Here is a 56431-nt window from a genome sequence, read left to right as displayed (position 1 = left end):
GTTAGCTGTGCGATGTCGATTCCGACGACGAGATGCTGAGGGGTGATTTTTTCAATGAGTTGATTTTGTTTGTCCTGGGCTTTAAACTTCATAGTAGAGCGTCCTCCTGGATGATGGGATTTTAAGGGCTATGACCCGTTGCGTACTCCCATCGTACCGAGGCGCTTTTCTTTTTGCAAAGCTCGTAATTAACGCTCTACAGGAATGCTAACGTGTCCCGTTAGTTTAATCCACCGATTTACAAATATGCCTTCGCTTTGTCGGTACTTCGGTCGCATGGAGACGCTCGTGTATTATTACGAAAAATATGCAGATGAAAAATCCTATCTAGAAATAATTAATCGACTATATTCTTTTATCCCAAAGTGTTCTTCTATTAAATCGTCTAGGTGAATATTGTTATTACCCTTAATATAATATTCAATTCTTTTGTCTGTATCTAATGTAGTATCTAAATAATGATATTGATATTTCACTTCATTTATTACAACAGCCTTGTGAGAATTTCTAACATATGAAACTTGATTTGTGTCAAACAAAACCAGATTAAATCCATCATTAACTGAACTTGAGAACTTTACACCATCGAATCCAAGTAATATAAGAGCATCAGCGATTACTTGTGTAAAATCATAATTCTTATCAGGGTTAGGTAAAGATAGTCTTTCTTGTATTGATTTTAAAATAACATACTCATCAATAGCATTATCACTTTCCGTAAAATCATAAAAATCCAAAGTGTGAAAATCTGCAATACGGAGCCTGTCCAGCTCTTTTGTGATTTCAAATTCACCAATCGAAATATAATGCTTTTTGTTAGGCTTAACTTCAGCAATAGCTGTATCTATATTGGATGCTAGGTATATATAAGATGTTTTTTGTCTATTTAGTCTACCTTCTGATGCGATTACTGGACATGGTGCAGCAATAGATCGATTCTTGTATGGAATTGCAATTTCATCATAATTATCAGTGAAAGTAGAGAATTCATCTGCCAGAATATATTCAACACCGATTCTTGCACGAAAATATTTTTTGTCAGTTAATGTTTTATCTATTATTTTTAAATTCTTTAGTTTTTTTAGATGAGTAGCTAATCTTGTCGCTACAATATAAGGATTGATTTTAAGTATAGCAGATTCTAATTCCATAATTACTTCGCAGGTATCATTTTTTATAGATGAAATAAAAGCATCCATCCGTCCGCCACCAAAGTATAGTGATACATCGCTGTCAAAATCATCAATATGACCATCAATTGATTCCAATGCATAAGAAAATTTATCATTATCATTTTTCCCGTTATATACAAAACAGAAAATAGGGTTTTCTCTTGAAAATAAGGAAACCCAATGCATATACCCACCCCAGTGGCTATTATATTTTGTCTCTGAATAATGATAGCGGATTACTGCTTTTAGAAAGGTTTGAAAACGTTTGTTTTCAACACTTAATGTATGACTACTTGCCCTGCCACACATGTCGCATACACTTTTAAATCCTAATTCGGTAAATAGTCTTTTTAAATTTGTATCCCTAATACAATCAACGCACAAAATGTAGCTCATTATTTCCCTCACTTCATAATAGAATGAATTAAATGTTACCTTCTTCGTCTTTAGGAGAAACTGCATTATAATCTAACCATATATTTCGAGATATAATTGTCACTATCCTGCCCGTTAGCTTAATGAAGGAATTGTCGGTCTGATGTTTTATTTTCTCTGTCTTGAACTTTATTTTCTCCCTACAGTAGGGAGCACATTATTTTTCAAACAGTACGTCTATCTTAAGATTGAGGCATCAGGACAGCAAGATATTGGGGGGAACTACGGGAATAAAAAAATCAAGGTTGTCTATTGGGCACTAGTAACTGGTAGGCATATGTATCAGGAATTCGATCTTAATCTTTTCTTCAGTTCTATTATCTCAAAAATTTCATTCCTATCGTATTCATTGAGTTCTCTATAACCCTTAACCAATTTTTTTACATCCTGATCTTCGTATATAACTCCATTTTCCATATCCAAACCAGTTAACAACCAGTTTAAATTAACATTATATTTAACCTTAATCGCTATTAATGTTTCAGCTGAAGGATTGCTATTTCCCATTTCTATTTCGCTTAAATTCCCTTGAGAAATCCCTATATTCCTTGCAAACTGAGATTGGTTTAAATTCATTTCTTTTCGGATAGATTTAATTCTATAGCCAATATCACTCATCTTTTCACCACCACTCTTGAAATTCTTGATTCACCTTCTAAAAAAGAGAGTAGCCTGAATATTTCTTCAGGCTACTCCTAGATGTAATATCATTACATAGCGGTTCCACAGTTTTATCACTGGTTCCACACTTTTGTCATTGGTTCCATTGTTTTATTACTGGTTCCACTGTTTTATTTCACTGGACATCACCATGACGCCAATTCCCTCATTTATTCAACAGTAACACTCTTAGCCAAGTTTCTTGGCTTATCAACATCATGACCCAGAGCCAATGAGGCGTAGTACGCCAGCAACTGCAGCGACACTACGGACAGTGCAGAGGTCAGCAGCGGCAGGGTCTGAGGAATCACGAACACCTGGTCAACGGATCTGAGCAGATCGTTTTTGTGTTCTTCATGAGTGATGGCCAGGACATGTGCGCCGCGGGCCTTCACTTCTTTGATGTTGCTGACAGTCTTCTCAAGTACGGATTCCTGGGTTGCCAGGGCAATGACAGGAACGCCTTCTTCGATCAGCGCCAGTGTACCATGCTTCAGTTCACCCGCAGCATAAGCTTCGGAGTGAATGTAGGAGATTTCTTTCAGCTTCAGCGATCCTTCTTGGGCGACTGCGTAATCTACGCCGCGGCCGATGAAGAAGAGGTGCTTATGCTCAGCGATTTGCTCGGCGTAAGCTTTAATCGCGTCTTTCTGAGCCAGGATTACTTCTACTTGCTCCGGCAGGGACTGCATAGCTGCGAGAATCTTAGCCACTTCCGGTTCAGACTGCGTGCCGCGTACTTCAGCCAGGTACAGACCCAGCAAAGTGAAAGCGATCAGCTGGGAAGTGTATGCTTTGGTTGATGCTACAGCGATTTCCGGACCAGCCAGTGTTACCAGTACACTGTTAGCTTCCCGGGCAATAGAGCTGCCTACCACGTTAGTGATTGCCAGAACATGGGCTCCGTTGGCTTGCCCTTCACGAAGAGCGGCCAGTGTATCTGCAGTTTCACCGGATTGGCTGACTACGATAACCAGTGTTTCCGGAGTCACGATTGGCGCACGGTAACGGTATTCGGAAGCAATGTCATTCTCTACCGGAATACGCACCAGGGACTCAATCAGGTTACGTCCTACGAGACCTGCGTTATAAGCAGTACCGCAAGCGACGATCTGAATGTTGCGGATGTTCTTAATTTGTTCTTCAGTCAGGTTAAGCTCAGGCAAAATGACTTTGTTGCCTGCAGCATTCATGCGTCCGCGCATTGTATCGCGGTAAGCCTTTGGCTGCTCGTGGATTTCTTTCAGCATGAAGTGCTCATAACCGCCTTTTTCTGCGGTAACAGCATCCCAATCGACAGTAATCATTTCCCGAGAAATAAAGTTGCCTTCAATCGTCATGAGTTCGACAGCATCCCGTGTCAATACAGCCATTTCGCCGTCGTTCAGAATATATACGTTGCGGGTATATTCCAGCAGAGCAGGAATATCAGACCCGATAAAGTTCTCGCCTTCTCCAAGACCGATAATCAGCGGGCTGGCCTGACGTACAGCTACCAGTTTATCCGGTTCATATTCAGTCAGAACACCCAGCGCGAACGCACCGCGCATATAAGTGATCGCTTTTTGCACAGCCTTCACGATATCCCCATTGTATTCACGCGCAATCAGATGGGAGATAACTTCGGTATCTGTTTCGGAAGAGAAATTAGCTCCTCCAGCAATCAGTTCTTCCTTGAGATCCAGATAGTTCTCAACAATCCCGTTATGAACTACGGAGAATTTGTGGGTGTTATCTGTGTGCGGATGAGAGTTCTCATCGGATGGCTTGCCGTGTGTTGCCCAGCGGGTGTGGCCAATTCCTGCGCTTCCTGTCAGCGGAGTTGCTTCGAGACGGGATTCCAGGTTCGCCATACGGCCCTGTGCTTTTACAACCTGCAGACCTTCCTTAGTGAATACGGCAATACCTGCGGAATCATACCCGCGATACTCCAGCTTCTTCAAACCCTCGACCAAGATCCCCTGCGAATTCTGATTACCAATATATCCTACAATACCACACATTATATTTTCCTCCGTCCAATTTTTCGTAGTAAGGGCGGCCATGAGGAAAGAAACGTGCCGTGCGGCATGTTTTGAAGAAAAGCAAATATGTTGTTGTCATTTACAGATCAACAAAATAACCTGTCACTTGCATCTATAGTCACGAAAATGCACAGTCTTCTCCTCTGCCGTGGCAGAACCATCTGCGTTTCCTGCATGCGCATACCCATGATTTGTACATTTCAATTGGCACCCACAGGAGCGTTGTGTGAGAGGTCGCCCTCGCATTTTCCGCTTCCATTTACGGCTCTGGTGCATCACCGGGAGGTCCCCGCCGAACATTTCGAACACCTCCACCTCGTCAGCTTACATCTGCCGTGATCCGTTCAGGCCGTTCTGCCCTTAATGGCAGCTTCCAGTCTTCCCTTCTCCCCCGCGCAAGATCAAGCTCTGGCGCTTGCATTGCTCCAACCTTACTATCCCCGCTTTCCTTCTGGAATGACACTTAGTCTATTATATGCACCTTACATCGTTTTGGCAATGATGCGGCAAAGAAAACCTTTTTCATCCATTTCAATTGAAAACATCGTCCACATTAAAGGTTCAGCCGGTGAACGAATATTACTCCTCCGTCCCACCGGCTGCCCATTTTGCTTTATTAGTGTAATTACACCAGCTCGCGCTGCACCACTTCAACAATCTGTCCTACAAAAAGATCAAGCTCAGCCTTATCCGGTCCTTCCGCCATTACACGGATCAGCGGCTCGGTTCCCGAAGGACGCACCAATACACGCCCGTTGTCGCCTAGCTTGCCTTCCACTTCTATGATCGCAGCTTCAATTGCCGGATTGTTCGGATAATTGGTTTTGTCCTGCACACGCACATTTACCAGTACCTGCGGATATTTGGTCATCATGGACTTCAGTGTGCTAAGCTTTTTGCCGGAACTCTTCATGGTATTGACCAGTTGAATCGCCGTCAGAATACCGTCACCTGTCGTATTGTAGTCCAGGAAGATTACATGGCCGGATTGTTCTCCGCCCAGGTTATAACCGCCACGGCGCATTTCTTCCATGACATACCGGTCGCCGACAGCAGTCTTCGCCGTATTCAGCGATAATTTCTCTGTCGCTTTGTAGAATCCGATATTGCTCATTACTGTAGATACAATTGTACCGTCTTTCAGCTTCCCTGCACGATTCATGGCATCCCCGCAAATGCAGAGGATAAAGTCACCGTCAACCTCATCGCCGTTCTCATCGATAGCAATCAGGCGGTCGGCATCGCCGTCAAATGCGAGTCCCAGGTCCGCCCCGTGACGCAGTACTTCCGCACGCAGGGTCTCCGGATGCGTGGAACCGAATCCATCATTAATGTTAAGCCCGTCCGGCTCTGCACCGATGGAGATTACTTCGGCTCCCAGCTCTCTGAACAGCCGTGGTGCCAGCTCATAAGCAGCGCCGTGCGCACAGTCCAGTACTACCTTAATGCCCTTGAAGTTCTGGTCGATCGTCGTTTTCAAATATTCCAGATACAGATATTTGGCATCATTATCTACCTGGAGCGTACCGAGACCCGATCCGACCGGACGCGGCAGCTCATCCTGCTCGGCATCCATCAGTTCTTCAATACGCAGCTCTGTTTCATCAGTCAATTTGAAGCCGTCTCCGCCAAAAAACTTAATCCCGTTATCTTCCACGGGGTTATGCGAAGCTGAAATCATGACGCCGGCATCCGCCTTGAGCAATCTTGTAATATAAGCAACCGCAGGTGTAGATACTACACCCAGGCGGACTACATCCGCACCAATGGACAATAACCCGGCAATCAGTGCCGATTCCAGGAGCGGACCAGAAATCCGTGTATCCATCCCAATTACGACCTTAGGCTTTTCCACATTTCCTGCCAGTACATATCCACCGCAGCGTCCAATGCTGTAGGCCATCTCCGCTGTTAATTCACGGTTTGCGACACCGCGTACGCCATCTGTTCCGAAATACTTACCCATCTTTTTTCTCCTTCTAATACGCTGCTTCAGCTTAATAAATTATAGTATGATTGATTCTTTATTCCGTGTATATGAGATGCCTAATAAATAGACGTGTTCTTGAACAAAAAGTTACGTCCCCCCCGTACTTCCGGCGTTATTCCCGCCTGCTGCCGGTGTAGCCGTGTTCTCCGCAGGAGTGTGTGACAGAGTCGGGGTCGGCTCTGCAGACTCGTCAGTATGGGTAGGAGACGGCTCTAAGGGCGTCTCCTCAACGGCAGCCGGCTCAGCACTGGGCTCCGTAGTAGGAACTGCCGTGCTGTTGTCAGCACCGGCAGAAGGCTCCGGTGTAGCTGGAGCCAGCAGTTCTACCTTTGCAGTAAGCTGCGGACCGTCATTCTGCAGTGCTATGAACCGGGGAAGGGAGATTTGCAGCGGAATATCATGAATTCCAGCCGTAAGCCCGCCCACATCAGCAACCACACTGACATTATCCTGGTCCAGCTGGTCCAGAAGGGTGGGCGCACCCGATACCGTCAGATCCATGGAGGTGCTCACAGGATCTAATATAAGGGCCGTCAGCCCGGTAGCTACACCCTCCAGCTTTATAGGCACAGCGGAGATCGTCCGCTGGGCGATCTCCGCTGTTGAGACCGATACATTCATGGCCGCCGGTTCGATCTTACCGGTCCCTTCTGGCGGCTTCAGCTCCAGCTTCAGCTGTTCTGTACCGGCAGCTGTAATGGAGCTTAGATTAAGAACCGCCTCATAGGAGGATAGGTTCTGCAATGTCTCCGCACTGCCATATACAGTCACCATATCCTGTTCAGGCGTAACCCGGGACAGGACCAGTGAACCGGGCAGACTGCCGGTATAGCTGATATCCAGCGGCAGTGTTTTGGATGGAAGCGTAATAGGCAGTTCTACACCTACTGTTGAAGGTTCGATCATAGCATCCTTCAGCTCGTTTCCTTCACTGTCATAAGCATAGAGCTTCAGCTTCTTCTCACTGAACGGCTCATTCTCGCCATCCAGCTCAATATCCCCCTGTACCTTCGCTACCCGTCCGAGTTCACTGGCCGGAAGGGTCACCTCTGCCGATACCGGGTCAACCACCGGAGCCCCCACCTGATAACCTGCTGCAGGCTCCCCCGTGATATTCAGGGTTACCGGAAAAGACTTGGTCGTCCGCAGCTCAATATGCACATTCACCTGATTCGGCACCATATCATCCAAGGTTACACCACTCGGCGTCGAATACATTAAGGGAAGCGTATTGTCGCCGGGTTTCACATCACTAAGATCCAGCCACACCCGGTAGGCATCGGAGAACTTGTAGGTAAGATCGGACCTCTTGCCCCTTACCTCCATCCTTACGCTATCTACATCCTTGGTCAGTACATAAGCATCACTGTCGAAGCCTTCAATCTCCACTTTGACATTCTCGATCGTCTTCGATTCGGTATTAACCGTAGTCTGATTCGCCGGTGCCGTATCTACATGTACAATGGTCCAGAGAATAATACTGAGGGCAAGCGCAAGAATTTTGTTGAAGTTATTATTCTTCATCCATTTATCCATTGTTCTTAGTCCCCCTCCATTTCCAGAAAGCGGAACCTTTATCCTTCAGGAGTGAGCTTGCACTCAGCTCTTGATGCAGCTTCGAGATCAGCGACTCTTCCTTAATATCCCGGACGATTTGTCCGTTGATGGCCAGAGAGATCTGTCCGGTCTCCTCGGAGACGACAACAGATACGGAGTCTGCCACTTCACTAATACCGATGGCGGCACGATGCCTTGTTCCGAGCTCCTTGCTGATGAATGGATTCTCTGACAATGGCAGGTAACAGGCGGCCGCAGCAATCTGGCTCCCCTGCATAATCAGCGCCCCGTCGTGCAGCGGTGTATTGGGAATGAAGATATTAATCAGCAGCTCAGAGCTGACTTCCGAACGCATGGCGATCCCGGATTCCGTATATTCATTAAGCCCTGTGGCCCGTTCAAATACGATTAATGCCCCGATTTTGCGCACAGCTAAATAATTCACAGCTTTTATAACTTCCCCAATTAATTTACTGATCTCTTCATCATTCTCGGCAGTCCGCCCGAAGAATTTCCCCCGGCCGAGCTGTTCCAGCCCCCTGCGCAGTTCCGGCTGAAAAATAATAAAGATCGCAAATACCCCAAACGTAAACATCTGGTTCATCAGCCATTTGAGCGTGTACAAATCCAATAGGGTACTGCCCCCCCAGATTACAACCAGGACCAGAATTCCCTTCAGGAGCTGAACGGCCCGCGTACCGCGCACCATATTCAGTACTTTGTAGATGATGTAGCTGACAATCAGAATATCAATTATATCTTTAATGGACTCTTTCCATGTAAGGTCGGTAAAATAGCTCATGGCCGAAAACCCCCGTCATTTCAAAATTAGCTGGGTTTATGTAAATTGTATGTTAGCACTTTATCATATCTAGGTTATAACGTTCTGCCTCCGGTTGCAAGTTTAGGGCTGAAGCAAATTGCAAAACTGGTGTTTTCAGGCAACAAAAATGCGCCATCTTTCCGGAAAAAGAGGCGCAAATGAGTTTTCTGCTACAAGCGACCAACATTAGCTATCGGTAGGCAACTTCAGAGAACATGTTCGTCACTTTATACCAGAGCCAGCTTACCGCTTGGTCTATGCTTTTGACTTGCCCGGAAATATGGGCGGTTGAAGCCTGATACAGCGAGCCGTCGATCACCGTCACATTGCCGTTGACTTCCCCATAAACTTGAGTTTTACCGTTCTCCACCGTCAGATTGCCGGAAATGACTTTGCCGGAAGGTACGATAACCGTATCCCCTTGGATAACAACCTGATCGAGGTCAGTCCCTCTGACTACAAGCTGTCTATCCTGATTCCAAAAGGTTACAGAGCTCATCAGCATCACGAAGATAAACACAGAGGCTGCCGTAAGCGCCGGATGTCGTTTGATCCAGGTGATAAAAGCTCTTTCCTTCTTGGGTTTCGGTAATGAATTCATAATCCGGCCTACAAGATCCTCCGAGGCAACAGGGGTCTGGTGCATCAGGGAAAACATCAGCATATCGGTCTGTTCCAGTTCCTTGAACTTCGCACGGCAATCCGTACAGGATAGAAGATGCTCCTTCAATTCCCTCTGCTGCAGTTCGGGCAAGTCGTCATCCAGGTAGTCGTGCATCATAGAGACGGCCAGTTTGCATTCCATAGGAGCCAATCCTTTCATGAGTGCTTATTTAATTCTTTCAAGACATAGGAGCAGGACGCATAAGACTTGCTTAACTTACATACGTCACTGCCATGCAGGAGTTTCATAAAAAATAATCTATTTTTACAATTTAGGGCCTAATTTTTTACGTAAAAACTCACGTCCTCGATGCACACGGGTCTTGATCGTCGTCACAGGCATATCCAGCACATCACTGATTTCCTGAAGCGATAAATCCTGCAGATAGCGCAGTATCATCACCGATCTGTATTTCACGGGCAGACTGTCGATGGCTTCATAGATGAGGCCCTGAGTCTCTGAGAGCAGCAGTTCTGTCTCCGGTGTCACATTATCGCTCGGAATCATCGAATACCCGTCAATTCCCTCTTGATCGTTCATCTCGGCATCTAATGAATACGTTGGGCGCCGCTTGCGCAGCCGGTCAATACAAAGGTTCGTACCGATACGGTAGATCCACGTTGAGAACTTCTGTTTATCATCATAACGGTCCAAATTCCGGTACACGCGCAAAAACGTTTCCTGAACAATATCTTCCGCCTCATGGCGGTTATTCAGCATACGGTAAGCCAAATGATATATTTTGTCTTTATATAGTTCCACAAGCTCGGCAAATGCCCTTTGGTCGCCCTTCAAGGCGAGCTTTGTCAATCTGCCTTCCAGATTCTCCACCTGTTAACTCCCCCAGACTTGCCGCCCTTGGTATCTCAGTTTCCGAAAATCCACGGTACAAGCATATAAATCGTAATTCAAGTTCTTGCAAAAATCAAGGTTTGTATTGTTACCTTCTATATATATTGTACTCTGAAAAGCGGACGGGGGGCTGATTAGTCGCGGACTGCTCGAAACATTTGGACTTCCGGTCGCTGTTATTGGCAGATTTCCTGATTGGAACCGCAATTTGCGGTCGAAATCTGCCAATAAAGGCGAACGCTGCCGCTCCTCCAGTTCCAAATTTCCGCTCCGCCGTCTCCATCAGCCAGGGGGGACCTCTTTTTTGTTGCCCAAAGTATATCTCAGGCAACAATGGGGTGTGCATGGGTTCGGCCGGGTCAATGACTCCCGGCCTCACTTAGAAAGATAAAAACCCCGTCCATCCTCCGGGTAAGAGGGCGGACGGGGTTTCCTGAAGCAGATTCCCTGGCTTCAGACACAAACAAACCTTTTAAAGCGGCTTCGCCGACTTTAAGATCAAGATCAGCTAGATCAAGATCGTAAAAGTAAGATCAAAAGCGCAAACCCTTTAAAGCAAAGCGGCTTCACCGACTTTAAGATCAAGATCAGCTAGGCAAGATCAAAAGAGCAAGATTAAAAACGCAAACCCTTTAAAGCAAAGCGGCTTCGCCGACTTTAAGATCAAGATCGCTAGATCAAGACCGAACAAGCAAGAGCTCAAGCAAAGGCATCAGCCGGTATTCCGGAGACCGGCGGCAATACCGTTGATGGTAAGCAGTACCTCGCGCAGCAGCTCAGCGTCATCGCCCTCCACATCGCGCAGGGCGCGAAGCTCGGCAAGGAGCTGAACCTGCAGGTAGCTGAGCGGATCAACATACGGGTTACGCAGGCGGATCGATTCCTGAATAACCGGAACATTATCCAGAATGTCCTGCTGACCGGTAATCTTCAGGATCAGCTCGGAGGTCAGCTTGAATTCGGCTTCAATCTGGCCGAAGATACGCTGACGCGCCTCTTCGTTTTTGCCCATGCCGGCATATTCCTTGGCGATTACGAGATCCGCCTTGGCAATAGCCATCTGCAGGGTATCGATCAAGGTCGTGAAGAAAGAGAAGTTGGCATACATATGCTGCATGATCTTCAAATTCTCTTCTTTATCCTCATAGAAGCTCTGCAGTCCTGTTCCGGCCGCATACCATGCAGGCAGCAGATAACGGCTCTGCGTCCAGGCGAATACCCAAGGGATGGCACGCAGATCCTCGAAGCGTTCACTGTTCTTACGCTTCGAAGGACGTGAACCGATATTCAGTTCCCCAACCTCCGGCAGCGGGGTTGATTCTTTGAAGTACGTCAGGAAATCTGGATCACGGAAGATCAGATCCTGATATTTGTTCAGGGAGACTTCAGAGATGCGCGCAATAATCTCATCCCACTTCGCTTCATACAGATCCGCCTGTGGCGATCTGGCATGAATGGCTGCCGTAACCAGAGCAGATGTCGCCTGCTCCAGACTGCGGTAAGCAATGCCTTTCATCGAATACCGGGAAGAGATCACCTCCCCCTGCTCGGTAATCTTGATACCGCCGCCAATGGTGGAAGCCGGCTGGGCCAGAATACTCCGGTTCAGCGGCATACCGCCACGTCCGAGGGCTCCGCCGCGTCCGTGGAAGAATTTCAGCTTAATGCCGAATTCATCGGCTGTCGCTGTAATCTGCTTCAGGGCAACGCGCAGCTCCCAGTTCGCAGTAACCACGCCACCGTCCTTATTACTGTCCGAATAACCAAGCATGATTTCCTGCAGGTCATTCATCGCAGTAACGGCATCGCGGTAGATCGGCATGCTGAGCAGCGTATGCATAATCTGCGGTGCATCATGGAGGTCGTCAATGGTTTCAAACAACGGCACCGCCTGCAAAGTACAAACCACTGTACCGTCGTTGTCTTTGCGGAACAGTCCCACTTCTTTGGAGAATACCATGACTTCAAGAATATCACTGGCTGCTTCCGCCATACTGATCAGATAGCTTGTGATACATTGCTTGCCGTATTCCTCCTGCGCCTGGAAGATCGTCCGGTATACCGCAAGGCATTCCTCCGTACCTTCACTATAAGACTGGTAAGGGGATGTCAGCGGACGCGGATCATTCAGCAGCTTTTCGAGCAGCTCAATCTTTTGTTTCTCCTCCAGCTTGGAGTAATCCGGTGTAACATTCATTTTGGCCAGAATCTCCGTCATCGCATTCTCATGCTCCTGGCTGTGCTGGCGGACATCCAGAGTCGACGTATGGAAGCCGAACAGCTCCACTTGGCGGATTAGCTTCTTAATGTAGGTGTCTGCTACATAGTCGGCATAGTGATGCCGCAGGCTGCGGTCAATCACATTCAAATCATCTATAAATTGCTCTGGTGAGGAGTAGCGCACAGGCGTGCCTTTTTTCTCATCGTCCAGAACATTCTGTGTCTTGGAGATCATATAGCTGAGCTTAATCCGGTATGGTTCATTATCATTACGCCAGGCATCAACCCGGTTAAGATTGATAATATTACGGTCCTTCTCAATGGACTCCAGCAGCTCCGGCGTCACATTGACGATGCTTGTACTAAAGCTCAGGTACTGCATCAATTCGCGCATAATCCGCTGATACTCACGAATGGCCAGCTTGCGCTGCAGACGCAGCGTCTGCATAGTTACGGCTGCTGTCACGGAAGGGTTACCGTCGCGGTCGCCGCCAATCCATGAACCGAAACGAAGATAAGTTGGCACATGCCAGTTCTGGCCAGGATAGTACTTACTCAAACATCGCTCAAGTTCTTGATAGACATCCGGCAGCACTTCAAAAATCGTCTCATGGAAATAGTACATGCCATTGCGCACTTCATCGAGCACAGTAGGCTTACGGTCGCGCAACTCATCCGTCTGCCACAGTGTAATCACTTCATTCAGCAGCTTCTCACGGAGCTGTTCGCGTTCGCGGAACGTCAGAGTCGGATTATCCAGTCCCATGACATCATCGGAGATCCGTTTGTGGATATCGAGGATCGCACGGCGCATAGCTTCCGTAGGGTGAGCCGTCATAACTAGTTCCAGAGACAGGCCGTTCATAATCTCATGAACATCCTCGTGGGAGAAATCCCGCTCGCGGAGCTCCTGAATCGCGCTTTCAATCGACCCTGGCTGTACGGTCTCCCCGGCAGAACGTTCATAATCGCGCTTACGGCGAATCCGGTGATTCTGCTCGGCTATGTTCACTAATTGAAAATAAATGGCGAAAGCCCGTATCACCTGATGCCGGTTCTCCGTATCCAGTGAACTAATTAGCTCTTTAAATTCATTGTGCAGTTCAGGCAAAAACAATGAGCGCAGCGATTTACTGGTTTCACGGATCTTCTCCACGATATCCAGCAGTTCGTTGCCACCTTGGTGTACCAAGACTTCGCCCAGAATATTCCCCAAGAACCGTACGTCCCGCCGCAGCAGATTATTGGAGTTGCTTTTGCTAACGGTAGTCGTAAGTTCGGTCATTCTGCTCCCCCCATCCTCTTCCGGATCAATGCTCTTAACATTGTCTATTTAAAAGCTTTCCTCATATCATACAATAAAACTGCCCGGAAATCTTCAACTTTATTGCGCGGTAAAGCGATACAGCAATTAAGATTATACACCAATCCAGTTATTTATGCAGTCAGAATTAATTATGTATCTCTTCCTATATATATTGTCTGTTTTATGTAGTGGATATGTAATATTACATGACATAAAATAGCAAAAAAGCCGACTCCTCAGAGCCGGCTGTCAATTATAAGTCATGTTTCATTTCATGGTATTCCCTGGCCGGTTATTGAATGCCAATTCAAATAATCCTGTAGCAGACAGTCCGGCAATCCCTCCTGCCCAGAGGCGAAGGGTAATACCGAGATCTGTAAAAGGGTACGCTGCCGCTCCAACCAGTAACCCTATGCCTAATCCTACAAACGGGATAACGCCCCGCGGCAGACGGGTATTATTTTTGATCAGCTGCACTAAAGCCAGAATAACTACGGCCAGTATTGAAGCAAAAGCTAACACATTGTCAAACAGTTCACTGTTACTCATCAGTTTGCTCCCTTCTGGTGGCTACTTGTAATATTCACTGTTTTTGTACCCGGATTGTAGCCGACCTGTGCGCCTAGCGCTTCTGCGATCACACGAACGGGAGCATAAGTAACACCATTCTCCAGCATCCCTTCTACAATCTTCACTCCGTTCACTTTTACCGTTGCTGTAATTTCACTCTTCACAGTTTGTTCCTCCTTAAGCTTAATGCGTTCATACACTGCCGCCACTGCTGCCGTAGCAGGCTCCGCTCCTGTCCGAAGTGCTGCCAGCGTCATTCCAAAGCTCAGCTGAAAATGCGGATAATCCTTGAAACTGGTCCAGTCCCCGCCCCATTCAAACCCGATTGCCTTGGCCTGCTGCACCACCTCCAGCCAATCGGCTGTGCAGTCATTGTCCCCGTCCTTGTTCGTATCCCAAGAAACACTTGAGCCATTCGGGAGCAGCAGTGCAAAATCCACCGCCAGTCCATAATTGTGATAGCTATATCCGCCGCGTGCATTAGTGACAATCGTTCCCGGCTTGGTTCGTCCCTGGGCATAGAGCGCATCCTGCTCGGCAGTCGTCCGCAGTCCCTGGGTAATCAGGATGGGAACACCGCAAGCATAGCAGCGTTCAATCAGCGTTGTAGCTGCGGCGAGTACGGCGGGATGGAGTCCGGATAGACGGGCAGCGGATCTATTTAAAACCTGAGTCAGAGTCAGCATGCGGATCCCTCCCTTTCCTGATCCCGGACAGTACCAAGAACAAATCCTGGCATTTGGTGTACATTAACAGCGTCAGAATGACCAGTCCTACAGTAGTGCACGTCTGGGCAATGGCCCAGGCTTCCGATTGCAGCGAGCTCAGCACAGCGTCCGAACCGGAAGTACTGAATCTGATCCAGAAGGCAACCGCCATGTTAACGGTATACGCCCCCAGAAAAAAGAACACTGCCAGCATAAACAGACTGACCACGCGTACCTGGAACCTTTTGCGGAAATACAAAAAAAGCGCAGCTATCAGCAGCAGCGCACAGATAAAGGATATGGAATACGCTATGAACAACACAATATCAATGATGCTCATCCTCTGCCCCCCGATCATAGATTAGGAACTCGGCGAACCCGTTGTTCCTGATTTCATCTTGAATTTCTTTGGAGACATTCTTGTACCTTCGGATAGAGAGCGATACTCTCATTCCCGCTTGCGTCAGCTTCCGTTCTCTATCCCGGTGCAGGGGAGATAGTCGCTTGATCCACTCACTCAGCACATTATCCCCCCCTGTCTTCTTCATTAATACCATCTGAATTCTTGTTGCCCGCTGAATGGTCGATCTTCAATCGCTGCAGTACTTCAAGTGTCGGTGCCATGAAGTCGGACCGCTCTTTGTCGAGGATGTTCTGCAGCCTGTCTCTGTCTTCCTCGGCACGCTCCAGCAGTTCACGCGGCACCAGATTCCCCTTCACAATCGACCGCAAAAGCACAAGAAAAATCATCAGCAGAATCAAAGCGATGATGTAAGCCAGCCCATACTTATCCGCCAAAGGCAGCAGCTTCTCCAAATTCGCAACATCGTTGCTGTCCATTGCTTCACTCCCTTCTGTGTTGGTAAAAGAAATGCCCCCGGACGGGTCCGAGGGCAAAATAAAAACGCCTTGGTCGGCGCCTGTGGTTATCTATTCTTCTGTTGCAAGAAACTCAAGTCCGCTATCTGCCAGAATTTCTTTGACTGCAAGCTTCAGCGTGGAGGGTATTTCACTATACTTGGTTTTCCCAAGGGTTACACGTTGTGCAAAAAACAATGCCATTAGATCCTCACCACCTTTCCATATGAGCATAAGTTTATAAAAGACGAAACATTATGGATACACCTGCATTGCCATTTCGGCAATAATGTCCTCAATAAAATCTGCCCGTTCGGACAGCGCATTGTTCTGAGCTTTCAGCAGAAGATTTTCTTGTTGCAGCTGCTCCATCTCCGTCAGCTCCGGCGGCTTGGTTGCCACGTATTCCTGGTACGCTTCCCAGGCTGCTTGCAGTTCAGCTTCTGTCGGCTGCGGCGCATCGAGATTCCAGACCGCGATGAACGGGCCGCTTCCTACCAGATCGTAGTCTTCTCCCTCTACTAGAAGATTGTAGTCGATGCCGTAGCGGTAATGGATACCCTCAACTGGTTCATCACCGAAATCTGGCGTTTTGATTTCGTAGCGGACCCGGCCTTTTTCTTCGGCCCCGGGCCGCAGGACGGGTTCTGGGCCGTTGTCCTGGACCATGAAATCCCGCATGGGGTCGGCGGTTGGGTGTAGATGCTTGATTGCTTGTGATATGTTCATATTTCTTAACCTCCTTTAAGCCACTCTAATAATACTTGCATGTGTGAAAGCATCAGCATTACTCACAGTTCCAGCCGTAGTGCTTTGTATATAAAAATCAACCGTCATACCAGCATCTAGTCTCATCATATAAGAACCACCTATCGTACATCCGGGTATCCCTGGAGAAATTGAAGATTCTCCCAAAGCGGCGTTAATAACTCCGTTTACTCCCATAAATCCTAGAACTCTTTGACTTACAGATGATGCAGATGTATCGTATCCTACGCGCATCGAAACCACATAAATTCCAGTTTCAAGAACTATAAATCTTGAATTAGTTAGATCACAAGTATTTTTTTGATTACCCATAACTGTCAACCACAGCAACTTAGTAAATGTATTTGCAGCAATGCTCTGAGTCAATCCACCAGAAGCCCTTGAAAATTCGCCGAGTGCGCGTAAATTTGCTGTATTATCTCCCCATGGGTTAACTGTGCCATGGAAACCAGTGTGTATAATGCCACTGTGTATGGTTCCCGCCGTTTTTACAATTGTGCCTTCTGCTGGTAAAACCGCTGCTGTATTATTTGTGCCTAAACATTCAACTATATAACAACTCCCACCATTCACCTGTATAGCAGTATTGCGGTTAGAAAAGGTGCAGGATTCTATTTTTGCATTTTGATTAAAGGAGCTTATTGCATTAAACGATGATGTAACGGTGAACAGGCAATTCCTAAACTCTATAAAGCCACCATCATATGTGTTTACTGCATCGGTAGTCGTTGAGGTAAATGTTATTCCAAAGACTTGGATACGCTGGCAACGCTCAATGATCATTGATGCAACATTTACAATACCTGTGCCGTAGACTCCAACATATCCGCTCCCGCTGAACCCGCTAAGTTTCGGACTTTCTGCGTATGTTCCCGCCGCCACTTGAATTAGCACGGCGTGATTAGTAGTCTGCGGAATCACGCTGATTGCTTTACCGATTGTCCTAAACGCCCCACTCGCCGTATTGCTCAGCCCCGTATTACCATCATTTCCGTCCGTCCGGACATAATAGGTAATGTCCGTAGAAGTCGCTAGCACAACCTTCTGATATTTTCCTAAATCCCGGTAGAATAAACCTCCATTTGCTCCGTCGGCATACATTGTTCCCACTGCTTCAGGCGGCACTGAACCAACTTGAAGGTTCAACCCCCAAAGTGCATTTAAGATTCCACCCATTGTCCCACCAGCTTTAGAGAGCTTTGAGTCTAACTGCCCCTGAATCCCACTCGTCACCCCATCCAAATACCCAAACTCCGCATTAGACACAACACCCGTGCCGATCTTCGACGCATCAATCGCCGCAGCAGCGTTGATATCTGCATTCACAATTACCCCAGGTGCAATCGCCGTTACGCCATCCCCCGTACTGGTTACATCCCCGGTATGATTGGGATGCACATAATTATTCGCCCCGGCAGCCACACCATCCAGCTTCGCCTTATCCGCTGCAGCCATCAGCCCGGCGGCGGACGCAGTAGCAGCAGCGGTGGACGCCTTGGCATTCCATGCTGTGCGCTCAGCAGCCGTGATATGCTTGACCGCATCTGCGGCATGATCCTGTACAGCCTTGACGGCTGTGTCCAGAATATCCATATTACCGTTCAAATCCGTTATATCTACAATGTCTGTACCATCCGGCTTTTTCAGCCCCAAATTCCCCGTTGTTTTCATCACTCACACTCCTATTCGTATACTCTTAATTCGTTCCAGGTTCTGGCATGCGCATTATTCCAGGTAAGCGTCTTAACAGAGTCCCACCAGGTGTAGCTGTACACGAAGCTATAATCCAGATGTGCCGGTTTAATCTCCTCCATGATCTGGATCAGACCCGCCATATTGGCCGGGATACCCAGCGTGCCGACGAAACGCACCTCGAAGCTGTACGCTCCGGGCACCTCCACCACCTCAACATCCCCGCCGGAAAAAGCAGATGCCGTCCTCCGGATCATCTCCGGCGTGGTCGTTCCGTTCCCCCGCAGCTTGGCCTTGATCATCTCCCGGCGGGTTGCGTAAGACTTCCCCGTATCCGAAGTCAGCGCCAGCATCCGCTCCCAGCGGGACAGACTCCACGTTGCAGACTCCAGAGTCTTCTGTGCATCGCTGTCAGCCATCGCATAGGCAAGCTCGCCACATTCCGCACCGGCGCTCGCCTGCAGCTGCTCCATCTCGGGCACGCCCTGGTAATACTCCGGCAGGTACTTCATCAGATCCGGGACCTGAACTTCCGGCCCTTCCCCCGACACACCCTCTTCGGAATACTTCAGAAGGCCATATATACTGTCTCCATAAGCCACAGCTACACCCCCTTAAGCTGATTCCAGGTTAGCGGACCTCTGGGCAAATAATCATGGGTATGCGCAGCCGGTGGAAATACGGATGGCTTGCCGTCCACACCGGACCAAGGCACACTATCCGCAGCCTGCGCGTAATCGACCTTGCCGTTGTTATTGGTATCATAGATGCTCTTCAGCATGTCTCCGGTGCTTTGGGCGGCAACCAGCAGCAAATTGCTGCTGCCATTCCCAATGTAGAGCTTGCCTGTATCGGTGCAGTAGCCCAGTTCGCCTGCGGCAAGCGTACCCAGTGCACTTTCCAGGCCGCGGCGGATTTGAATCAATGTCTTCAGTGCCATGGTCACCGCCCCCTAGAATGTTCCGCCATCTATACTGCCCACCGTCAGCCGGTTACCGTTGCCCGCATCATAAACAATGCTGCTTCCGTCCACGTTGGCTGCAACACCTGCCGCATCTACAGTAATTCCTTTGCCTGCTGTGACAGCAATCGCATCCGCACTTACCGTAATCCCGTTGCCCGCTCCAACATTCAGCGTCACCGCATCAGCTTGTCCGCCGCCGATGAGTCCGCTCCCCGCAGTAATGGTCTGCAGGGCTCCACCCGTCCGCACCCAGGCGGTCCCGTTCCAGCTGTAAATTTTCTGCTCATCATCCACATAAGCCGTCCAGCCGACAACCGGAACATAATACACCCAGACAGCAGACTGGTACTCGGCAACCTGATTGGTTTTCCCTGCCCATACACCCGTAGCTCCAGCCGGGATGATGTAACGTTCACCTTCGACCGGGCTGGCCGGCGGAGCGCTGAGGTTCTGATCCTTGACCGAGGCCTGAGGCTCGATATTATGCTTGGCCAGCTCAATCTCATTTTTGATTTTTTGTGCAGACCACAGATCCGTAATTGCCGTTCCCGTATCATTGATTAACCGGTGCTTAGCGGCATCGTCGATATGGGTTTTGATCTCAGCAGCCGTCTTGGTATTAGTGCCGTCCGACACCTTGTTGGGATGTCCCGCAGTGATATCCGCTTTGAGCACTTTGGCATAGGTAGTGCCATCTGCGATATCATCCACGGTTCCGGTCAGATCTGTTAATTTCTGCGCATTCACCCGGCGCCAGGCCGCCCCGTCATCGAAGTACAAATAACCGCTGTTACTTCCGCTGCTCACATAATACAGCCGGCCCACAGACGCTGCCGCAGGGCGAGAGGCTTCCGGACCGGACAACGCCCGACCGACCATGGAATTGGATGTACCGTCTCCGATGTATATTTCCTTCGTGTCTGTACAGAAGCCCATTTCACCGGCCTTCAGCGTCCCGTAAGTGGATAGCTCTGCCCGCGTACCGCGTTTCACTTGAATAGTTTGTGCCATTTTACACCTCTCTTTTGAAAGATCCGCCGTCAATCAGCCCGGCCTTTTTATAACGATCCAGCTCACTCTGCGTGGCTGTCAGCCCTGTCTGCAGCTGATTCACATCATCCGCTTCCACCGTATCTCCCGGCGTTTCGTAAGTCACGTACACTTCAGGCACATCGGCATAAATCTTAATCATCCGCCGCCAAGGTGCCTCGTCAGGAAAAGACACCGAGTAATTCCGCACCTCTGTCCCGCTATAGCGTGAACCTGTATAAACAGATAAGGTCTGATTATTAATGTTATCGTGGGCAAGCAGGCCGCTGTATACACCGCCTGCCAGAAGAAGCTTCTCTTCGACGACATAGCTACTGCCGTTTGCTTTTTTGTTCAGCTTGTCCTGAAAGACGTCAATCTGCTCCGGATATCCCATAGCTACACCTCCAGTACGACATTGCCGAATAGCGGCACTTCAGTCTCGTTTAGAGTCACATTTCCCGTCCCGCCGTTCAGCTTGAGTCCGCTATAATCCATAACACCCTCGGTATCCAGCAGCAGCGAACCAACTACGGATTGACTGATATAGGTGGCATCAAAAGCCTTCTCTTTGCGGTATTTCTCCAGAATCGCTGTAAAAGCTTTAATGACCGGCTGCAGCGCATAACCGGCTGCCAGCGTAACCCTGGCTGTGACGTTAATGGTTTTGCCTGTGGCAGATTCCACCGTCACTACGGCTCCCACCGGAGCTTGTCCTTCGCCAAGACCCGGAGCAGGATCAATGTATTGCTGTACTTGAGAGACCAACAGCGCGGAAGCAGGCTTGTGCTCCGCATTTACAATGACCACTTTTACCGTCTTCGGCCCTGCCCACAGTGGGAAGACCCGCGCTCTCCCTACGCCCTGGGTGTCCAACGCCCATTCCATATAATGATATTTATTGCCGCTCGTCGAAGGCCGTCTGGCCGAATCGAAGTACCGCTGGCGCAGCGCCTCATCTGCCTCCGCATCCGTACCGGGAACGAGCAGTGCCGTAATCTCCCCCCGGGCCAGCCCCGGGATATAATCGATGGGCAGCAGCGTACCCGAGTACTGATTCCCCTCTGCACCGGCGGTCTCACTTTCAAGGCGGTACGTTCCGGGTGACAGCTTCTCCGCCGCGCTAAAGTGGAGCAAGCCCAGCGAAAACCGGCTGCCCAGAGGAACATCCAGCAGCTCCCCTCCGCTGGTATAGAACTTGCCGCTCAGCTGCGCTTTCCCTGCGGGGTGACGGGTGATTCCTGTCCAGGCAATGCTGCGTTCCAGATACTCACCACCCGCTGTATCAGGGAAATACAGATTGTTGCTGACCTCAAGCTCAATATACATCTGGGCCATTTCAGCCGCCGCCGGAGCGAGTGCATCATAAATAATGCTTCCCTCGCGCTTGTCCATCCCTTCCGGAACCCGGTCCAGCATACGTTCGAGCAGGGCCTCATAGGTTTGATCTTCATACACCGGCAATCTCCTCCTTTCTCAGTTCAAAATTGCCGTAAACCGTGACAGCTGTGCAGCTGAAGCTCACCGTATCCCCGTTAAAAAGAATGTCCACATCCACAAGCTGTTGAATCCGCTCATCCTGCAGCAGTGCCTCACTTACGATTCTGCGCAGCTCCGGCCGGGCCAGCAGCCTGTCTTGTCCCAGTACGAGACTCCATTCCGTTCCGTAGTTTGGACTATAGATCAAATGCTCGAAGCGGGCAGTCTGCAGCACTTTGACCGCTGCCTGTTTGACTGCTTCAAGCCCATCGATTCTTCCGGCTATCCGCCCCTGCTCCCAGTCCATCCTATACGTTAGGCTCGGGCTGACAGCCGTTGTATCCCCATTACCTTCAAGGGATGCCGTAACCGGACCGGACTTCCCAATCGCCGGGATCATAGGTCCACCAGCCGATCCAGGACGATATAGCTCTGTCCGCCCTGCATACGCACAAGCAGCACGCGGTCTCCCGCTGCCAAGGCCCGGCGGAGCAAGATCTCTCTGCCCTCAAACACTGCCTTGCTCTCCATCACGGACTCTGGCACAACCAGCGCCGGTCCCGTCAGAATGAACCGCTGCTCCACCTGGATCTGCAACGGCTGTACCCCGACTACTGTCCCATAAGAAAAAGCCACCGGATTCGTATTCGATACGGCCCCGAGGCTTGCTTGTTTAATAATATCTAGCATGTCTTCTACACCACCTTAATGTCTAGGGACATCGTATGCTCCCCGCCTGAAATCTTATGGCTGCATTGATCGACCAGAAACAGCTGTGTCTGAAACTCATCCAGCAGTACATAAATGAAATTCCCGGCCCGGACCCGCATATCACCAATGGCCTGCACAGAGAGGCTAAGCTTCTCGCGGTTATGCAGCTTCAGCAGATTGCCTGCCTTCTCCTGGATTTGCGCAGCATTCGCCTTGTCATCCGCCTTCTGGTACAGGTGAAGAATCCCCCAGCGTTCCACATTTTCCTTATCCGTCGCCGGAAAAAACTCACGTTTGCCGGTTTCCTCATTGTCTTGATAGAGCAGGATTGTATTGTACGTATCATCGTCAATGCTTCTTTTAAGCGAATAATCATACAGATAATGACCGGCACCAAGGATCACATTCAGCAGCATTGCCTGAGGCGCACGCAGGGTCAGCTTTCCGAAATCATCATAAAAAGCCATCAGCTGGCCCATATACTGCAGTTCACTGCCCACAGCTCCCATAATTATATCCAGCAGCTTTTTATTATCCTCGATCAGGGAAGGAATCGTGTACTTCGCCGGGTCCATTACTCCGAGCCGGAGGCCATAGTCTTTGGCGATTTTGCTGATCAGCTCACTTGCTGTAATATCCTGCAGCACATAACTGCCGTTGCCCAGCAGATAACGGATCTGATCATACGCCGTCAGCTTCATTTCCTGATTCGCTCCCGTATCGATGCTGAAGACGAACCCGTAGAACACATCAATCCCGTCTTTCCTGAACTGCACAATATCCCCGTTGCTGATGCCGAACTTAGCATGCTGATAAATGCCGCTATCCACCAGTGTGAGCTCGAGGGTGGCAGGCTTGCCGGTACGGGTGGTTTTCCAGGAGATGTCAGTGGCAATCCCGGAAACATCCCAGATCGTGCCTTCTTTATTGATTACTATTAATTCCATCGCCATGGCCTCCTACGACAGCTTAATCACTCTGCCGGGTTTGAGCTTCTTCAGTTCGCTGTCAGAGATACTGTTAAGCTTTTGCAGAGTTTGATATTTGCTGCCTTCACCCAGTTGTTTTTGGGCAATGGACCAGAGGGTATCACCGGCTTTGATGGTATAAGTGGAGGCTGCTGTTTTTTCGCTTGCCCGCTTCTGCTGCGTCTTCACTTCACCCTTGCTGTCAACCTTCATGGCTAACGCCTGATAGAACACATATTTTTTCAAGCCGATCGTATACTCGATATCCCCGGAAGAGCCCGCACTCAGCTTCCAGGAGAAGCTTTCAATGCTGACAGCCATATTGATGCCAATGTCCCCGGTAAAAGTCTGCTGCGCCTGTGCATTCGCCTGCTTCAGCCAATCTGGAGTCTGCGTATCCTGCACATTCACCGCCTTCAGCCCTGAGAAAACAAACCGGACCGGCCTGCGGCTCAGCATCCATTTCCGGATCAGCTCCACATATTCATAAGGCTTCAGCAGCTTGCCGGCATTCTCTCCCGAATACACCACAAACGGATAATACTGTGCCGGAAAAATACTCTCAATGGTGATCTCCGTCAGCTTCGGATAAGCAATAGCATTGATCTCGCCAAAATCTATGACCGTATAGCTCTTGCTGTCGCCATTCTCTTTGATCTCGAGGGTCTCAGGATTAACCGGAAGCCGGATCACCTCTTCATAGTTATTGAAGCTAAGATAGAACCCATACTCCTCCATGTTACGTATACACCCCCTGGGCCGTAGAGACAAATTCCTCTTTCAGCTTTTGTCCGATCTTCGTGATGATGGAGTCAATATCGCCGGAGTTATTAATATTACCCGTTGTTACCTGAACTGTTGGTGTCAGCTCTACAAAATTCTGAATCGACTGAATCTCGGCCAGCTCGCGCAGCATGTCCAGATCATCGCTGGAGATATCGACCTTATCATTAATGGAGCCTACTTCACCCACTTTGTTGATGTTGTTGATGTTAGCTGCAGCAGTTTGAGCAGGATTCTTGGATTTATCATCTTTGGGCTTGGCCGAATCCAGCTTGGTATTGAATTTTGCGGGGAGAGCTGCTGCCTTGTTCTCATATTCCGCTACTGTTTTGGCGGTATCGACAAATTCTTTCTTTTTGGTATTGTGTACATCCTTAGTTGATGTAGGCTCTACCAGGGTACCTTGAGCATTCTTGACCATATCACTGAAGACATGCGGATTCTCTGCTTCAAGAAAGTTGGGTTTGAAATCGGCCAAAAATTCAAAACCGGGGAATTTGCTTAACCACCCTGCCACACTTTGAATCCCCTTAAGCACAAAGTTTATGCCTTCTGCTATGGCCTTTACGAACCCGCCTGCAAAGCTTTCAACACCTAACGCCATTTGGTAAATGAAGCCCAGGAAGTTCGTGGCCAGGTCATAAAATAGCTTTTGCACAGCATACGTCGGATCAATAAACAAGTTACGGAAGAAGTCTGCAAATGAAACAAAGTTATTGTACAGACCGATAACAAAATTCTCTATAGTCGCCCTCAGCCAGCCAAAAGCTCCCCCGATAAAAGCAACTACCTCGTTTACGGACACACCTGCTTGTTGAAGAATATAAATAAGCAGCGCTACAGCGGCAACAATTAAAAGGATCGGCCACATGCCTACAAGCCAAGCGGCAGCAAGATTATATAACTGCACAATCATCGCAGCTATGAAGACAATGGCAATGGCCGCAAGGATTGGCCCTACAACATCCCAGTTCTCCTGGAACGCTGCAAACATATACAAGATGCCATTTACAACCTCTCCAATCACCGTAGCTATTACCAGGAATGCATTCGCGATCAGATTTAGTGCAGTAGACATTCCTTCAGACTGAAATGCATTATTCAAGGTATCCAGAACCGGACGTAACGCAACGATGGCTTTTTGACCCATCATTTCAACTGCGCTATCCATGTTTCCCTGCAGCTTGTTCCATTTCCCCTTATCTTCCTCCGTCGCGTTAGCAGCTATCGCTTTCGTACCCAGAGACTTCACCTTATCGAACACACCGCCAAGGTCCAGTGAACCCAAGGAGTCCTTCGTTTTGGAGAGGAATCCCGGCTCCGCTGCTTTCCGTGCCTTCTCTGCTGCCTTTTGTTCCTTTTCCGCTGCAGCTTCCTTCTTCTTGTTCTGCATATAACCTATGGCTTTGTCCCCAACGTAAGTGATAAGTTCGAATCCGCCTACGTCCAGGGCCTTCATTATTTTTTGGACTTCACCCATGAATCCGCTTTTGGCATTCCGGACATCGTTATGATCCAGATCGTCATCGTTAGAACTGCCTCCAGAGCGGCTGGATCTGGAAGAGCCCCCTTCATCCGCAAGCCGTCTGGCCGCTTCCTGAGACTGCATGAACCCTTCCATAAAAGACTTGTTTTTCTCTTCATACACCCGCTCCAGTATCTGCTGCAGGTCACCCAGCGAGTGGCTGGCCCGGTTAAAATTCTGGTTCAGCCGATCCCACTGTGAATTCACATTTTGCCAGACGGTTAATGCCGTTACAGGAACCAACGCTGTACTTGTAATTTCCATTCATTCACCCCCTTCATCTCTTCTTCCCCTTACTCCGGGCACGCTCCCGCTTCTCCTTGTCCACGCGCACAGCAATCATGGCATAGATCGCCGCGCGTTCGCGGACCGAGAGCTTCATCAGCTCATGCGGCAGAATATGCAGCTCGTGGAGGGCGTAGTAGGCCAGATTGGCCTCACCATCGCCCTCGTTGATTAGTTTTTTACGTCATCTACCAGCTCGTTCATATCTGTGGCGAAGCCGTTCAGGGCCTGTACCCGCTCACCAAGCGCGGCGAACTCACCGGGCAGCAGCATTTTGCGCAGCAGTGATTCGGCCCCCATCACCCCATAAGAGCGCTGCAACTCCGTGTTCTTCAGATCCGGATGCACAACGCTTGCCGTCATCAGCTTGGCCATATACTCATTGGGATCAATCTCCGTGGTATAGGTGCCGTTCTTTCCTTTGACCTTGCGTGTGGCGGCTTTCCGGCACTCCTGGTTCTCATCCTCATTCATGCTGCGCAGCTTCCAGACGGCAGCTTTACCTTCCTTATCCTTGAAACGTAGCGAGACCACAAACTCCTCTGTTGTATCACATGCTGCATTTTGCGCAAAAAACAAACTTAATTCAGTCATGATGTTCCTCCCGGATTCTTAGTATTGGATTAATTAGAGACAGAGAAAAGACCCGCCGCAAAATAACCCCACAACGTGGGGCTTGGCTTCGATAATTATTCAGGTACTTTGCGGGGACCCCGAAACAAATAAATAAATTTAAAACACACGCCCGGGTCTTCCAGCTCCTGTCTGGGCGATGAATCTGCTTATCTGTTATTGGCCGGAATTTGCCGGGGCACTGAAGGGCTGAACCAACTCCACATCTTCAAAGGTAAAGCTGACCTCTTCCTCCAGCGCATCCGACTCCGTATCCAGCGAAGCCATGATCACACTGTCCAGATTGACATCCTTCAGCATGATGCGCTGCGCGCCAACTGTAGAGGACGGATCCTCATTCGTCACAATAATACTGAAATACTGGTCAATCCCCGTCTTCATGTATTCCAGCATCATTTGGCGGAAACGGCTCGTCATATAGAAAATCGTCATCGTACCGCTGCCCGACCATCCGGTTGCCTTATGCTGCACCCCGCGGCGTCCAAGCGTTTTCACTTCCGCCTTCTGTTTCTCCACTGTAGCCTCCAGCGTTTTCACATAGAACATTTCTTCCGTCTGTCCGTTAATTGTGGCATAGGCCCGGCCCTCCTGGCCGGATAGCGTATCGCTGGCTTTCAAGAATGTCATCTTAAACCACCTTCACTTTCATATATACTTTTTCTACGGAATCCACCGGCTTCACAGCCACATCCAGCACAACACTGTCACTGTCCGCTCCGGGGGTAACTACAATATCGCTCTGTGCGTTGAAGTTCTCAATCGCCCCCAGGTTCTGCAGATCATTCATATAGGTAACGCACTGCGACCAGAAAAGCGCACGTCCGTCTTCATTATTCGGCAATTTACCGATGAAGTAATTCTCAAAAATACGCTTCAAATCACCGGAGATTCCATCCAGTACGCGCAGTACACGATTTTTGGAGAATGCCTTACCCTTATCTGGTGAAAATGAAGTAAAGGTGTTGATATCCTGCTCTACCACAGCACGGCCGCCATTATACGTAAAGAGCAGTTCACCGTCTGTAAGCGCGGCTACGGTCTCGGAATGGCTGAAGCGCACATCCGCATCAACAGCGTCATCGTAGGCCTGATAGGTCAGGGATTCGTTCACCGCAGCGGCGGCAGTAGCACCGGCTACCCAAGCCACGGCATGTGCTTTATCCACCACAGTTCCGTCACTCAGCACCACACCGTTTGCCACACTGATAATACCCTCGTGGTCAGCCGTAGCATAATCGGACAATACTGCCTGCACCTTCTTGCCTTCCGTATTACGCAGACGCTTCACATAAGCGCTATATAGCGCCTTGAGCGTGTTATCCTCGGATACCAGCCCCACAGTCTGGAAGTCCTGAACCTCCAGCTCCGCCAGGAAGTCGCTATGTTCTGCATTCGTTACCGTACCATTAGCACCGCCTACAAGCGGCATCCCGGCTGTTAGCGTCAGCGCACCGGGTCCATTCGGCTTAAATTCTACATGGTCGTTCGCAGTCAGCCCGGCAGCCGTAGCTACTGTCTGCTTGTCCACCTCTGTATTCTCAAGCAAAGTCCGCACATCGAACTGAGCGTTGTCGTCGATATTCTTCTCGATAACAATCTTGAGTGCATTGCCGCGTTCCCCGCCATACAATGCAGTAACTTGAACCCCATTATTGGTCACAGCTGCCTTTACACCCTGATTCAAACGATAGAGCAGCAACGTGCCTGCCCGTTTCAGTACCTCTCTTACCGGCAGCAACTCAGCACCCGTCAGATCATACCCAAGCTTCTTCTGGAAATCATCCTGTGCGGTGAGCTTAAGAATTACTCCGGCTTGTCCCCAAGGCAGCGTAAGCGCCAGGGCCGCCGTACCGCGTTCCCCCATTTTACCTGACACGCTTCCGTTCGAAGCCACATTTACGTATACTCCCGGACGCACCTTGTTTTGTGTTGTCCATGTTCCTCCAGCCATTAGATAACCTCCTTATTTAGATAAAGCATCATTAATTGCTTAACCTCTTCCAGGCTGTAGCTCCCGCTCTCATGCAGAACTACATCCAGTACATCTTTTTCCTTCGGCGAAAATAAGACAGAACCCATAATCTGCTGTTTGCCAAAAGCATTCTGCTCTTCCCCGCCTCGCTTCAGCTCACTTGCATTCATTTCCTTTGAATTCATTTCAGCCGTGCTCCTTCTGTGAAGTGACCCATCAGTTCTGCCTCGCCCTCCGGCTGCTTCTGCTTCTGGAGATAGAGCATATAGTCTACTGTGAACAGCGGCCCATGTCCCTCTGCTCCTGCCTCCCATGACTGGCGCATTACACGAAAAGCTGGATTGCCGCTTTCCCTGTCCGCCAACGCTTCACACAAGCCGTCCGCCATGCTCTCTGCATCCAGCGGACTTCCCTGCTCGTAGCGGATACCGAAACGGTACACCGCCATGTATCTGCCTTCACGCTGCCGGTCGTAGGTTGCTGAGATGAGCCCCGTTTTGAAGTAGGCTGACTGCGGCTTGTCCCCTTCCACATAGACAGGTACATCGGGATAATACTCTGCCAACGCATCTGTGATGTTCTCCCGCACTTGTTGTACAGTCATGATTTCAATCCTCTCAAGATTAGTTGTGATAATCCCTCCCCCCCTTCCTGGAAATCACAACGGATACTATCCTGACAAGAATAATATCCGTCTTGTATTAGGCCTCTGCTGAAGGAACTTTCACCACGCTTATGCCTCAGCCCCCAAGGGAGCCGATATTTTGTAGAGCATTCATGCTCCCGCGGTGTCCTTCTGCTTCATTTGCCATGTTATAAATATAGACCCTTTGAATCTCTGCGCAGACGCTATTATAGAGGAGAATGGACTAACTTCCGGAGACCCTTGGGATGAAAAAAGGAGGTACCAGTTGTGCCGCAAAAAAAGCCGCATCACCCATTGGGCAATACGGCTTCGTGTACTACTTATTATCTAAAATAACCGAATCTCCAGGCTATTTCCGTGAGAAGGTTCAGCTTCAGCGGGCAGTCTACTATTTCTCCTTGCGGGGCCCTGATGTTTTCTCTAGCGAAGTTAATGACAACAACTGCAGATCTGCGAGCGCCAGCGCCATTTTATAGAACGCCTTCGACCTTATTTTCACATAAGTGTCCTTGCTCACCGGGGGATCGAATACATGATTATAGATCGTGTAGTCGTAGCTCTCCTCTCTGCGCAAGTAACGTTCCCGCACAAGCTGCTGTTCTCTAAGTGTAAGTCTCTCTACTACGGAATCTATCATTGCACAGTATGCTCTTCTTGCCGCAGGCACATCCACATTATGAGTTGCTATAGCCGCCGTCTGATCCGTAACCGTATTAGTCGCGCCGTGGAACCTTTCCGTATAAGAGTACGTAATCCCGGCCTCTTTAGCCTCGAAAGTTACGGTCTTAAATATACGGTATTTCTCCAGCATATTTTCTATAGTGACCTGAGTAAGACGGCGGTCAAGCTCGGGCAGCGAAGCTAGAATCATCATGTTAACCACTCCTTTTGATGTCATACAGATTTGAGAACTTTATTGCGGACCTTTCCAGCCAAATGTGGTAAAATTCTATTTGTTCGTATGTTGTTCGTGTTTTTCATTAATATACCACTTATCTACCAATTCCGTAAAATGCCATTTAGGCCCGTTTTAGAGTATAAACAAGCTATATTCATTATTTATCTTACCTTTTGGCAATATCGTCCGCTTTATTGTTTACCTATTGGCATAAATAGCTTATATTAATAGCAACAGCTTATTAGGTGATAAGGAGTGGTTAACGATGGCAGAGGAATTCGGGAACTATCTGAAACAGCTTCGGGAAGAAAAGGGACTGACAATCAATCAGTTGGCATCCCTTGCCGGGATTAGCGGAGCACAAATTTCGCGGATAGAGAATGGACTGCGGGGTGTCCCTAAGCCGGCTACACTGCGTAAGATTGCTGAAGCGACCGATGTCTCTTATGAGGAGCTTATGGGCCATGCCGGTCATTTAACCGAATCACAGAGCAGTACTGTAGGGTCAGTGCCCGCATGGGCTACGAGTAAGGATAAACGGGATTTCCGTCAAATGCTTGAGGATGATGGCGAGCTGATGTTCGACGGAATCCCACTGAACAAGGAGGATAAGCAGCGGATCAAGGATGTATTAACAGGCCTATTCTGGGAGGCCAAGCAGATGAACAAAAGAACTAAGCCCAAGCACGATTCAGGTACGAAGGAATAGCCAGGCAATCATACAACTATTAACATGCTGCGGGTGAAGAATATGGATGAGCTAATCAAGCGTCTGGTCAAAAAATATAATACCAACAACCCCTTCGAGCTGGCCGGAGCCCTCGGCATTCACATCAGGTTTATGGATCTAGGCGAAGGCACCAAGGGCTTGTATTACCGTAAGTTGAGAAGAAGGTTTATCGTCATTCATAATGAGCTGCCTCTGGAGTGGCAGCGGTTTGTATGTGCGCATGAATTGGCTCATGACCGTCTGCATAAAGGGGTCAACCGTTTTTTTCTGGAGGAAAACTCTTTTTTCTCACCGGGGAAGCTGGAGCGTCAGGCCAATATATTCGCAGTGAAGCTGCTATCCGCTGGCACTTCTATCGAGCAGGATGAATCTTTACAGAGCTATTATGCAAGGATCGGCATCCCGGCAGAGGTTGTCTTTTTTTTAGATGATTAAAGGAACATATGTTCCTTTAATAACGCAACAAAAAACTCTTACCGAAGTAAGAGTTCATTGCCAGCTATTAGCTGTGTTATCGGGATGACACGATTTGAACATGCGACCCCCTGGTCCCAAACCAGGTGCTCTACCAAGCTGAGCTACATCCCGAAACTATGAAATTTAATATGGAGCGGGTGATGGGAATCGAACCCACGCTATCAGCTTGGAAGGCTGAAGTTCTACCATTGAACTACACCCGCAAAGGTGAAATATCGGGATGACACGATTTGAACATGCGACCCCCTGGTCCCAAACCAGGTGCTCTACCAAGCTGAGCTACATCCCGTTAATATAAAGCCTATTACTCAAAAGAATAATGGCGCGCCCTGAGAGATTCGAACTCCCGACCTTTTGATTCGTAGTCAAACGCTCTATCCAGCTGAGCTAAGGGCGCAAAAAATATGGAGCGGACGACGGGAATCGAACCCGCGACCCTCGCCTTGGCAAGGCGATGCTCTACCGCTGAGCCACGTCCGCAAATTAGTGGTGCGCGTGAAGGGACTTGAACCCCCACGTCTTACGACGCCAGATCCTAAGTCTGGTGCGTCTGCCATTCCGCCACACGCGCATAAAACTAATAAAAGTGAGCCATGAAGGACTCGAACCTTCGACACCCTGATTAAAAGTCAGGTGCTCTACCAACTGAGCTAATGGCTCGCAATTGGCAGGGGATATAGGATTCGAACCTATGATGACGGAGTCAGAGTCCGTTGCCTTACCACTTGGCGAATCCCCTACAATAGATACCTATATAATGCCCACAATCTCCCACAAATATCAAGAAAATTATGGTGGAGGCTGAGGGGTTCGAACCCCCGACCCTCTGCTTGTAAGGCAGATGCTCTCCCAGCTGAGCTAAGCCTCCATATGTATGGCGCTCCAAAGGGGTGAAACTCAGGGAATTATCTTCCCATAAAAAATTGGTGACCCGTATGGGATTCGAACCCATGTTACCTCCGTGAAAGGGAGGTGTCTTAACCCCTTGACCAACGGGCCTTAGTAAAGTAAATCTGTGGAGCTCTCAACCGGATTCGAACCGGTGACCTCTTCCTTACCATGGAAGCACTCTACCTGCTGAGCTATGAGAGCATGGCTCCCCGAACAGGACTCGAACCTGTGACAACTCGATTAACAGTCGAGTGCTCTACCAACTGAGCTATCAGGGAATATTGTCCGCTTGGCGGCGTCCTACTCTCCCAGGACCCTTCGGTCCAAGTACCATCGGCGCTGGAGGGCTTAACGGTCGTGTTCGGGATGGGTACGCGTGGAACCCCTCCGCTATCGCCACCAAACGGGCATTTACAGCGTAAATGCTTCAGGAATTGATTCCTGAAAACTGAATCCGAAACGAATCTGCGCTCTAAGAAATTTGGATAAGCCCTCGACCGATTAGTATTGGTCAGCTCCATGCATTGCTGCACTTCCACCTCCAACCTATCTACCTCGTCGTCTTCAAGGGGTCTTACTAGTTGGGAAATCTCATCTTGAGGGGGGCTTCACGCTTAGATGCTTTCAGCGCTTATCCCGTCCGTACGTAGCTACTCAGCCATGCTCCTGGCGGAACAACTGATGCACCAGCGGTACGTCCATCCCGGTCCTCTCGTACTAAGGACAGCTCCTCTCAAATTTCCTGCGCCCACGACAGATAGGGACCGAACTGTCTCACGACGTTCTGAACCCAGCTCGCGTACCGCTTTAATGGGCGAACAGCCCAACCCTTGGGACCTACTTCAGCCCCAGGATGCGATGAGCCGACATCGAGGTGCCAAACCTCCCCGTCGATGTGGACTCTTGGGGGAGATAAGCCTGTTATCCCCAGGGTAGCTTTTATCCGTTGAGCGATGGCCCTTCCATGCGGTACCACCGGATCACTAAGTCCGACTTTCGTCCCTGCTCGACTTGTAGGTCTCGCAGTCAAGCTCCCTTATGCCTTTGCACTCTGCGAATGATTTCCAACCATTCTGAGGGAACCTTTGAACGCCTCCGTTACTCTTTAGGAGGCGACCGCCCCAGTCAAACTGCCCGCCTGACACGGTCCCCGTACCCGCTTAGGGTACTAGGTTAGAACCTAGATACGATCAGGGTGGTATCCCAACGGCGCCTCCGCAGAAGCTTGCGCTCCTGCCTCAACGGCTCCCACCTATCCTGTACAGATCGTACCCAAATTCAATATCAAGCTGCAGTAAAGCTCCATGGGGTCTTTCCGTCTTGTCGCGGGTAACCTGCATCTTCACAGGTATTAAAATTTCACCGGATCTCTCGTTGAGACAGCGCCCAAGTCGTTACGCCATTCGTGCGGGTCAGAATTTACCTGACAAGGAATTTCGCTACCTTAGGACCGTTATAGTTACGGCCGCCGTTTACTGGGGCTTCGGTTCACAGCTTCGGGTTGCCCCTAACCACTCCCCTTAACCTTCCAGCACCGGGCAGGCGTCAGCCCGTATACTTCGCCTTGCGGCTTCGCACAGACCTGTGTTTTTGCTAAACAGTCGCTTGGGCCTTTTCACTGCGGCCCCCTCGGGCTATTCACCCTACCGAGGCACCTCTTCTCCCGAAGTTACGAGGTCATTTTGCCGAGTTCCTTAACGAGAGTTCTTCCGCGCGCCTTAGAATTCTCTTCTCGCCTACCTGTGTCGGTTTGCGGTACGGGCACCTTCTCCTGGCTAGAGGCTTTTCTTGGCAGTGTGAGATCATGACCTTCGCTACTACAATTTTCGCTCCCCATCACAGCCCAGCCTTAATGATGTGCGGATTTGCCTACACATCAGCCTCACTGCTTAGACGGACACATCCATCAGTCCGCGTCACTACCCTCCTGCGTCACCCCATCGCTCATAGCGGATTACGGTGGTACAGTAATTTCAAACTGTTGTCCTTCGACTACGCCTTTCGGCCTCGCCTTAGGTCCCGACTTACCCTGAGCGGACGAGCCTTCCTCAGGAAACCTTGGGCTTTCGGCGGATCAGATTCTCACTGATCTTTTCGTTACTCATACCGGCATTCTCACTTGTATGCTGTCCAGCGCTCCTTACGGTACACCTTCAACCTACATACAACGCTCCCCTACCCCAGATACAAAGTATCTAGCCATAGCTTCGGTGGTGTGTTTAGCCCCGTTACATTTTCGGCGCAGAGTCACTCGACCAGTGAGCTATTACGCACTCTTTCAATGGTGGCTGCTTCTAAGCCAACATCCTGGTTGTCTGTGCAACTCCACATCCTTTCCCACTTAACACACACTTGGGGACCTTAGCTGATGGTCTGGGCTGTTTCCCTTTTGACAATGGATCTTAGCACTCACTGTCTGACTCCCGGCAAGAAGTTAATGGCATTCGGAGTTTGACTGAGCTTGGTAACCCTTGCGGGCCCCGCACCCAATCAGTGCTCTACCTCCACCACTCCATTCACCGAGGCTAGCCCTAAAGCTATTTCGGGGAGAACCAGCTATCTCCGAGTTCGATTGGAATTTCTCCGCTACCCCCACCTCATCCCCGCATTTTTCAACATGCGTGGGTTCGGGCCTCCAGTGCGTGTTACCGCACCTTCACCCTGGACAGGGGTAGATCACACGGTTTCGGGTCTACGTCCACATACTCATTCGCCCTATTCAGACTCGCTTTCGCTGCGGCTCCGTCTTCTCGACTTAACCTTGCATGTTAAACGTAACTCGCCGGTTCATTCTACAAAAGGCACGCCATCACCCAGTAATAGGGCTCTGACTTTTTGTAAGCACACGGTTTCAGGTTCTATTTCACTCCCCTTCCGGGGTGCTTTTCACCTTTCCCTCACGGTACTGTTTCACTATCGGTCGCCAGGTAGTATTTAGCCTTAGCAGATGGTCCTGCTGGATTCATACGGGGTTTCACGTGCCCCGCACTACTCGGGATCCGTCTCGGAGAGAACACAGTTTAGGCTACAGGGCTTTTACCTCTATCGCGGGCCTTTCCAGACCTCTTCACCTACCATATTCCTTTGTAACTCCATGTGAGACGTCCCACAACCCCAAGGGGCAAGCCCCTTGGTTTAGGCTGTTCCGCGTTCGCTCGCCGCTACTGACGGAATCACTATTGTTTTCTCTTCCTCAGGGTACTTAGATGTTTCAGTTCCCCTGGTCTGCCTCTGCGTATCCTATGTATTCAGATACGAGTAACTGCGAATTACCACAGCTGGGTTTCCCCATTCGGACACCCCCGGATCAAAGCTTGCTTACAGCTCCCCGAGGCAGTTTCGTTGTTCGCCACGTCCTTCGTCGGCTCCTGGCGCCTAGGCATCCTCCGTGTGCTCTTATTAGCTTAACCAATCGCTCCGGTATTGGCTCATTCGCTCATCTTGTTTTAAACAGCGCTTCCGGATGAATCCGTCCGCTAGTCTGTTTAAAGCCAAAAGTCGCTCATAATCCAAAACCATCGCTCAGCATGACTAATAACTATTTCAACTTGCTTACACAAGTTTCAGCTAAAAGATGTTCTAAAACGCAAATTCGTTTCGGTATCCAGTTTTCAAGGATCAAGGTGCTGAAATTTCGGGACAATCACGACTGTGATGTTCGGAATAACAGACAATGTGCATATAATCTTGTAAAGAAGTATTGGTGGAGCCAAGCGGGATCGAACCGCTGACCTCCTGCTTGCAAGGCAGGCGCTCTCCCAGCTGAGCTATGGCCCCATATAGTCACCCCAAAAAGTGAGGTGTAGCTTCGAGGTTAATTCCGATTACTTTTCGGGGACCCCGGGACTCGCTATTCAATTCTAAATGTTATATGGTGGGCCTTGGTGGACTCGAACCACCGACCTCACCCTTATCAGAGGTGCGCTCTAACCAACTGAGCTAAAAGCCCATATAACAGATAACATTGTGAATCAACCAATAAATTGATTGTTCGCTTGGCGGCGTCCTACTCTCCCAGGACCCTTCGGTCCAAGTACCATCGGCGCTGGAGGGCTTAACGGTCGTGTTCGGGATGGGTACGTGTGGAACCCCTCCGCTATCGCCACCAAACGCATACGAAAGAGACTTGCTCTTTCAAAACTGAACACGAGTGAGTGTTTGAACCCTAAGGTTCGTTGTGGAAGCTTTAGCTTCCGATTTGAATGTTTCCGTTGCAGGAAACGATTCTCCATAGAAAGGAGGTGATCCAGCCGCACCTTCCGATACGGCTACCTTGTTACGACTTCACCCCAATCATCTACCCCACCTTCGGCGGCTGGCTCCCTTGCGGGTTACCCCACCGACTTCGGGTGTTGTAAACTCTCGTGGTGTGACGGGCGGTGTGTACAAGACCCGGGAACGTATTCACCGCGGCATGCTGATCCGCGATTACTAGCAATTCCGACTTCATGCAGGCGAGTTGCAGCCTGCAATCCGAACTGAGACCGGCTTTGCTGGGATTGGCTCCACCTCGCGGTTTCGCTTCCCGTTGTACCGGCCATTGTAGTACGTGTGTAGCCCAGGTCATAAGGGGCATGATGATTTGACGTCATCCCCACCTTCCTCCGGTTTGTCACCGGCAGTCACTCTAGAGTGCCCAGCCTTACCTGCTGGCAACTAAAGTCAAGGGTTGCGCTCGTTGCGGGACTTAACCCAACATCTCACGACACGAGCTGACGACAACCATGCACCACCTGTCTCCGATGCTCCGAAGAGGGGCACTATCTCTAATGCTTTCATCGGGATGTCAAGACCTGGTAAGGTTCTTCGCGTTGCTTCGAATTAAACCACATACTCCACTGCTTGTGCGGGTCCCCGTCAATTCCTTTGAGTTTCAGTCTTGCGACCGTACTCCCCAGGCGGAGTGCTTACTGTGTTAACTTCGGCACCAAGGGTATCGAAACCCCTAACACCTAGCACTCATCGTTTACGGCGTGGACTACCAGGGTATCTAATCCTGTTTGCTCCCCACGCTTTCGCGCCTCAGCGTCAGTTACAGCCCAGAAAGTCGCCTTCGCCACTGGTGTTCCTCCACATATCTACGCATTTCACCGCTACACGTGGAATTCCACTTTCCTCTTCTGTACTCAAGTCACCCAGTTTCCAGTGCGACCCCAGGTTGAGCCCAAGGTTTAAACACCAGACTTAAATGACCGCCTGCGCGCGCTTTACGCCCAATAATTCCGGACAACGCTTGCCCCCTACGTATTACCGCGGCTGCTGGCACGTAGTTAGCCGGGGCTTTCTTCTCAGGTACCGTCACTCCGGTAGCAGTTACTCTACCGGACGTTCTTCCCTGGCAACAGAGCTTTACGATCCGAAAACCTTCATCACTCACGCGGCATTGCTCCGTCAGGCTTTCGCCCATTGCGGAAGATTCCCTACTGCTGCCTCCCGTAGGAGTCTGGGCCGTGTCTCAGTCCCAGTGTGGCCGTTCACCCTCTCAGGTCGGCTACGCATCGTCGCCTTGGTGAGCCGTTACCCCACCAACTAGCTAATGCGCCGCAGGCCCATCCCCAAGTGGCAGATTGCTCCGCCTTTCATTCTCTCTTCAGGAGAGGAAAGAAATTATCCGGTATTAGCTACCGTTTCCGGTAGTTATCCCAGTCTTGAGGGCAGGTTGCCTACGTGTTACTCACCCGTCCGCCGCTAAATTCATTTGAAAGCAAGCTTTCAAATGAACTCCGCTCGACTTGCATGTATTAGGCATGCCGCCAGCGTTCGTCCTGAGCCAGGATCAAACTCTCCAAATTGGTTTTAGAAAGAGCGATTGCTCATTTTGAAACATCTGACGAGAATTTTCATTCTCACGATGAAGTTTCTAAAGCGTACAAGACGCTGTGAAACTCATCATTTTTGGAAGTCACTTTCGTGATTCCCCACTCACTCGTTGTTCAGTTTTCAAAGATCAATGTCTCATTTTAACTCTTCACCGCATCTCAGCGGCGACCTTTATAATATATCATAGTGTTTCGTTGTTTGGCAAGCTTTTTTTTGAAAAAGTTATTTTTCATTATTTCCTGCCTGTAGCACCCTTTTAAACATTCAAAAGGAGCGCGAGATATAATGTATCATGCCGGCTCCCTTTTAGTCAAGCTATTAGGTTAATTTTATTTGTTCTGGTCTTATAGCACTTTAGTATTCAATGTTTGAACTGTGAGGAACGTCCTCCCCACGCGTACTTGGACAACTCCTTCTGTGGAGCAAAACGTGCATACATACGGAATACCGTTTTATATCGATTGGCAATAGCGTGTCTGATATTCTGATCTAAACGCTGATCGCTCAAGTCCAGAAGCATTTCATCCAGCTCTTTACGCAAAACATAGTCCAGCTCCTTGCATTCCTTCTCATTGAATAACATCCCGAGCATATGCTTGGCCTCCTTCATGAAATTCATAGCTATCAACAACCATCAAATGCCATGTCCTCTACTGTAGAAAATAGACCATTCGATGTGGGAAGCTCCAATTGTACTGCTTACACTAGATTAACCGGAGCATAGGATCTATAACCATAATTATAAAAAATTCCATTATGGTCTCGTTATATCCAAATTCCGACTATGGGACCAATTTATTTGGCTTTTAATGTTATGCTCAATTCCCATAAATTTTATGATAAAAGTGAAAATGTAATTGTACTCTCAATGATTGCGGCAACGAACAGCAGAATAACAATCCATACCGAAGCGGTAAAAGTCTGCCGCATAAACGCCTGCCAATGGCCCGCTTCCCTCTCATTTCTTTTTCCCGCCCGAAATAGGGCAGACAACGCTTTGCCTCCGAACCTCAGACCAAAAGCACAGGCAATAATGATTGCTGGAATCTCGATAATCCCGTGCGGCAGCAATCCTTTTACAATCAGGGTGAACAGGTCCTGTCCCTGTATTGCGGACAGATGAATCAGATAACCAATGACCGCACCGTTAATCAGCAGGAAGAACACCGGTAATATTCCAAACAGTGCCCCTAGAAATATAATGACTACACTTTTGATGCTGTTGTTCAGAAAGATAAATACAAAAAAGCTCCATTGCGGATTAGAGGATTCTCTAAGGTTCCCGCTGATTTCGCTGATTCCTTTCAATTGCTCATTCAGCAGCTGCTGCAGACTTCCCGTACCGATCCAGCCAATTACTCCGCCGGCTATGAATAACAAGGCTGCTGTCAGCAGCGCTTTGCGGATCGTTCCCAGATCTTTGATAAACGTATTAAAAGATAACATTTGTACCTCCTGATATGATATCGCGCTTTTGAAGCATTTGCTGCAGGTTTTATATCTGCGGTCATAAGCGCCCTGTACGAGCATACATTTAGAACAAACAAGCATTTCGCATGGGAGAGGAGCGCTGACATTATGAATTCTTTTTATGTATTCAGCGGCAAAAAGATAAAACGGTTCATTTATATCTTTGCTGCTGCGCTTCTTACCGCCGGTGTCGTCTATGTCGAAAGGGGTAATATTACTGTTTTCTCTGAAGCAGCCCCTTCCGCCATTTACAGCGTGCCGACGGAAAAGAAGCTGATTGCCTTAACCTTTGATATTAGCTGGGGGGAGAAGAGACCGGAACCGATCCTGAAGGTGCTGGAAGACAAAAAGGTGGATAAGGCTACCTTCTTTCTATCCTCCCCTTGGAGTAAGACCCATCCAGAGATTGTCACCAGCATCAAAGACGCCGGATACGAGATTGGCAGCCACGGCCACAAGCATGTGAACTACAGTACACTGAGCAATGAAGAAATCCGTACGCAAATTACTACAGCCCATACGGTCTTGACCGAGTTAACAGGTACACAGCCCAACCTCATCAGAATGCCTAACGGGGATTTTGACAAAAGAGTGCTGCAGGTTGCCTCTGATCTTGGGTATAAGGTAATTCAATGGGATACAGATTCGCTGGACTGGAAGAACATCGGTGTGGATAATATCGTGAACCGTGTGACGAGCAAGGCCCATCCCGGAGATATCGTATTGCTGCATGCCAGCGACTCCTGTAAGCAGACTCATGAGGCATTGCCGCAAATTATTGATAAACTGCGCAGCCAAGGATATGAATTCGTTACAGTCTCTGAACTAATTAGCCAAAGCAGTGCCGAAGGCAAGGAAGTCCGCGACTCCGCTTGGCTGGATAATGGGTTAGAAGACGCTGCCGGGATGTAACTTAGACCAGTTCTAAACGCGCCGCTATAGGTTATGTGCTATGAATTAGTGGCGCGGAGAAATGAGCTTGGAAATATCCGGAGTAGGTGTATTTAGTTTCGGGTAGCTCAGGTCAAGCCCCTCCAGCGTTTTCACCACAATGGCCAGCGCCAGATAATTGCGGTACCAGCGGTGATTCGCCGGAATCCAGTACCATGGAGCTTTCTCTATACCGGTTTCCTCAAAAACATCTTCATAGGCTTGTTGATAATCATCCCAGAATTCGCGTTCCTGCAGATCGCTGGCGTCGAACTTCCAATGTTTCGCCGGATCATCAAGCCGCTCCTGGATCTTCTCCAGCTGCTTCTCCTTGGAGATGTGCAGAAAGAGCTTGATTACCGTTGTCCCCTCTTCCGCCAGCATTTCCTCAAACTGGCGGATGTAGCGGAAACGCCGCTTGGCATCCTCTTTCTTCAGACTGCCATGCACACGCGGTACCAGCACATCCTCATAATGCGAACGGTTAAACGCAGCAATATAGCCTTTGGGCGGTGTCTTCATATGGACTCTCCACAGGAAATCGTGAGCTTCCTCCTCCAGAGAGGGCTTCTTGAAGCTGGTAACGATGAAGCCTTGCGGGTTAATACCGGAGAAAATATGCTTAACGGTTCCGTCCTTCCCGCTGGAATCCATTCCTTGAAGAATAACGAGCAGGGAATGCTTCTTTTGTGCAAAAAGGATATCCTGAAGCTCTGCCAGCCGTTTCTTCAGCTTCTCCATTTTGGCTTCCGCTTCTTCTTTAGATTTGAATTCGCCGCGTTCGTCCGGATCGAGGTCTTTCAGGCGTGTTTCACTTGTGTCTTTTATCATATAACGCTTGATGTTCATATATTCCCTCCTCCACTCTATTCTTTAAGATTAACCTCATCAACTTGATTCTAACCGTTCCGTATAAGCAATGCCAAAACCCCGCCACCCTGAGTGTATTCAGGGAAGCGGGGTTTTGGTTTATAGACTTTTAAATTGAGGCCGGTTTCAAAATGCGGTGCAGCATCAAAATCTGGAACGCATTGCAAGCGACCAGCGGCACCAGAATAAAAATGGTGGCGCTATCTACGCCGATCCGGAGTACACCGATAATCTCAACAATGGTGATGGCGGTCATAAAGAAAAAGGTTGGAATCCAGGCCGAAGCGTTGGTACCCCGCATTTTGAACCAGGAAACAATAATTGCGGTAAGCAGAATCCCGAGACCCAGAATCAGGTCGGATGCAACACTCCGGTCCCCGCTCAAAAATGTACGCAGGAAAACCAGTTCAAGCAGCGCAAGCACTGCTAGCACCAGTTGTATGTACCGCCATGCCTTGCGCGGGAACACGCCGGTGCCCATGTAATTAAGAATCAGATAAGCGAAGAACCCAAGCTGTGCATATACACTGACGAGCACTCCGTAGCCAAAAAGGATCAGGGAGTAAAGTAAAAGGTCGGCGGTGCTCTTGAAATCGATTCCGCCATTGACTATCTGCAGGGCAAGACCGGCAATCACGGCTCCTCCTGCTCCGATCAAAAGCGTGGTCCAGAATAAATAAAACCATTTTCTTAAGTTCAGCGCTTCCACCTCCCTGTGTCAGATTTATTTTACCAAGGTTACCGTCAAAAAACCATTACACTCCAACATAAATGTGTGCCCCCGCGGCATACTACAGTCAGTAACTCTATAAAGGAGGGCAGCGCCAATGAAATGGAGGACTTTGTGGTCTGGAGGCTTGGCACTCGGCTTGGTTATGGCCTTAACGGCCTGCGGAGGCGAACAGAGCAGCAGTTCTTCTTCCGGACAGGGCGGATATAAGGAAATGAAGACGATGGTTGTAGATATATTGAAAAGCGATGAGGGGAAAAAGGCAGTTGAGGAGGCCCTTTCTACCCCCAGCTCGGGTGAAGGCAGCACAAGCGGGCTGAGCATGAAAATGATGCCGATGCAAACAACCGAGCAGATCCGGATCGCGGTTAAAGACACCATCACAGCTCCTGAGTACCAGAAGGAAATCGAAAAAATCATGACGGACCCGCAGTTTGCCGGGGAGTTCGCCAAAGCGATTAATACGCAGAGCAAGGAATTGCATCTTCAATTAATTAAGGACCCCACTTATCAAAAGTCTGTCGAAGAAATTATGAAATCGCCTGAAATGATGAAAATGTTCCTCGACCTTACTAAGACTTCCGATTACCGCAAGCAATCCATGACCATTATGCAGGAGGCCATGCAGAATCCGCTCTTCCGTATGGAAGTGCTCGATCTGCTCAAAACTGTAGTACAGGAAGAGCTGCAGCCTAAGGTACAGAAAAAGGATGCCGAAAAAGGCGGCGGGGGCGGAGAGGAACAGGAAAGCGGGGGCGACAGTCAGAAGCAGGAAGGCGGAGATGATTCCGGCTCCTAAAATAACATACATTATTTTCAAAAAAGGCCATGTCCCATATAGGACAGGCCTTTTTGTGTGCAAACAAATTACGCAGAGCTTAATGTTCGTACTTGGCGATCAGCTTATCTGCAACTTCTGCAAACAATCCTGCAGTTGGCGTATCCGCCTTGTACACCGATGGTGAGAAATCAGGCTCAGAGATATGGTTATCAGGTGCACCCAGCGGCACCTGGGCCAGCAGCTCTGTATGCAGTGTTTCGGCCAGGCGGGCACCTCCCCCGCGTCCGAAGATATAATCCTTCTTGCCGCAGGAGGAACATTCATAATACGCCATATTCTCGATGACCCCAAGAATCTCATGATCGGTCTGCAGAGCCATAGAGCCCGCTCTTGCTGCCACAAAGGCCGCCGTTGCATGAGGGGTGGTTACAATAATCTCCTTGCTGTGCGGCAGCATCTGATGCACGTCAAGCGCCACATCGCCCGTTCCCGGAGGCAGGTCCAGCAGCAGGTAATCCAGTTCACCCCAGCCTACATCGCTGAAGAACTGGCGCAGCATTTTGCCAAGCATCGGCCCTCTCCAGATGACCGGACTATTCTCACGGATGAAGAAGCCCATCGACATGACCTTCACTCCGAATCGTTCCACCGGAATAATCGTACCTTCTTCCACGACTGGTCCTTCTTCAATCCCCATCATGTCAGGGATACTGAAGCCGTAAATGTCAGCATCGATCAGACCGACCTTTTTGCCTTTTCTGGCTAGTGCTACGGCCAGGTTCACTGTCACCGTTGACTTTCCCACTCCGCCCTTGCCGCTGGCGATCGCGATGAAGTTCACACCCGAATTCTCGTTGATCAGCTCATGCCCCTCAAGGCCCGCTGCGTGGCCTTTCAGCTTCTCGCCTTGTTCTGATTCCTGCTCGTCTTCTGCACTCTCTCCACGGAGTATAGCTCGTTCATAATCGGTGGCATCACGCAGACGGATATGAATATTATCTGCTCCGCCCTCAGTAAGCAGATCGCGAACCTGCTGCTCCAGCTCCATACGCTGCTTCTCCTCGGAGTCAAGACACACGACAGATAGCGAAATCCGGTCTTCTTTAATCATGATATCGCGGATCAGCTGTAATTCGACAAGGCTTTTTCCGGATTCCGGGTCTGTGAGCGGCTGCAAAAGTTCCTGAATTTGTTCCCTAGTCAGCATGGAAAGCACCTCTGTTCCTTACCGGATGGGTAAGCTCCGGTATTTTCGTCTATTATAGCATTACCCTCCGGCGGAAGAGTAGTCCCACCCTATGGCTGCTCAGAGGTATACCGCAAGATCCCCCGGTAGATACTGGTTGCCACCTTCCGTTGATACACATCGTCTCCAAGCAGAACGGATTCCTCAGGATGGGATAGGAATCCTACCTCAACTAAGACAGCCGGCATCTTTAATACTTTTAACAAATAAATGGTATTCGCAGTCTTGGCCACACGGTCTGTATTCTCAAGGGTAGTCTTCAGCTCATCCTGTACCGATCCGGCCAACGCCTTGTTGCCCTCATTGCTTGGATAATAGAAGGTCTGGGCTCCGCTCCAGCGGTTCGAAGGAATACTGTTCATATGTACGCTGACAAACAGATCGGCGCCCTTCTCCTCGATACTTCTGACCCGCTGCTTCAGATCCTCCGTCTTGCGTCTGGCATACCCCTTGGTGCTGTCCTGGGCCAGATCATAATCCCCTTCCCGGGTCATCACCACAATAGCTCCCGCCTGCTGAAGATAATCGCGTAAATAGAGGGACACCGATAAGTTGATATCCTTCTCAATCAGCCCCTCCCGGCTCACTGCGCCGCCATCCGGCCCCCCGTGGCCTGCATCAATGGCAATTACCTTGCCGGAGAGCGGCAGACTCCAATAATTGATCGTCTTGGCAGTCGGCATATCATAAGCAATGATACCGATCATCACAGCGAGTAATGCAGCGCCAAGGATGCTTTTTTTGATGCTGCTCCAAGAGATCCAGACCGAGACTTTATGCTGTTGTCGGCCAGACATAACAAAGACCCCCTCGTCCCGATAGATTCTACTCATCTATATGGGACAAGAGGGCCAAATAGTACTGGCTGTTTAAGCTTGGACCGAAACTTCCGGAGACATGCCTTCAATCAGAATCTGCGCCACTTCGGGGCGGGTGAATTCTGGAGGCGGACATTGTCCGTCGCGAAGAAGTGCCCGTACCTTGGTTCCGGAAAGCGTCAAATGCTGATCACCCGGATGCGGGCAGGTTTTGCTGGAAGCCATATTGCCGCATTTCAGACAGAAGAAGCTGTGCTCGAAGAATAATGGTGTAATGCCAAGTTCCTCGGCGGTAAAGTTCGCGAAGATCTCCTGCGCTTCGTAAGTGCCGTAGTAGTCACCCACACCGGCATGATCACGGCCGACAATAAAATGTGTGCAGCCGTAATTCTTGCGCACCATCGCATGGAATATCGCTTCACGCGGTCCGGCATAACGCATTGCCGCCGGGAATACGCCCAGGAATGTGCGGTTCTCCGGATAATAATTCTCCAGGAGCGCAAGATAACTCTTCATCCGCACATTGGCCGGCACATCGTCAGACTTGGTTTCACCCACAAGAGGATTCAGGAAAAGAGCGTCTACAACCTCCATAGCACACTTCTGAATGTACTCATGAGCGCGGTGTACCGGATTGCGTGTCTGGAAGCCCACAACGGTTCTCCAGCCTTTGTCCGCGAAGATCTGACGGGTCTCGGCGGGGTCGAAATAGAACTCACCGAATTTCTCAGGCTGCGGCCGGTTCAGTACAGTTATAGGACCGCCTACATAAGTTGCCGGACGGGCGAGCAGTTTGCTTACGCCAGGATGCTCAGGATCGGTTGTCTTGAACACATTCTGCGCTTCAAGCTGCTGATCCACTACATAAATACTCTCAATATCAAGCAGTCCGTAGACTACACCGTCTTCTTCACTAATCAGTGATACCCTGTCACCCACTGTAAGGGATGCCGCCTGCTTGTCATCTACAGCGAGTGTGATAGGAATGCTCCATACGGTTCCATCTGCCAGACGCATGCTTGTGACCACAGAATGGTAGTCCGCTTCATTCAAGAAGCCAGTGAGCGGCGAAAATGCACCTACACCAATCAAATCCAAATCAGATAAAGTCCATGTATTGAGAGAAATTGATTTATTGGCTGAGGCCTGCTGCAGCAGTTGTTCTCTCTCCGTACCCTGTGCTATACGCTGAACCAGCGCTCCTCCATGAGGAAGTATTGAAGTCATCCTTGTTCTCTCCTCCTGTGTGCAATGCTAGTGTGTTATTTATGCAATCCACATTCTGTTTTGTCTGATCCGGACCATCTTCCGGCACGCGGATCTTCACCAGGCATAACTGCCCGGGTGCATTGCTCACAGCCAATACTAGGGAAGTTACGGTCATGAAGCGGGTTATAGACTACATCATTCTCGCGGATATAATTCCATACATCCTCTGTGGTCCAGCTTGCAATCGGATTAAACTTTACAAGGCCAAATTTGTTATCATACTCCACCTTTTTAGAGTTGGCGCGGGTTGGCGCCTGGTCACGGCGGATTCCGGTAATCCAAGCGTCGTATTGCGAAAGAATACGCGTGAGCGGCTCAACCTTACGGATGGCGCAGCATTGATTCGGGTCAGTGTTCCAAAGCGCCTCACCATATTGCAGTGCCTGCTCTTCTACTGTAATCTGCGGCGATACACGGACGAACTCCATTCCGTACTTGTCGGCCATAACATCTCTTGTCTCATAGGTTTCCTTGAAGTGATAATCGGTATCGAGATAGAACACATCTGTCGACGGGCTTACCTTCTGGATCATATCCACCAGCACTACATCCTCGGCACCAAAGCTGCAGGCAAAGGTTATGTTAGGAAAAGTCTCTACCGCCCAGCGGATAATCTCTTCAGGAGTGGCATTCTCCAATTCTTCAGCTTTAACTTTGATTAAATCCTCTTTCTCAAGCAGATTCATCTAATCTTCCTCCATCCGGGTATAGCCAAGATCGAATCCTCAGAGAGATTAATCCCGACTAATTCTATATGGTATAGTATATCCGTTTCAGTGGCGAAGTCAATGGGTTTTGTTCATTTTGGAATAAAGTATGCGGGGAATTAATATTTGTATGTTAATGAAACGTAAAAAAGCTCCCGGCCATAAAGGCCAGGAGCTTGAGTTCCTTGATAACAAGGGACAGATCTTAACGTTTCGAGAACTGTGGAGCACGACGAGCGGCTTTGAGGCCGTATTTCTTACGTTCCTTCATACGTGGGTCACGAGTCAGGAAGCCTGCTTTCTTCAGCGCACCGCGATATTCAGGGTCAACTTTGAGCAATGCACGGGAGATCCCGTGACGGATTGCGCCAGCTTGACCGGAAATGCCGCCACCATGTGCAAGAACGATTACATCGTAGTTGCCAAGTGTTTCAGTCAGGTTCAAAGGTTGTCTTACGATCATCTTCAGTGTTTCAACACCGAAATATTCGTCCATCTCGCGTTTGTTAATGACAATGCGTCCTTCACCCGGTACAAGGCGAACACGTGCTACCGAATGTTTACGACGACCTGTCCCATAGTATTGTACTTGTGCCATGAAACTGTCCTCCTCTATTCTTATCCGCGAAGTTCGTAAACTTCAGGTTTTTGTGCTGCATGTGGATGTTCAGCGCCTGCATATACTTTGAGTCTCAGCTTCATGTGGTCCCCTTGACGAGTCTTAGGAATCATGCCATGAACTGCGAATTCAATCATACGCTCAGGTTTGGTCTTGATCAGGTCTTCTGCAACAGTAACCTTCAAGCCGCCTGGGTGCATCGAGTGACGGTAGTATTTCTTGTTTTGCATTTTCTTACCGGTCAGGTGAATCTTCTCAGCGTTGATAACAATTACGAAATCTCCAGTATCAACATGTGGAGTGAATTGCGGTTTGTGTTTGCCACGGATCAGAGCAGCGGCTTCGCTTGCCAAACGACCAAGTGTTTTGCCTTCGGCATCAATGATGTGCCAATTGCGTTCAACTTCGTTTGGCTTCGCCATATAGGTGGTACGCATGAATGTTTCCTCCTTGTTCTCGTACGAAAATCATCTGTCTCGTATATCTTGTTTCTCATTGGATTACAATTATGTGAGTTAAGAAAAACTTGTTTGTTGGCATTTCCTTGATCGGGGCTGTGGGATAGCCATCAAGAAAACACAACTTTTATATTACAGTATAAACATGACAAGTGCAAGTGATTTTTAACTTTTCAAGCTCTATTTTTCAGAAAAAAATAGTGTGCATGTCGTTTAAATCTCATTCTCGTCATATTCTACACTCCACAGTGCCAGACCTTTCGAAACGGCCGTAGGTCCGGCAGCCGCACGGTCACATGCCGCAAGAATTGCAGGGACTTTGTCCGCGCTGATTTTACCTTCCCCCACTTGCATCAGCGTACCCATAATAATGCGTACCATATGCTGTAGAAATCCACTGCCTGTAATATACGTATGAATAACTCCCTGATCGGATGATCCCGGCCGGCACATGCTGCGGTCCACTTCAAGATACGCTTCAAATATTGTCCGCACATGCGATGTCTTGGTAGACTTCCTTGATGCGAACGAAGTGTAATCATGAGTACCCAGCAGCCCTGCCAGTCCCTGCTCCATCGACTGAATGTCCAGCTTCACCGGATGATGATGCTGCCAACGCCGCTGGAACGGGTCCGGGAACCGGTTGCCGTTAATCGTGTACCGGTAGGTTTTACGCTTCGCTCCTCTACGCGAGTGGAATGAGAGCGGAACCTCCCAGGCCTCGGTAACCACGATATCCTGCGGAAGCCTGGCGTTCAGAGCCAGACACCAGCGTTCCAGCGGGATCTGGGAAGAGGTTATGAAATTAAAAGGTTGGCCATAAGCGTGCACACCCGCATCTGTCCGTCCTGAGCCCGTTATCTTGAGCGTCTCACCGGTCAGATGAAGAATAGCATGCTCCAGCTTGTCCTGAATCGTATTGCCCTGAGGCTGGGTCTGAAAGCCATCATAGTGGGTACCGTCATAATTGACTTTCATCAATAGATTGCGCATTTCATTCTCCTGTTAGTCCATAGGTTTTTCTGTGTCATAAAAAAAGAGCCCCGGCGGGAGCTCCTTCTACTCTATACAAGGTGATTCCCGCGGTTATTTGCACGGCAGGGTCAAGAATGCCCTGCAGTACAATAACGTTAAATACGTAATGCGTACATCCGGAAATCATGCTTGTGAAACTACGCGCGGTCTACCAGTTCAAGATAAACCATAGGCGCAGCATCGCCACGGCGAGGTCCCAGCTTCAGGATACGAGTGTATCCGCCTGGACGCTCTGTGTAACGAGGAGCAATATCAGAGAACAATTTTTGGATTGCATCTTGTTCACCGTCTACAGTCTCACGACGAACAAATGCTGCTACTTGACGGCGAGCATGAAGATCGCCCTTTTTCGCTTTTGTGATCAGTTTCTCAGCGATGGAACGAACTTCCTTCGCCTTGGCTTCTGTAGTCTGGATGCGTTCGTATAGGAACAGATCCGTTACCATATCGCGGAATAGTGCTTTGCGCGCGCTGGAATCACGGCCCAATTTTTGGTATGCCATTTGTTTTCCCTCCTTCACTCAAGTCTCAAGAAACCCTGTAACTATTCTTCTGTACGAAGACCCAAACCGAGCTCCTCAAGCTTCTCTTGAACTTCTTCCAAAGATTTGCGGCCCAGGTTACGGACCTTCATCATATCTTCTTCAGTTTTCGTAGTCAGCTCTTGCACGGTATTAATACCGGCACGTTTGAGGCAGTTGTAGGAACGGACAGAAAGATCAAGCTCTTCAATGGTCATCTCGAGTACTTTTTCTTTTTTGTCTTCTTCTTTTTCAACCATAATTTCGGCGTCTTTCGCTTCGTCCGTAAGACCTACGAACAGAACGAGGTGCTCGTTCAAAATTTTGGCTCCAAGACTAACGGCTTCTTCCGGTCTGATGCTGCCATCCGTCCAAATTTCAAGCGTCAATTTGTCGTAGTTAGTCACTTGACCAACACGGGTATTATCAATACCATAATTCACGCGGGAAATAGGAGTGTAGATGGAGTCAACTGGAATAACACCGATTGGCTGATCGTCGCGTTTGTTCCGGTCCGCTTGGACGTAGCCGCGACCACGGCCTGCAAAAATGCGCATGTGTAGTCTCGCTCCAGGTCCCAGCGTTGCAATATGAAGATCCGGGTTCAGGATCTCAACATCGCTATCCGCACGAATATCACCTGCGGTAACGATGCCTTCACCTTCAGCATCAATCTCGAACACTTTCTCTTCATCCGAATGAATCTTCAGAGACAGAGCTTTAAGGTTCAGGATGATTTCCGTCACATCTTCCATTACGCCGGGAACGGTCGAGAACTCATGCAGAACGCCGTCAATTTGGACCGAAGTCACTGCGGCTCCCGGAAGGGAGGAAAGCAAGATCCGGCGAAGCGAATTCCCCAGAGTCGTGCCATATCCACGTTCCAGCGGTTCAATTACGAATTTCCCATAGGTTCCATCATCATTGGCTTCTACGGTCTCAATCTTCGGCTTTTCGATTTCTATCACGAGTGTACCCCTCCTTCAAACGTCGCTCCTATATGAAACAGTCACCCCATCAGGTGTATCATGTAGTATGCCTAAACACCTATTATTAGCAGATGCGTCAGAATTATACCACAATCACAATTCTGATTTTACTAAACGCGGCGACGCTTCGGCGGACGGCATCCATTGTGAGGAACCGGAGTAACGTCTTTAATGAGGTTTACTTCAAGGCCAGCGGCCTGAAGGGAACGGATGGCTGCTTCGCGGCCCGCGCCCGGTCCTTTAACCATAACTTCAACGGACTTCATGCCGTGTTCCATAGCTGCTTTAGCAGCAGATTCGGCTGCCATTTGCGCTGCAAATGGAGTCGATTTACGGGAACCTTTGAATCCTTGACCGCCGGAGCTTGCCCAGGAAATTGCATTTCCGTGAGGGTCCGTGATCGTAACGATAGTGTTATTGAACGTGGAACGGATATGTGCCACGCCAGACTCGATATTTTTCCGGTCGCGACGTTTCGTACGTACGACTTTTTTCGGTTTAGCCATTGTCTCTTATCACCTCTTCTTATTTCTTTTTGTTTGCTACCGTACGACGCGGGCCTTTACGGGTACGGGCATTTGTTTTGGTACGTTGACCGCGAACAGGCAATCCACGACGGTGACGAACACCGCGGTAACAGCCGATCTCAGTAAGACGTTTAATATTCAAGGAAATTTCACGACGAAGGTCACCTTCAACCTTAACCTCTTTGTCGATCGTTTCACGCAGTTTGCTGACTTCATCTTCCGTCAAATCACGGACACGTGTGTTAACGTCAATGCCTGTTTCATTAAGAATTTTCTGGGAAGTCGTTTTACCGATTCCGAAAATATAAGTCAAGGCGATCTCAACGCGCTTATCACGTGGCAAATCCACTCCAGCTATACGAGCCATTTTACGCTACACCCCCTTCTTAACCTTGTTTTTGTTTGTGTTTCGGATTTTCGCAAATTACCATAACAGTCCCTTTGCGGCGGATGACTTTGCATTTTTCGCAAATGGGCTTTACAGAAGGTCTTACCTTCATGTTAATTACCTCCTCAAAGTTTTGCGAAGCAAAACTTTTGTTGTAGTTCCCATCTATTTACGGTAAGTTATACGGCCTTTTGATAAATCATAAGGCGATAACTGCACGACCACTTTGTCTCCGGTTAGGATACGGATAAAGTGCATCCGCAATTTCCCGGACACATGGGCAAGTATTTGATGACCGTTCTCAAGCTCAACCTTAAACGTTGCGTTAGGCAACGGCTCAATGACCGTTCCTTCTACCTCAATGACATCTTCCTTAGCCACAGTTAGTCTCCTTTCTCATTAGCACTTTTTCCAGCTGGTTCCCCATACTTCATCACTGCGAACCGCAGCTTTCCGTTGGTTACCCGGCCGGTTTCTTCCAAACTATCTACAATCTCACTGCTGATGAAGGGTATGAGCTCCAAGTGCTGAATATTCTTCTTCTTTGGACTATCAAACTTGCGTTTGTCCCCGTCAGCAATATATACAAATCTGCTATCAACAACTGCGATAACAACGGCAGCCTCTCCGGCATCCTTGCCTTTGAGAATTCTCACGATTTGACCAATCTGCGGGCTGCTCCCTGTATTCACGTGAAGATCACCTACGCATTCAGTTTTGTGAAAATCTCCATGCCGTCCGGTGTAACTGCTACTGTATGCTCAAAGTGAGCGCATAGTGAACCGTCTACCGTAACGACCGTCCAGTTATCTTCCAGCGTTCTGACATATCTGTCCCCGGCGTTAACCATCGGCTCAATCGCGAGTACCATACCCGGCTTCAGACGTGGTCCGCGGTCCGCTATGCCATAGTTCGGAATTTGCGGTTCTTCATGCAGTTCTGCCCCAATGCCATGACCAACATACTCGCGGACAACGGAGAAGCCGGCGTCCTCGATGTACTGCTGGATTGCATGGGAGATTGTAAACAAGCGCACATCCGGTTTGACTAACGCTAGTCCTGCGTTCAAGGAGCCTTCCGTGACGTCCAGCAGACGCTGAGCCTCTTCAGAAATGCTGCCCACCCCGTAGGTCCAGGCGGAATCACCGTGATAACCGCGGTACTCTGCACCGATATCCAGCGTAACAATATCGCCTTCTACCAGTTTGCGTTTACCTGGAAATCCATGCACCAATTGTTCGTTGACTGAAGCGCAAATGCTGGCAGGAAAACCGTTGTAACCTTTGAAAGACGGCACAGCACCTTGACTGCGGATGTATTGATCGGCGATTCTGTCGAGCTCTCCAGTTGTAATACCAGGCTCTATAGCCTCAGCAATACGGCGGTGACTCTCGGCAACAATTCGTCCAGCTTCCCTCATAAAGGCAAGTTCCTGTTCGGATTTACAAATGATCATTACATTAACCCCGCAATAAAGACACGATTTCGGAAGAAACGACATTGATTTCGTTTTCTCCGTTTACCTGACGCAAAAGACCTTTATCGTCATAAAATGCAAGCAGCGGCGCTGTTTTGTTATCATACTCATCCAGACGCTTGCCTACACTCTCTTCGTTGTCATCCGGACGCTGATACAATTCACCGCCATCAATGTCGCAGATGCCATCTTGCTTCGGCGGGTTGAAAATTAAATGGTAGGATGTTCCGCAAGTACTGCAGATCCGGCGTCCTGTAAGGCGCGCCATGAGCAGTCCGCGGTCCACATTCAAGTTGATTACGTGATCTAATGAAGTGCCGAGGCGGCTAAGGATTTCTCCCAGCGCTTCCGCTTGCGAAAGGGTTCTTGGAAAGCCATCCAATAAAAAACCTTTTTCGCAATCGGACTGCTGCAGCCGTTCTTCAACGATTCCAATAGTCACATCATCAGGTACAAGCAAGCCTTGCTCCGTGTAAGATTTAGCTTTCAGCCCGATTGGAGTTCCCTGCTTGATCGCCAAGCGGAAAGCATCTCCAGTCGAAATATGCGGAATACCAAGTTCCTTCACTACTACAGCGGCTTGTGTTCCCTTGCCTGCCCCAGGAGGGCCCATGAATAAAATGTTCACGATTCTCTTCTCCCCCCAAAAGTTCGCCACCAAGCAAGAAACAGCACAATAGGTACCGGGAAGTTTAAAACCCTAGGTACTTCACCGGAACCTATCGCCTATTTATTGATGAAGCCTTTGTAATGGCGTTTGATCAATTGGCTCTCGATCTGCTTCATAGTATCCAATGCCACACCGATTACGATCAAGAGAGCAGTACCGCCGATCTGTACTTGCTTCGGCAGACCGGACAGTGAACCAAACAATACTGGCAGCACAGAAATGAGGGATAGGAACAACGCACCGGACATAGTCAGACGCGACATTACTCTAGTCAAATATTTCTCTGTAGCCTTGCCTGGACGAATCCCCGGAATGTATCCGCCATTCTTTTTCATATTATCAGCCATTTGCTGCGGATTCATCTGGACAAACGTATAGAAGAACGTAAATCCAATGATCATGATTACATAAAGAACCATGCCGAGCGGCTTCGTATGATCCAGATTTTGAGAAACCCATTTGGCCCAAGCGAGATGTGGCCAGATACTTGCGATAACGATCGGGAATTGAAGCAGTGAAACGGCGAAGATAACCGGAATTACACCAGCCGCATTAATTTTAAGCGGAATGTGCGTATTCTGTCCACCGTACATTTTGTTACCGACTACGCGTTTGGCATATTGTACAGGAATCTTACGGATACCTTGTTGAACAAAGATAACCCCGACAATAATCGCAACAACCACAATCAGTACAATAACGACTTTAAGAATATTCAGGAACATCTGATCCGGCTGAATAAAGCTTGATTGAGCCGTAGTTGTGATATATCCCGGAAAGGCGGCGACGATTCCCGCAAAAATTAGGATGGAAATCCCGTTTCCTATACCCTTTTCAGTGATCTGCTCACCTAACCACATCAGGAACGATGTACCCGCCGTCAGTATGATCGCAATGAGCAGGTAATCCGCAAAGGTTGCATTTGGAATCATCTCAGTGCCATAAATCCGGTTAAACCCGATAGATGTGGCAAACGCTTGAATCAAACCTAGCACTACCGTGCCGTAACGCGTAATTTGCGCCAGTTGTTTTTTCCCGTGCTCCCCTTGCTTAGCCCATTCGGCAAACTTAGGGATAACATCCATCGAGAGCAATTGCACTATGATGGATGCTGTAATGTACGGGTAAATACTGATCGCAAAAATCGAGAAGTTTTTGAGCGCTCCGCCCGAGAAGGTGTTCAAAAGACCCATCAAAGCGTCTCCGCCCTGATTTGTTGATTCCAGTACTTCTTTGTTCACACCGGGAACCGGTACAAACGAACCGATGCGGTAAATGATCAGAACGAACAGGGTAAACAGGATCTTTTTGCGCAAATCTTCAACATGCCATATATTCTTAAGCGTCTTGAACATTAGATCACCTCGGTTTTACCGCCGGCAGCTTCGATTTTCTCTACCGCAGATTGAGAGAACTTATTTGCTTGTACAGTCAATTTAACAGCCAGTTCGCCATTGCCGAGAATCTTAATGCCGCTCTTAGTGTTGCTGACAACACCAGTTTCAAGCAACAGTTGTGGAGTCACTTCTGTTCCTTCAGCAAAGCTATTCAGATCTTCCAGGTTCACAATCGCGTACTCTTTACGGGTAGGATTGATGAAACCACGTTTAGGCAGACGACGATAGAGTGGATTTTGTCCACCCTCGAAGCCTGGACGCACACCACCGCCGGAACGGGAGTTTTGACCTTTGTGACCGCGGCCCGAAGTTTTACCGTTCCCGCTACTTGGACCACGACCAACGCGGTTGCGTTCTTTGCGTGAACCAGGAGCTGGAGCAAGTTCATGTAACTTCATCGTTTGCACCTCCTTATGTTTGTTAATTTATGCGAGGCAATTAGCCTTCAATTTCAGTAACGGATAGCAAGTGACTCACTTTGTTGATCATCCCGCGAATTGCAGGAGTATCATTGTGAACCACGGACGAGTTGGTTTTGCGCAGGCCGAGCGTCTTAACAGTAACACGTTGTGTTTCTGGACGTCCGATCACACTGCGTACGAGGGTAATTTGCAACTTTGCCATTGACGTTCCCCTCCTTAACCGCGTAATTCTTCGACAGATTTGCCGCGAAGCTTCGCGACCTCTTCAATGCGTTTCAGACGGGAAAGTCCCTCTAAAGTAGCATTGACCATGTTCATGGAATTCGAAGAACCCAAAGATTTTGTCAAGATGTCGCCAACGCCTGCCAATTCAAGTACCGCACGAACTGGACCACCAGCGATAACGCCGGTACCTTCGGATGCTGGTTTCAGCAGAACGCGTCCTGCGCCGAAATGCCCAGTAACCAAGTGAGGAATCGAAGTTCCTACGATTGGAATGTGGATCAGGTTTTTCTTGGCGTCTTCAATGCCTTTACGGATGGCATCCGGAACTTCGCCGGCTTTACCGATACCTGCACCGACATAGCCGTTGCCGTCGCCCACAACAACAAGTGCGCTAAAGCTGAAACGGCGTCCGCCTTTTACAACTTTTGCAACACGGTTAATGTGCACAACTCTTTCTGTCAGTTCTAAACTGTTCGGATCTACACGCAAGTCGTTAACCTCCTTTTAAGAAATATTCTAGAATTCAAGACCAGCTTCGCGTGCTGCGTTAGCCAAAGCCTGAATCCGTCCATGGTACAAGTATCCACCGCGGTCAAATACAACCACTGCATAACCTTTTTCTTTAGCGCGCTCAGCGATCAATTGACCTACTTTGCCTGCAGCTTCAACGCTGCCGCCATTTCCGATTGTAGCACTCAATTCTTTATCCAGAGTGGAGGCGGATACGATAGTAGCGCCTGTCACGTCATCGATCAATTGAGCGTAGATGTGTT

Annotated in this window: 63 protein-coding genes, 14 tRNA genes and 4 rRNA genes (2 of these 81 cut by a window edge); 4 read left to right on the top strand and 77 right to left on the bottom strand. The window is 49.1% G+C overall.

All coding sequences use genetic code 11. From position 1 onward, the window contains the following. The 34 genes from MKZ24_RS08440 to MKZ24_RS08275 form a co-directional block, all read right to left on the bottom strand. A protein-coding gene (locus MKZ24_RS08440; RefSeq protein WP_340782051.1) for an IS110 family transposase crosses the window boundary here: on the bottom strand, positions 1-92 show its 5' end (the start). The gene continues 1180 nt to the left of window position 1, outside the view; the window shows 92 of its 1272 coding nt (coding positions 1-92); the start codon lies at positions 90-92; the stop codon falls past the left edge of the window. A gap of 231 nt (positions 93-323) precedes the next feature. Further along, positions 324-1568: an RES family NAD+ phosphorylase gene (locus MKZ24_RS08435; protein ID WP_340782049.1), complete on the bottom strand. Its 1245-nt coding sequence runs from the start codon at positions 1566-1568 to the stop codon at positions 324-326. A gap of 321 nt (positions 1569-1889) precedes the next feature. Then, positions 1890-2225, bottom strand: a complete 336-nt coding sequence (locus MKZ24_RS08430) for a helix-turn-helix domain-containing protein (protein WP_036696250.1) — start codon at positions 2223-2225, stop codon at positions 1890-1892. Between the two features lie 212 nt (positions 2226-2437). After that, positions 2438-4270: a glutamine--fructose-6-phosphate transaminase (isomerizing) gene (glmS, locus tag MKZ24_RS08425; protein ID WP_042239882.1), complete on the bottom strand. Its 1833-nt coding sequence runs from the start codon at positions 4268-4270 to the stop codon at positions 2438-2440. 646 nt (positions 4271-4916) lie between these two features. Beyond that, on the bottom strand, positions 4917-6257 hold the full coding sequence (gene glmM / locus MKZ24_RS08420; protein ID WP_042239885.1) for a phosphoglucosamine mutase: 1341 nt from the start codon (positions 6255-6257) through the stop codon (positions 4917-4919). A gap of 111 nt (positions 6258-6368) precedes the next feature. Next, complete coding sequence (locus MKZ24_RS08415) at positions 6369-7817, bottom strand: CdaR family protein (RefSeq protein ID WP_052416755.1); 1449 nt, start codon at positions 7815-7817, stop codon at positions 6369-6371. Then, the gene (gene cdaA / locus MKZ24_RS08410; protein WP_042239887.1) at positions 7810-8640 is read right to left on the bottom strand and encodes a diadenylate cyclase CdaA; all 831 of its coding nucleotides are present in this window, start codon (positions 8638-8640) and stop codon (positions 7810-7812) included. The genes MKZ24_RS08415 and cdaA overlap by 8 nt, the downstream gene beginning before the upstream one ends. A gap of 211 nt (positions 8641-8851) precedes the next feature. After that, positions 8852-9466 carry a zf-HC2 domain-containing protein gene (locus MKZ24_RS08405; RefSeq protein WP_042239889.1) on the bottom strand — a complete coding sequence of 205 codons (615 nt, stop codon included), beginning with the start codon at positions 9464-9466 and terminating at the stop codon, positions 8852-8854. A gap of 123 nt (positions 9467-9589) precedes the next feature. Next, positions 9590-10156, bottom strand: a complete 567-nt coding sequence (gene sigW / locus MKZ24_RS08400) for an RNA polymerase sigma factor SigW (RefSeq protein WP_042239892.1) — start codon at positions 10154-10156, stop codon at positions 9590-9592. Positions 10157-10889: 733 nt separating this feature from the next. Beyond that, the gene (gene ppc, locus MKZ24_RS08395; RefSeq protein WP_340782035.1) at positions 10890-13682 is read right to left on the bottom strand and encodes a phosphoenolpyruvate carboxylase; all 2793 of its coding nucleotides are present in this window, start codon (positions 13680-13682) and stop codon (positions 10890-10892) included. 288 nt (positions 13683-13970) lie between these two features. Continuing rightward, positions 13971-14252 (bottom strand): holin, encoded by a 282-nt coding sequence (locus MKZ24_RS08390; RefSeq protein ID WP_340782032.1) that lies wholly within the window; start codon positions 14250-14252, stop codon positions 13971-13973. Beyond that, positions 14252-14959, bottom strand: a complete 708-nt coding sequence (locus MKZ24_RS08385) for a M15 family metallopeptidase (protein WP_340782030.1) — start codon at positions 14957-14959, stop codon at positions 14252-14254. The genes MKZ24_RS08390 and MKZ24_RS08385 overlap by 1 nt, the downstream gene beginning before the upstream one ends. Then, the gene (locus tag MKZ24_RS08380; RefSeq protein WP_042239903.1) at positions 14931-15320 is read right to left on the bottom strand and encodes a hypothetical protein; all 390 of its coding nucleotides are present in this window, start codon (positions 15318-15320) and stop codon (positions 14931-14933) included. Before MKZ24_RS08380 ends, MKZ24_RS08385 begins: the two co-directional genes overlap by 29 nt. Next, positions 15307-15504: a hypothetical protein gene (locus tag MKZ24_RS08375; protein ID WP_340782026.1), complete on the bottom strand. Its 198-nt coding sequence runs from the start codon at positions 15502-15504 to the stop codon at positions 15307-15309. Before MKZ24_RS08375 ends, MKZ24_RS08380 begins: the two co-directional genes overlap by 14 nt. A gap of 1 nt (position 15505) precedes the next feature. After that, positions 15506-15820, bottom strand: a complete 315-nt coding sequence (locus MKZ24_RS08370) for a hypothetical protein (RefSeq protein WP_039294205.1) — start codon at positions 15818-15820, stop codon at positions 15506-15508. A 90-nt stretch (positions 15821-15910) separates the two neighbouring features. Further along, positions 15911-16042, bottom strand: coding sequence for a hypothetical protein (locus MKZ24_RS08365; RefSeq protein WP_340782024.1), 132 nt, complete (start codon positions 16040-16042; stop codon positions 15911-15913). 51 nt (positions 16043-16093) lie between these two features. After that, on the bottom strand, positions 16094-16567 hold the full coding sequence (locus MKZ24_RS08360; RefSeq protein WP_340782022.1) for an XkdW family protein: 474 nt from the start codon (positions 16565-16567) through the stop codon (positions 16094-16096). Between the two features lie 15 nt (positions 16568-16582). Next, positions 16583-18277, bottom strand: a complete 1695-nt coding sequence (locus MKZ24_RS08355) for a hypothetical protein (protein ID WP_340782020.1) — start codon at positions 18275-18277, stop codon at positions 16583-16585. Between the two features lie 11 nt (positions 18278-18288). Beyond that, positions 18289-18900 carry a putative phage tail protein gene (locus tag MKZ24_RS08350; protein WP_340782018.1) on the bottom strand — a complete coding sequence of 204 codons (612 nt, stop codon included), beginning with the start codon at positions 18898-18900 and terminating at the stop codon, positions 18289-18291. A gap of 2 nt (positions 18901-18902) precedes the next feature. Beyond that, positions 18903-19238 carry a hyaluronate lyase N-terminal domain-containing protein gene (locus tag MKZ24_RS08345; RefSeq protein ID WP_081956713.1) on the bottom strand — a complete coding sequence of 112 codons (336 nt, stop codon included), beginning with the start codon at positions 19236-19238 and terminating at the stop codon, positions 18903-18905. Positions 19239-19250: 12 nt separating this feature from the next. Then, complete coding sequence (locus MKZ24_RS08340) at positions 19251-20273, bottom strand: DUF2793 domain-containing protein (protein ID WP_340782016.1); 1023 nt, start codon at positions 20271-20273, stop codon at positions 19251-19253. 1 nt (position 20274) lies between these two features. Beyond that, entirely contained in the window at positions 20275-20688 is a 414-nt protein-coding gene (locus MKZ24_RS08335) for a hypothetical protein (RefSeq protein WP_042239920.1), read from the bottom strand. 2 nt (positions 20689-20690) lie between these two features. After that, positions 20691-21749, bottom strand: coding sequence for a baseplate J/gp47 family protein (locus MKZ24_RS08330; RefSeq protein ID WP_340782013.1), 1059 nt, complete (start codon positions 21747-21749; stop codon positions 20691-20693). After that, entirely contained in the window at positions 21742-22170 is a 429-nt protein-coding gene (locus MKZ24_RS08325) for a DUF2634 domain-containing protein (protein WP_340782011.1), read from the bottom strand. Before MKZ24_RS08325 ends, MKZ24_RS08330 begins: the two co-directional genes overlap by 8 nt. Beyond that, entirely contained in the window at positions 22167-22460 is a 294-nt protein-coding gene (locus tag MKZ24_RS08320; protein WP_042239926.1) for a DUF2577 domain-containing protein, read from the bottom strand. Before MKZ24_RS08320 ends, MKZ24_RS08325 begins: the two co-directional genes overlap by 4 nt. Positions 22461-22465: 5 nt before the next feature. Next, complete coding sequence (locus MKZ24_RS08315) at positions 22466-23428, bottom strand: XkdQ/YqbQ family protein (RefSeq protein ID WP_340782007.1); 963 nt, start codon at positions 23426-23428, stop codon at positions 22466-22468. A 12-nt stretch (positions 23429-23440) separates the two neighbouring features. Next, a complete protein-coding gene (locus tag MKZ24_RS08310) occupies positions 23441-24187 on the bottom strand; it encodes a LysM peptidoglycan-binding domain-containing protein (RefSeq protein ID WP_042239931.1) in 747 nt (248 codons plus the stop codon). 1 nt (position 24188) lies between these two features. Next, the gene (locus tag MKZ24_RS08305; RefSeq protein WP_340782004.1) at positions 24189-26021 is read right to left on the bottom strand and encodes a hypothetical protein; all 1833 of its coding nucleotides are present in this window, start codon (positions 26019-26021) and stop codon (positions 24189-24191) included. A gap of 192 nt (positions 26022-26213) precedes the next feature. After that, entirely contained in the window at positions 26214-26636 is a 423-nt protein-coding gene (locus tag MKZ24_RS08300) for a phage tail assembly chaperone (protein WP_340782002.1), read from the bottom strand. Positions 26637-26831: 195 nt separating this feature from the next. Continuing rightward, positions 26832-27302 carry a phage tail tube protein gene (locus MKZ24_RS08295; RefSeq protein ID WP_039294168.1) on the bottom strand — a complete coding sequence of 157 codons (471 nt, stop codon included), beginning with the start codon at positions 27300-27302 and terminating at the stop codon, positions 26832-26834. A 1-nt stretch (position 27303) separates the two neighbouring features. After that, a complete protein-coding gene (locus MKZ24_RS08290) occupies positions 27304-28626 on the bottom strand; it encodes a phage tail sheath family protein (RefSeq protein ID WP_340781996.1) in 1323 nt (440 codons plus the stop codon). Next, the gene (locus tag MKZ24_RS08285; protein WP_042239943.1) at positions 28626-28832 is read right to left on the bottom strand and encodes a hypothetical protein; all 207 of its coding nucleotides are present in this window, start codon (positions 28830-28832) and stop codon (positions 28626-28628) included. Before MKZ24_RS08285 ends, MKZ24_RS08290 begins: the two co-directional genes overlap by 1 nt. Beyond that, positions 28829-29251, bottom strand: coding sequence for a phage tail terminator family protein (locus tag MKZ24_RS08280; RefSeq protein WP_042239946.1), 423 nt, complete (start codon positions 29249-29251; stop codon positions 28829-28831). The genes MKZ24_RS08285 and MKZ24_RS08280 overlap by 4 nt, the downstream gene beginning before the upstream one ends. A gap of 430 nt (positions 29252-29681) precedes the next feature. After that, entirely contained in the window at positions 29682-30164 is a 483-nt protein-coding gene (locus MKZ24_RS08275; RefSeq protein WP_042243594.1) for an ArpU family phage packaging/lysis transcriptional regulator, read from the bottom strand. A 292-nt stretch (positions 30165-30456) separates the two neighbouring features. Between MKZ24_RS08275 and MKZ24_RS08270 the strand changes: the two genes are divergently transcribed. Both MKZ24_RS08270 and MKZ24_RS08265 read left to right on the top strand, forming a co-directional pair. After that, positions 30457-30900 carry a transcriptional regulator gene (locus MKZ24_RS08270; RefSeq protein WP_042239948.1) on the top strand — a complete coding sequence of 148 codons (444 nt, stop codon included), beginning with the start codon at positions 30457-30459 and terminating at the stop codon, positions 30898-30900. Between the two features lie 42 nt (positions 30901-30942). Continuing rightward, positions 30943-31356, top strand: a complete 414-nt coding sequence (locus tag MKZ24_RS08265) for an ImmA/IrrE family metallo-endopeptidase (protein WP_042243597.1) — start codon at positions 30943-30945, stop codon at positions 31354-31356. Between the two features lie 79 nt (positions 31357-31435). On the opposite strand, the gene MKZ24_RS08260 is transcribed toward MKZ24_RS08265, so the two are convergent. The 20 genes from MKZ24_RS08260 to MKZ24_RS08165 all read right to left on the bottom strand — a co-directional run bounded on the left by MKZ24_RS08260 (position 31436) and on the right by MKZ24_RS08165 (position 39555). Beyond that, positions 31436-31509: transfer RNA gene (locus tag MKZ24_RS08260), tRNA-Pro, on the bottom strand. Between the two features lie 18 nt (positions 31510-31527). Continuing rightward, positions 31528-31601 (bottom strand) — tRNA-Gly (locus tag MKZ24_RS08255). A 12-nt stretch (positions 31602-31613) separates the two neighbouring features. Continuing rightward, positions 31614-31687: transfer RNA gene (locus tag MKZ24_RS08250), tRNA-Pro, on the bottom strand. A 31-nt stretch (positions 31688-31718) separates the two neighbouring features. Next, positions 31719-31795, bottom strand: a tRNA-Arg gene (locus MKZ24_RS08245). A gap of 8 nt (positions 31796-31803) precedes the next feature. Further along, positions 31804-31878, bottom strand: a tRNA-Gly gene (locus MKZ24_RS08240). A 7-nt stretch (positions 31879-31885) separates the two neighbouring features. After that, positions 31886-31969, bottom strand: a tRNA-Leu gene (locus MKZ24_RS08235). A gap of 16 nt (positions 31970-31985) precedes the next feature. After that, positions 31986-32058 (bottom strand) — tRNA-Lys (locus MKZ24_RS08230). Between the two features lie 5 nt (positions 32059-32063). Then, positions 32064-32137 (bottom strand) — tRNA-Gln (locus tag MKZ24_RS08225). A 53-nt stretch (positions 32138-32190) separates the two neighbouring features. Continuing rightward, positions 32191-32266, bottom strand: a tRNA-Val gene (locus MKZ24_RS08220). A 56-nt stretch (positions 32267-32322) separates the two neighbouring features. Then, positions 32323-32397: transfer RNA gene (locus tag MKZ24_RS08215), tRNA-Glu, on the bottom strand. 17 nt (positions 32398-32414) lie between these two features. Continuing rightward, a tRNA-Thr gene (locus MKZ24_RS08210) sits at positions 32415-32490 on the bottom strand. Between the two features lies 1 nt (position 32491). Then, positions 32492-32567: transfer RNA gene (locus MKZ24_RS08205), tRNA-Asn, on the bottom strand. A 9-nt stretch (positions 32568-32576) separates the two neighbouring features. Next, positions 32577-32693, bottom strand: a 5S ribosomal RNA gene (gene rrf, locus MKZ24_RS08200). Between the two features lie 77 nt (positions 32694-32770). Next, positions 32771-35699, bottom strand: a 23S ribosomal RNA gene (locus tag MKZ24_RS08195). 291 nt (positions 35700-35990) lie between these two features. Next, positions 35991-36066: transfer RNA gene (locus MKZ24_RS08190), tRNA-Ala, on the bottom strand. A 95-nt stretch (positions 36067-36161) separates the two neighbouring features. After that, a tRNA-Ile gene (locus tag MKZ24_RS08185) sits at positions 36162-36238 on the bottom strand. Between the two features lie 44 nt (positions 36239-36282). Next, positions 36283-36399 (bottom strand): 5S ribosomal RNA (gene rrf / locus MKZ24_RS08180). A 124-nt stretch (positions 36400-36523) separates the two neighbouring features. Continuing rightward, a 16S ribosomal RNA gene (locus MKZ24_RS08175) occupies positions 36524-38081 on the bottom strand. Together the 16S, 23S and 5S rRNA genes with 14 tRNA genes alongside form the textbook arrangement of a ribosomal RNA operon. A 389-nt stretch (positions 38082-38470) precedes the next feature. Further along, a complete protein-coding gene (locus tag MKZ24_RS08170; RefSeq protein WP_025336637.1) occupies positions 38471-38701 on the bottom strand; it encodes a hypothetical protein in 231 nt (76 codons plus the stop codon). A 242-nt stretch (positions 38702-38943) separates the two neighbouring features. After that, positions 38944-39555, bottom strand: coding sequence for a stage II sporulation protein M (locus tag MKZ24_RS08165; RefSeq protein ID WP_340781982.1), 612 nt, complete (start codon positions 39553-39555; stop codon positions 38944-38946). Between the two features lie 132 nt (positions 39556-39687). On the opposite strand from MKZ24_RS08165, the gene pdaB reads away from it, so the two are divergent. Further along, positions 39688-40491: a polysaccharide deacetylase family sporulation protein PdaB gene (gene pdaB / locus MKZ24_RS08160; protein WP_042239954.1), complete on the top strand. Its 804-nt coding sequence runs from the start codon at positions 39688-39690 to the stop codon at positions 40489-40491. Positions 40492-40536: 45 nt separating this feature from the next. Here the strand turns inward: pdaB and MKZ24_RS08155 are convergent, their stop codons facing one another. Together MKZ24_RS08155 and MKZ24_RS08150 are read right to left on the bottom strand one after the other, a co-directional pair. Then, positions 40537-41358, bottom strand: coding sequence for a PPK2 family polyphosphate kinase (locus MKZ24_RS08155; protein ID WP_340781978.1), 822 nt, complete (start codon positions 41356-41358; stop codon positions 40537-40539). A gap of 130 nt (positions 41359-41488) precedes the next feature. Further along, complete coding sequence (locus MKZ24_RS08150; protein WP_042243600.1) at positions 41489-42079, bottom strand: KinB-signaling pathway activation protein; 591 nt, start codon at positions 42077-42079, stop codon at positions 41489-41491. A 127-nt stretch (positions 42080-42206) separates the two neighbouring features. Here MKZ24_RS08150 and gerD point away from each other — a divergent pair, with 127 nt between their 5' ends. Then, positions 42207-42908 carry a spore germination lipoprotein GerD gene (gerD, locus tag MKZ24_RS08145; RefSeq protein ID WP_042239960.1) on the top strand — a complete coding sequence of 234 codons (702 nt, stop codon included), beginning with the start codon at positions 42207-42209 and terminating at the stop codon, positions 42906-42908. Positions 42909-42987: 79 nt separating this feature from the next. Here gerD and MKZ24_RS08140 read toward each other — a convergent pair whose 3' ends face one another. The 21 genes from MKZ24_RS08140 to rplR form a co-directional block, all read right to left on the bottom strand. After that, positions 42988-44097 (bottom strand): Mrp/NBP35 family ATP-binding protein, encoded by a 1110-nt coding sequence (locus MKZ24_RS08140; RefSeq protein WP_340781974.1) that lies wholly within the window; start codon positions 44095-44097, stop codon positions 42988-42990. Positions 44098-44186: 89 nt separating this feature from the next. Then, positions 44187-44933 carry an N-acetylmuramoyl-L-alanine amidase CwlD gene (gene cwlD / locus MKZ24_RS08135; RefSeq protein ID WP_340781973.1) on the bottom strand — a complete coding sequence of 249 codons (747 nt, stop codon included), beginning with the start codon at positions 44931-44933 and terminating at the stop codon, positions 44187-44189. Between the two features lie 72 nt (positions 44934-45005). Next, complete coding sequence (sat, locus tag MKZ24_RS08130; protein ID WP_042239969.1) at positions 45006-46181, bottom strand: sulfate adenylyltransferase; 1176 nt, start codon at positions 46179-46181, stop codon at positions 45006-45008. Positions 46182-46216: 35 nt separating this feature from the next. After that, positions 46217-46909 (bottom strand): phosphoadenylyl-sulfate reductase, encoded by a 693-nt coding sequence (locus MKZ24_RS08125; RefSeq protein ID WP_042239971.1) that lies wholly within the window; start codon positions 46907-46909, stop codon positions 46217-46219. A 226-nt stretch (positions 46910-47135) separates the two neighbouring features. After that, entirely contained in the window at positions 47136-47528 is a 393-nt protein-coding gene (gene rpsI, locus MKZ24_RS08120) for a 30S ribosomal protein S9 (protein ID WP_042140127.1), read from the bottom strand. 20 nt (positions 47529-47548) lie between these two features. Then, a complete protein-coding gene (rplM, locus tag MKZ24_RS08115) occupies positions 47549-47986 on the bottom strand; it encodes a 50S ribosomal protein L13 (RefSeq protein ID WP_042140128.1) in 438 nt (145 codons plus the stop codon). A 234-nt stretch (positions 47987-48220) separates the two neighbouring features. After that, positions 48221-49000: a tRNA pseudouridine(38-40) synthase TruA gene (gene truA, locus MKZ24_RS08110; protein WP_340781968.1), complete on the bottom strand. Its 780-nt coding sequence runs from the start codon at positions 48998-49000 to the stop codon at positions 48221-48223. A gap of 179 nt (positions 49001-49179) precedes the next feature. Further along, complete coding sequence (gene rplQ / locus MKZ24_RS08105) at positions 49180-49545, bottom strand: 50S ribosomal protein L17 (RefSeq protein WP_019908254.1); 366 nt, start codon at positions 49543-49545, stop codon at positions 49180-49182. A 41-nt stretch (positions 49546-49586) separates the two neighbouring features. Further along, entirely contained in the window at positions 49587-50531 is a 945-nt protein-coding gene (locus MKZ24_RS08100) for a DNA-directed RNA polymerase subunit alpha (RefSeq protein ID WP_039298711.1), read from the bottom strand. Positions 50532-50662: 131 nt separating this feature from the next. Further along, on the bottom strand, positions 50663-51058 hold the full coding sequence (rpsK, locus tag MKZ24_RS08095; RefSeq protein WP_019908251.1) for a 30S ribosomal protein S11: 396 nt from the start codon (positions 51056-51058) through the stop codon (positions 50663-50665). Between the two features lie 19 nt (positions 51059-51077). Then, a complete protein-coding gene (gene rpsM, locus MKZ24_RS08090; protein ID WP_036721817.1) occupies positions 51078-51446 on the bottom strand; it encodes a 30S ribosomal protein S13 in 369 nt (122 codons plus the stop codon). Between the two features lie 19 nt (positions 51447-51465). Next, positions 51466-51579, bottom strand: coding sequence for a 50S ribosomal protein L36 (gene rpmJ, locus MKZ24_RS08085; RefSeq protein ID WP_003322638.1), 114 nt, complete (start codon positions 51577-51579; stop codon positions 51466-51468). 53 nt (positions 51580-51632) lie between these two features. Continuing rightward, complete coding sequence (gene infA, locus MKZ24_RS08080; protein WP_018753971.1) at positions 51633-51848, bottom strand: translation initiation factor IF-1; 216 nt, start codon at positions 51846-51848, stop codon at positions 51633-51635. A gap of 2 nt (positions 51849-51850) precedes the next feature. After that, on the bottom strand, positions 51851-52159 hold the full coding sequence (locus tag MKZ24_RS08075; protein WP_039298678.1) for a KOW domain-containing RNA-binding protein: 309 nt from the start codon (positions 52157-52159) through the stop codon (positions 51851-51853). 11 nt (positions 52160-52170) lie between these two features. Continuing rightward, positions 52171-52923 (bottom strand): type I methionyl aminopeptidase, encoded by a 753-nt coding sequence (map, locus tag MKZ24_RS08070; protein WP_340781928.1) that lies wholly within the window; start codon positions 52921-52923, stop codon positions 52171-52173. Positions 52924-52927: 4 nt separating this feature from the next. Continuing rightward, on the bottom strand, positions 52928-53572 hold the full coding sequence (locus MKZ24_RS08065; protein ID WP_042140132.1) for an adenylate kinase: 645 nt from the start codon (positions 53570-53572) through the stop codon (positions 52928-52930). Between the two features lie 98 nt (positions 53573-53670). Beyond that, positions 53671-54969 (bottom strand): preprotein translocase subunit SecY, encoded by a 1299-nt coding sequence (gene secY, locus MKZ24_RS08060; RefSeq protein ID WP_039298668.1) that lies wholly within the window; start codon positions 54967-54969, stop codon positions 53671-53673. Beyond that, positions 54969-55409: a 50S ribosomal protein L15 gene (gene rplO / locus MKZ24_RS08055; protein ID WP_039298666.1), complete on the bottom strand. Its 441-nt coding sequence runs from the start codon at positions 55407-55409 to the stop codon at positions 54969-54971. Before rplO ends, secY begins: the two co-directional genes overlap by 1 nt. 40 nt (positions 55410-55449) lie before the next feature. Beyond that, complete coding sequence (gene rpmD / locus MKZ24_RS08050; RefSeq protein WP_019908243.1) at positions 55450-55635, bottom strand: 50S ribosomal protein L30; 186 nt, start codon at positions 55633-55635, stop codon at positions 55450-55452. Positions 55636-55649: 14 nt separating this feature from the next. After that, the gene (gene rpsE, locus MKZ24_RS08045; protein ID WP_036652980.1) at positions 55650-56147 is read right to left on the bottom strand and encodes a 30S ribosomal protein S5; all 498 of its coding nucleotides are present in this window, start codon (positions 56145-56147) and stop codon (positions 55650-55652) included. Positions 56148-56174: 27 nt separating this feature from the next. After that, on the bottom strand, positions 56175-56431 hold the 3' portion of the coding sequence (rplR, locus tag MKZ24_RS08040; RefSeq protein ID WP_042140134.1) for a 50S ribosomal protein L18. The gene runs 112 nt beyond the window's last position; 257 of the gene's 369 nt are visible here — the last part of the coding sequence; its start codon lies off the right edge, out of view; its stop codon occupies positions 56175-56177.

The sequence above is a fragment of the Paenibacillus sp. FSL R7-0297 genome (assembly GCF_038009025.1).
Taxonomy (GTDB): domain Bacteria; phylum Bacillota; class Bacilli; order Paenibacillales; family Paenibacillaceae; genus Paenibacillus_AQ.
Note: the sequence above shows the minus strand (reverse complement) of the source record. Positions and strands in the feature narration are given on the sequence as shown.

Bases quoted from the DNA above. Each gene is read 5' to 3' on its own strand.
- MKZ24_RS08295 (WP_039294168.1), bottom strand. From the start codon at position 27,302: ATGACATTCTTGAAAGCCAGCGATACGCTATCCGGCCAGGAGGGCCGG.
- MKZ24_RS08270 (WP_042239948.1), top strand. From the start codon at position 30,457: ATGGCAGAGGAATTCGGGAACTATCTGAAACAGCTTCGGGAAGAAAAG.
- MKZ24_RS08390 (WP_340782032.1), bottom strand. From the start codon at position 14,252: ATGAGTAACAGTGAACTGTTTGACAATGTGTTAGCTTTTGCTTCAATA.
- MKZ24_RS08325 (WP_340782011.1), bottom strand. From the start codon at position 22,170: ATGATCCCGGCGATTGGGAAGTCCGGTCCGGTTACGGCATCCCTTGAA.
- glmM (WP_042239885.1), bottom strand. From the start codon at position 6,257: ATGGGTAAGTATTTCGGAACAGATGGCGTACGCGGTGTCGCAAACCGT.
- MKZ24_RS08380 (WP_042239903.1), bottom strand. From the start codon at position 15,320: ATGAGCATCATTGATATTGTGTTGTTCATAGCGTATTCCATATCCTTT.
- sat (WP_042239969.1), bottom strand. From the start codon at position 46,181: ATGACTTCAATACTTCCTCATGGAGGAGCGCTGGTTCAGCGTATAGCA.
- MKZ24_RS08265 (WP_042243597.1), top strand. From the start codon at position 30,943: ATGGATGAGCTAATCAAGCGTCTGGTCAAAAAATATAATACCAACAAC.
- MKZ24_RS08285 (WP_042239943.1), bottom strand. From the start codon at position 28,832: ATGAATTCAAAGGAAATGAATGCAAGTGAGCTGAAGCGAGGCGGGGAA.
- MKZ24_RS08170 (WP_025336637.1), bottom strand. From the start codon at position 38,701: ATGCTCGGGATGTTATTCAATGAGAAGGAATGCAAGGAGCTGGACTAT.
- rplO (WP_039298666.1), bottom strand. From the start codon at position 55,409: ATGAAGTTACATGAACTTGCTCCAGCTCCTGGTTCACGCAAAGAACGC.
- rpsK (WP_019908251.1), bottom strand. From the start codon at position 51,058: ATGGCTAAACCGAAAAAAGTCGTACGTACGAAACGTCGCGACCGGAAA.
- MKZ24_RS08365 (WP_340782024.1), bottom strand. From the start codon at position 16,042: ATGGCATTGTTTTTTGCACAACGTGTAACCCTTGGGAAAACCAAGTAT.
- glmS (WP_042239882.1), bottom strand. From the start codon at position 4,270: ATGTGTGGTATTGTAGGATATATTGGTAATCAGAATTCGCAGGGGATC.
- MKZ24_RS08320 (WP_042239926.1), bottom strand. From the start codon at position 22,460: ATGCTAGATATTATTAAACAAGCAAGCCTCGGGGCCGTATCGAATACG.
- MKZ24_RS08140 (WP_340781974.1), bottom strand. From the start codon at position 44,097: ATGCTGACTAGGGAACAAATTCAGGAACTTTTGCAGCCGCTCACAGAC.
- MKZ24_RS08275 (WP_042243594.1), bottom strand. From the start codon at position 30,164: ATGATTCTAGCTTCGCTGCCCGAGCTTGACCGCCGTCTTACTCAGGTC.
- MKZ24_RS08360 (WP_340782022.1), bottom strand. From the start codon at position 16,567: ATGAACATATCACAAGCAATCAAGCATCTACACCCAACCGCCGACCCC.
- rpsI (WP_042140127.1), bottom strand. From the start codon at position 47,528: ATGGCACAAGTACAATACTATGGGACAGGTCGTCGTAAACATTCGGTA.
- MKZ24_RS08345 (WP_081956713.1), bottom strand. From the start codon at position 19,238: ATGGCACTGAAGACATTGATTCAAATCCGCCGCGGCCTGGAAAGTGCA.
- MKZ24_RS08280 (WP_042239946.1), bottom strand. From the start codon at position 29,251: ATGACTGTACAACAAGTGCGGGAGAACATCACAGATGCGTTGGCAGAG.
- MKZ24_RS08165 (WP_340781982.1), bottom strand. From the start codon at position 39,555: ATGTTATCTTTTAATACGTTTATCAAAGATCTGGGAACGATCCGCAAA.
- rplQ (WP_019908254.1), bottom strand. From the start codon at position 49,545: ATGGCATACCAAAAATTGGGCCGTGATTCCAGCGCGCGCAAAGCACTA.
- MKZ24_RS08355 (WP_340782020.1), bottom strand. From the start codon at position 18,277: ATGAAAACAACGGGGAATTTGGGGCTGAAAAAGCCGGATGGTACAGAC.
- MKZ24_RS08335 (WP_042239920.1), bottom strand. From the start codon at position 20,688: ATGGGATATCCGGAGCAGATTGACGTCTTTCAGGACAAGCTGAACAAA.
- MKZ24_RS08290 (WP_340781996.1), bottom strand. From the start codon at position 28,626: ATGGCTGGAGGAACATGGACAACACAAAACAAGGTGCGTCCGGGAGTA.
- MKZ24_RS08430 (WP_036696250.1), bottom strand. From the start codon at position 2,225: ATGAGTGATATTGGCTATAGAATTAAATCTATCCGAAAAGAAATGAAT.
- cdaA (WP_042239887.1), bottom strand. From the start codon at position 8,640: ATGAGCTATTTTACCGACCTTACATGGAAAGAGTCCATTAAAGATATA.
- rpsM (WP_036721817.1), bottom strand. From the start codon at position 51,446: ATGGCTCGTATAGCTGGAGTGGATTTGCCACGTGATAAGCGCGTTGAG.
- MKZ24_RS08405 (WP_042239889.1), bottom strand. From the start codon at position 9,466: ATGGAATGCAAACTGGCCGTCTCTATGATGCACGACTACCTGGATGAC.
- MKZ24_RS08435 (WP_340782049.1), bottom strand. From the start codon at position 1,568: ATGAGCTACATTTTGTGCGTTGATTGTATTAGGGATACAAATTTAAAA.
- MKZ24_RS08370 (WP_039294205.1), bottom strand. From the start codon at position 15,820: ATGGACAGCAACGATGTTGCGAATTTGGAGAAGCTGCTGCCTTTGGCG.
- truA (WP_340781968.1), bottom strand. From the start codon at position 49,000: ATGCGCAATCTATTGATGAAAGTCAATTATGACGGTACCCACTATGAT.
- rplM (WP_042140128.1), bottom strand. From the start codon at position 47,986: ATGCGTACCACCTATATGGCGAAGCCAAACGAAGTTGAACGCAATTGG.
- rpmD (WP_019908243.1), bottom strand. From the start codon at position 55,635: ATGGCAAAGTTGCAAATTACCCTCGTACGCAGTGTGATCGGACGTCCA.
- MKZ24_RS08305 (WP_340782004.1), bottom strand. From the start codon at position 26,021: ATGGAAATTACAAGTACAGCGTTGGTTCCTGTAACGGCATTAACCGTC.
- cwlD (WP_340781973.1), bottom strand. From the start codon at position 44,933: ATGTCTGGCCGACAACAGCATAAAGTCTCGGTCTGGATCTCTTGGAGC.
- MKZ24_RS08415 (WP_052416755.1), bottom strand. From the start codon at position 7,817: ATGGATAAATGGATGAAGAATAATAACTTCAACAAAATTCTTGCGCTT.
- gerD (WP_042239960.1), top strand. From the start codon at position 42,207: ATGAAATGGAGGACTTTGTGGTCTGGAGGCTTGGCACTCGGCTTGGTT.
- MKZ24_RS08310 (WP_042239931.1), bottom strand. From the start codon at position 24,187: ATGGAGGAGTATGGGTTCTATCTTAGCTTCAATAACTATGAAGAGGTG.
- MKZ24_RS08340 (WP_340782016.1), bottom strand. From the start codon at position 20,273: ATGGCACAAACTATTCAAGTGAAACGCGGTACGCGGGCAGAGCTATCC.
- MKZ24_RS08315 (WP_340782007.1), bottom strand. From the start codon at position 23,428: ATGGAATTAATAGTAATCAATAAAGAAGGCACGATCTGGGATGTTTCC.
- MKZ24_RS08300 (WP_340782002.1), bottom strand. From the start codon at position 26,636: ATGACTGAATTAAGTTTGTTTTTTGCGCAAAATGCAGCATGTGATACA.
- ppc (WP_340782035.1), bottom strand. From the start codon at position 13,682: ATGACCGAACTTACGACTACCGTTAGCAAAAGCAACTCCAATAATCTG.
- map (WP_340781928.1), bottom strand. From the start codon at position 52,923: ATGATCATTTGTAAATCCGAACAGGAACTTGCCTTTATGAGGGAAGCT.
- MKZ24_RS08125 (WP_042239971.1), bottom strand. From the start codon at position 46,909: ATGAATCTGCTTGAGAAAGAGGATTTAATCAAAGTTAAAGCTGAAGAA.
- rpmJ (WP_003322638.1), bottom strand. From the start codon at position 51,579: ATGAAGGTAAGACCTTCTGTAAAGCCCATTTGCGAAAAATGCAAAGTC.
- pdaB (WP_042239954.1), top strand. From the start codon at position 39,688: ATGAATTCTTTTTATGTATTCAGCGGCAAAAAGATAAAACGGTTCATT.
- MKZ24_RS08155 (WP_340781978.1), bottom strand. From the start codon at position 41,358: ATGAACATCAAGCGTTATATGATAAAAGACACAAGTGAAACACGCCTG.
- MKZ24_RS08385 (WP_340782030.1), bottom strand. From the start codon at position 14,959: ATGCTGACTCTGACTCAGGTTTTAAATAGATCCGCTGCCCGTCTATCC.
- secY (WP_039298668.1), bottom strand. From the start codon at position 54,969: ATGTTCAAGACGCTTAAGAATATATGGCATGTTGAAGATTTGCGCAAA.